The organism is Citrobacter sp. ANG330, assembly GCF_047467925.1.
In the GTDB taxonomy this organism is placed as follows: Bacteria; Pseudomonadota; Gammaproteobacteria; order Enterobacterales; family Enterobacteriaceae; genus Citrobacter_A; species Citrobacter_A amalonaticus_G.
Genome location: NZ_JASJUI010000009.1, coordinates 1 through 57,671 on the forward strand (window position 1 = coordinate 1; position 57,671 = coordinate 57,671).

49 protein-coding genes and 1 pseudogene (1 of these 50 running past the window's edge) are annotated in these 57,671 nt (G+C 54.1%); 25 read left to right on the top strand and 25 right to left on the bottom strand.

What is annotated here, in order from left to right; translation table 11 throughout:
* Positions 1-119: 119 nt before the first annotated feature.
* Positions 120-569 (bottom strand): acetyltransferase, encoded by a 450-nt coding sequence (locus QNN88_RS17800; RefSeq protein ID WP_414241385.1) that lies wholly within the window; start codon positions 567-569, stop codon positions 120-122.
* A gap of 156 nt (positions 570-725) precedes the next feature.
* Here QNN88_RS17800 and metA point away from each other — a divergent pair, with 156 nt between their 5' ends.
* From metA to aceK, 4 genes are all read left to right on the top strand, one after another.
* Positions 726-1,655 carry a homoserine O-succinyltransferase MetA gene (gene metA, locus QNN88_RS17805; protein WP_414241386.1) on the top strand — a complete coding sequence of 310 codons (930 nt, stop codon included), beginning with the start codon at positions 726-728 and terminating at the stop codon, positions 1,653-1,655.
* Positions 1,656-1,922: 267 nt separating this feature from the next.
* Positions 1,923-3,524, top strand: a complete 1,602-nt coding sequence (aceB, locus tag QNN88_RS17810; protein ID WP_414241387.1) for a malate synthase A — start codon at positions 1,923-1,925, stop codon at positions 3,522-3,524.
* A 157-nt stretch (positions 3,525-3,681) separates the two neighbouring features.
* On the top strand, positions 3,682-4,986 hold the full coding sequence (gene aceA / locus QNN88_RS17815; protein WP_043001801.1) for an isocitrate lyase: 1,305 nt from the start codon (positions 3,682-3,684) through the stop codon (positions 4,984-4,986).
* 100 nt (positions 4,987-5,086) lie between these two features.
* The gene (gene aceK / locus QNN88_RS17820; protein WP_414241388.1) at positions 5,087-6,859 is read left to right on the top strand and encodes a bifunctional isocitrate dehydrogenase kinase/phosphatase; all 1,773 of its coding nucleotides are present in this window, start codon (positions 5,087-5,089) and stop codon (positions 6,857-6,859) included.
* A gap of 20 nt (positions 6,860-6,879) precedes the next feature.
* Here aceK and iclR read toward each other — a convergent pair whose 3' ends face one another.
* A complete protein-coding gene (gene iclR, locus QNN88_RS17825; RefSeq protein ID WP_042320966.1) occupies positions 6,880-7,704 on the bottom strand; it encodes a glyoxylate bypass operon transcriptional repressor IclR in 825 nt (274 codons plus the stop codon).
* A gap of 193 nt (positions 7,705-7,897) precedes the next feature.
* Here iclR and metH point away from each other — a divergent pair, with 193 nt between their 5' ends.
* On the top strand, positions 7,898-11,581 hold the full coding sequence (gene metH / locus QNN88_RS17830) for a methionine synthase (RefSeq protein WP_414241389.1): 3,684 nt from the start codon (positions 7,898-7,900) through the stop codon (positions 11,579-11,581).
* 94 nt (positions 11,582-11,675) lie between these two features.
* On the opposite strand, the pseudogene QNN88_RS17835 reads toward metH, so the two are convergent.
* Positions 11,676-11,781 (bottom strand): annotated as a pseudogene (locus QNN88_RS17835) (hypothetical protein); the annotation flags it as partial.
* Positions 11,782-11,806: 25 nt separating this feature from the next.
* On the opposite strand from QNN88_RS17835, the gene QNN88_RS17840 reads away from it, so the two are divergent.
* Positions 11,807-13,438, top strand: coding sequence for a Na/Pi cotransporter family protein (locus tag QNN88_RS17840; RefSeq protein WP_414241390.1), 1,632 nt, complete (start codon positions 11,807-11,809; stop codon positions 13,436-13,438).
* An 84-nt stretch (positions 13,439-13,522) separates the two neighbouring features.
* On the opposite strand, the gene pepE is transcribed toward QNN88_RS17840, so the two are convergent.
* The gene (pepE, locus tag QNN88_RS17845; protein WP_414241391.1) at positions 13,523-14,212 is read right to left on the bottom strand and encodes a dipeptidase PepE; all 690 of its coding nucleotides are present in this window, start codon (positions 14,210-14,212) and stop codon (positions 13,523-13,525) included.
* An 820-nt stretch (positions 14,213-15,032) separates the two neighbouring features.
* Here pepE and QNN88_RS17850 point away from each other — a divergent pair.
* Both QNN88_RS17850 and QNN88_RS17855 read left to right on the top strand, forming a co-directional pair.
* On the top strand, positions 15,033-15,578 hold the full coding sequence (locus QNN88_RS17850) for a hypothetical protein (RefSeq protein WP_414241392.1): 546 nt from the start codon (positions 15,033-15,035) through the stop codon (positions 15,576-15,578).
* A 107-nt stretch (positions 15,579-15,685) separates the two neighbouring features.
* Entirely contained in the window at positions 15,686-18,526 is a 2,841-nt protein-coding gene (locus QNN88_RS17855) for an autotransporter outer membrane beta-barrel domain-containing protein (RefSeq protein ID WP_414241393.1), read from the top strand.
* A gap of 64 nt (positions 18,527-18,590) precedes the next feature.
* On the opposite strand, the gene QNN88_RS17860 is transcribed toward QNN88_RS17855, so the two are convergent.
* From QNN88_RS17860 to QNN88_RS17895, 8 genes are all read right to left on the bottom strand, one after another.
* A complete protein-coding gene (locus QNN88_RS17860; protein WP_414241394.1) occupies positions 18,591-19,403 on the bottom strand; it encodes a shikimate 5-dehydrogenase in 813 nt (270 codons plus the stop codon).
* Position 19,404: 1 nt separating this feature from the next.
* Positions 19,405-20,625: an L-sorbose 1-phosphate reductase gene (gene sorE / locus QNN88_RS17865; protein WP_414241395.1), complete on the bottom strand. Its 1,221-nt coding sequence runs from the start codon at positions 20,623-20,625 to the stop codon at positions 19,405-19,407.
* Positions 20,626-20,678: 53 nt separating this feature from the next.
* Positions 20,679-21,503, bottom strand: coding sequence for a PTS system mannose/fructose/sorbose family transporter subunit IID (locus tag QNN88_RS17870; RefSeq protein ID WP_046493831.1), 825 nt, complete (start codon positions 21,501-21,503; stop codon positions 20,679-20,681).
* 11 nt (positions 21,504-21,514) lie between these two features.
* The gene (locus QNN88_RS17875) at positions 21,515-22,312 is read right to left on the bottom strand and encodes a PTS mannose/fructose/sorbose transporter subunit IIC (RefSeq protein WP_414241396.1); all 798 of its coding nucleotides are present in this window, start codon (positions 22,310-22,312) and stop codon (positions 21,515-21,517) included.
* Positions 22,313-22,560: 248 nt separating this feature from the next.
* Positions 22,561-23,055: a mannose/fructose/sorbose PTS transporter subunit IIB gene (locus QNN88_RS17880; protein ID WP_414241397.1), complete on the bottom strand. Its 495-nt coding sequence runs from the start codon at positions 23,053-23,055 to the stop codon at positions 22,561-22,563.
* Complete coding sequence (locus tag QNN88_RS17885; RefSeq protein WP_414241398.1) at positions 23,055-23,462, bottom strand: mannose/fructose/sorbose PTS transporter subunit IIA; 408 nt, start codon at positions 23,460-23,462, stop codon at positions 23,055-23,057. Before QNN88_RS17885 ends, QNN88_RS17880 begins: the two co-directional genes overlap by 1 nt.
* 9 nt (positions 23,463-23,471) lie before the next feature.
* Positions 23,472-24,278 (bottom strand): SDR family oxidoreductase, encoded by an 807-nt coding sequence (locus tag QNN88_RS17890; protein WP_042999006.1) that lies wholly within the window; start codon positions 24,276-24,278, stop codon positions 23,472-23,474.
* Positions 24,279-24,348: 70 nt separating this feature from the next.
* On the bottom strand, positions 24,349-25,296 hold the full coding sequence (locus QNN88_RS17895; protein ID WP_414241517.1) for a sugar-binding transcriptional regulator: 948 nt from the start codon (positions 25,294-25,296) through the stop codon (positions 24,349-24,351).
* 349 nt (positions 25,297-25,645) lie between these two features.
* Here QNN88_RS17895 and rluF point away from each other — a divergent pair, with 349 nt between their 5' ends.
* Positions 25,646-26,524 (top strand): 23S rRNA pseudouridine(2604) synthase RluF, encoded by an 879-nt coding sequence (rluF, locus tag QNN88_RS17900; RefSeq protein WP_414241399.1) that lies wholly within the window; start codon positions 25,646-25,648, stop codon positions 26,522-26,524.
* On the opposite strand, the gene QNN88_RS17905 is transcribed toward rluF, so the two are convergent.
* From QNN88_RS17905 to QNN88_RS17925, 5 genes are all read right to left on the bottom strand, one after another.
* Positions 26,521-26,793, bottom strand: a complete 273-nt coding sequence (locus QNN88_RS17905) for a DUF3811 domain-containing protein (protein ID WP_414241400.1) — start codon at positions 26,791-26,793, stop codon at positions 26,521-26,523. The genes rluF and QNN88_RS17905 overlap by 4 nt on opposite strands.
* A 63-nt stretch (positions 26,794-26,856) precedes the next feature.
* Positions 26,857-27,615 carry a DeoR/GlpR family DNA-binding transcription regulator gene (locus QNN88_RS17910; RefSeq protein WP_414241401.1) on the bottom strand — a complete coding sequence of 253 codons (759 nt, stop codon included), beginning with the start codon at positions 27,613-27,615 and terminating at the stop codon, positions 26,857-26,859.
* Entirely contained in the window at positions 27,602-28,465 is an 864-nt protein-coding gene (locus tag QNN88_RS17915; protein ID WP_414241402.1) for a Cof-type HAD-IIB family hydrolase, read from the bottom strand. Before QNN88_RS17915 ends, QNN88_RS17910 begins: the two co-directional genes overlap by 14 nt.
* Before the next feature lie 15 nt (positions 28,466-28,480).
* On the bottom strand, positions 28,481-29,323 hold the full coding sequence (locus tag QNN88_RS17920) for a histidine biosynthesis protein (protein WP_102603271.1): 843 nt from the start codon (positions 29,321-29,323) through the stop codon (positions 28,481-28,483).
* 27 nt (positions 29,324-29,350) lie between these two features.
* On the bottom strand, positions 29,351-30,937 hold the full coding sequence (locus QNN88_RS17925; protein WP_414241403.1) for a PTS sugar transporter: 1,587 nt from the start codon (positions 30,935-30,937) through the stop codon (positions 29,351-29,353).
* A 376-nt stretch (positions 30,938-31,313) separates the two neighbouring features.
* On the opposite strand from QNN88_RS17925, the gene QNN88_RS17930 reads away from it, so the two are divergent.
* Positions 31,314-31,670: a type II toxin-antitoxin system RelE/ParE family toxin gene (locus QNN88_RS17930; protein WP_414241404.1), complete on the top strand. Its 357-nt coding sequence runs from the start codon at positions 31,314-31,316 to the stop codon at positions 31,668-31,670.
* The gene (locus tag QNN88_RS17935; RefSeq protein WP_414241405.1) at positions 31,667-32,005 is read left to right on the top strand and encodes a helix-turn-helix domain-containing protein; all 339 of its coding nucleotides are present in this window, start codon (positions 31,667-31,669) and stop codon (positions 32,003-32,005) included. The genes QNN88_RS17930 and QNN88_RS17935 overlap by 4 nt, the downstream gene beginning before the upstream one ends.
* A gap of 32 nt (positions 32,006-32,037) precedes the next feature.
* Here the strand turns inward: QNN88_RS17935 and panS are convergent, their stop codons facing one another.
* Positions 32,038-32,979, bottom strand: coding sequence for a ketopantoate/pantoate/pantothenate transporter PanS (gene panS / locus QNN88_RS17940; RefSeq protein WP_414241406.1), 942 nt, complete (start codon positions 32,977-32,979; stop codon positions 32,038-32,040).
* 105 nt (positions 32,980-33,084) lie between these two features.
* Positions 33,085-34,671, bottom strand: coding sequence for an RNA repair transcriptional activator RtcR (gene rtcR, locus QNN88_RS17945; protein ID WP_414241407.1), 1,587 nt, complete (start codon positions 34,669-34,671; stop codon positions 33,085-33,087).
* 451 nt (positions 34,672-35,122) lie between these two features.
* Between rtcR and QNN88_RS17950 the strand changes: the two genes are divergently transcribed.
* Genes QNN88_RS17950 through QNN88_RS17960 form a run of 3 tightly spaced genes read left to right on the top strand, consistent with a single transcriptional unit; the run spans position 35,123 to position 38,274 of the window.
* On the top strand, positions 35,123-36,250 hold the full coding sequence (locus QNN88_RS17950) for a slipin family protein (RefSeq protein WP_414241408.1): 1,128 nt from the start codon (positions 35,123-35,125) through the stop codon (positions 36,248-36,250).
* Between the two features lie 5 nt (positions 36,251-36,255).
* Positions 36,256-37,482, top strand: a complete 1,227-nt coding sequence (locus QNN88_RS17955) for an RtcB family protein (protein WP_414241409.1) — start codon at positions 36,256-36,258, stop codon at positions 37,480-37,482.
* Between the two features lie 6 nt (positions 37,483-37,488).
* Complete coding sequence (locus tag QNN88_RS17960; protein WP_414241410.1) at positions 37,489-38,274, top strand: DNA polymerase beta superfamily protein; 786 nt, start codon at positions 37,489-37,491, stop codon at positions 38,272-38,274.
* A gap of 61 nt (positions 38,275-38,335) precedes the next feature.
* Here QNN88_RS17960 and lysC read toward each other — a convergent pair whose 3' ends face one another.
* Positions 38,336-39,685, bottom strand: coding sequence for a lysine-sensitive aspartokinase 3 (gene lysC / locus QNN88_RS17965; protein ID WP_042999018.1), 1,350 nt, complete (start codon positions 39,683-39,685; stop codon positions 38,336-38,338).
* A gap of 293 nt (positions 39,686-39,978) precedes the next feature.
* On the opposite strand from lysC, the gene pgi reads away from it, so the two are divergent.
* The 5 genes from pgi (at position 39,979) to QNN88_RS17990 (ending at position 45,830) form a co-directional block, all read left to right on the top strand.
* Positions 39,979-41,625 (top strand): glucose-6-phosphate isomerase, encoded by a 1,647-nt coding sequence (gene pgi, locus QNN88_RS17970; protein WP_414241411.1) that lies wholly within the window; start codon positions 39,979-39,981, stop codon positions 41,623-41,625.
* A 430-nt stretch (positions 41,626-42,055) separates the two neighbouring features.
* On the top strand, positions 42,056-42,298 hold the full coding sequence (yjbE, locus tag QNN88_RS17975; protein WP_042321038.1) for an exopolysaccharide production protein YjbE: 243 nt from the start codon (positions 42,056-42,058) through the stop codon (positions 42,296-42,298).
* A 63-nt stretch (positions 42,299-42,361) separates the two neighbouring features.
* Positions 42,362-43,000 carry a YjbF family lipoprotein gene (locus QNN88_RS17980; protein WP_414241412.1) on the top strand — a complete coding sequence of 213 codons (639 nt, stop codon included), beginning with the start codon at positions 42,362-42,364 and terminating at the stop codon, positions 42,998-43,000.
* Entirely contained in the window at positions 42,997-43,734 is a 738-nt protein-coding gene (locus QNN88_RS17985) for a capsule biosynthesis GfcC D2 domain-containing protein (protein WP_414241413.1), read from the top strand. The genes QNN88_RS17980 and QNN88_RS17985 overlap by 4 nt, the downstream gene beginning before the upstream one ends.
* Positions 43,734-45,830 carry a YjbH domain-containing protein gene (locus QNN88_RS17990; protein ID WP_414241414.1) on the top strand — a complete coding sequence of 699 codons (2,097 nt, stop codon included), beginning with the start codon at positions 43,734-43,736 and terminating at the stop codon, positions 45,828-45,830. The genes QNN88_RS17985 and QNN88_RS17990 overlap by 1 nt, the downstream gene beginning before the upstream one ends.
* A gap of 78 nt (positions 45,831-45,908) precedes the next feature.
* Here QNN88_RS17990 and QNN88_RS17995 read toward each other — a convergent pair whose 3' ends face one another.
* Positions 45,909-46,418 carry an N-acetyltransferase family protein gene (locus QNN88_RS17995; protein WP_414241415.1) on the bottom strand — a complete coding sequence of 170 codons (510 nt, stop codon included), beginning with the start codon at positions 46,416-46,418 and terminating at the stop codon, positions 45,909-45,911.
* Between the two features lie 140 nt (positions 46,419-46,558).
* On the opposite strand from QNN88_RS17995, the gene psiE reads away from it, so the two are divergent.
* Positions 46,559-46,969, top strand: coding sequence for a phosphate-starvation-inducible protein PsiE (psiE, locus tag QNN88_RS18000; protein WP_042999025.1), 411 nt, complete (start codon positions 46,559-46,561; stop codon positions 46,967-46,969).
* 183 nt (positions 46,970-47,152) lie between these two features.
* On the opposite strand, the gene malG is transcribed toward psiE, so the two are convergent.
* The 3 genes from malG to malE all read right to left on the bottom strand — a co-directional run bounded on the left by malG (position 47,153) and on the right by malE (position 50,969).
* Positions 47,153-48,043, bottom strand: coding sequence for a maltose ABC transporter permease MalG (malG, locus tag QNN88_RS18005; RefSeq protein WP_414241416.1), 891 nt, complete (start codon positions 48,041-48,043; stop codon positions 47,153-47,155).
* A 64-nt stretch (positions 48,044-48,107) separates the two neighbouring features.
* Positions 48,108-49,652 (bottom strand): maltose ABC transporter permease MalF, encoded by a 1,545-nt coding sequence (gene malF / locus QNN88_RS18010; RefSeq protein ID WP_414241417.1) that lies wholly within the window; start codon positions 49,650-49,652, stop codon positions 48,108-48,110.
* Between the two features lie 126 nt (positions 49,653-49,778).
* Positions 49,779-50,969: a maltose/maltodextrin ABC transporter substrate-binding protein MalE gene (gene malE, locus QNN88_RS18015; RefSeq protein WP_414241418.1), complete on the bottom strand. Its 1,191-nt coding sequence runs from the start codon at positions 50,967-50,969 to the stop codon at positions 49,779-49,781.
* A 369-nt stretch (positions 50,970-51,338) separates the two neighbouring features.
* Between malE and malK the strand changes: the two genes are divergently transcribed.
* The 5 genes from malK (at position 51,339) to ubiA (ending at position 56,548) form a co-directional block, all read left to right on the top strand.
* Positions 51,339-52,448 carry a maltose/maltodextrin ABC transporter ATP-binding protein MalK gene (gene malK / locus QNN88_RS18020; RefSeq protein ID WP_414241419.1) on the top strand — a complete coding sequence of 370 codons (1,110 nt, stop codon included), beginning with the start codon at positions 51,339-51,341 and terminating at the stop codon, positions 52,446-52,448.
* Between the two features lie 74 nt (positions 52,449-52,522).
* Positions 52,523-53,848 (top strand): maltoporin, encoded by a 1,326-nt coding sequence (locus QNN88_RS18025; RefSeq protein ID WP_414241420.1) that lies wholly within the window; start codon positions 52,523-52,525, stop codon positions 53,846-53,848.
* Positions 53,849-54,040: 192 nt separating this feature from the next.
* Positions 54,041-54,985, top strand: a complete 945-nt coding sequence (gene malM, locus QNN88_RS18030; RefSeq protein ID WP_414241421.1) for a maltose operon protein MalM — start codon at positions 54,041-54,043, stop codon at positions 54,983-54,985.
* Positions 54,986-55,165: 180 nt separating this feature from the next.
* Complete coding sequence (gene ubiC / locus QNN88_RS18035; protein ID WP_414241422.1) at positions 55,166-55,663, top strand: chorismate lyase; 498 nt, start codon at positions 55,166-55,168, stop codon at positions 55,661-55,663.
* Between the two features lie 12 nt (positions 55,664-55,675).
* Positions 55,676-56,548, top strand: coding sequence for a 4-hydroxybenzoate octaprenyltransferase (gene ubiA / locus QNN88_RS18040; protein ID WP_414241423.1), 873 nt, complete (start codon positions 55,676-55,678; stop codon positions 56,546-56,548).
* Between the two features lie 115 nt (positions 56,549-56,663).
* On the opposite strand, the gene plsB is transcribed toward ubiA, so the two are convergent.
* Positions 56,664-57,671: the 3' end of a glycerol-3-phosphate 1-O-acyltransferase PlsB gene (gene plsB / locus QNN88_RS18045; RefSeq protein WP_414241424.1), read on the bottom strand. The gene runs 1,413 nt beyond the window's last position; only the last 1,008 of its 2,421 coding nucleotides appear in the window; its start codon lies beyond the right edge, outside the window; the stop codon is at positions 56,664-56,666.

Sequence of the window (57,671 nt, forward strand, 5' to 3'; positions counted from 1 at the left end):
GCTGCAGCTTTGCGGATGATGGTTTTTCCTTATCCGGCCTGTAGGCCTGACAAGCGCAGCGCCTCAGGCAGACTACCGCACCACTGTCGGATGGCGGCTTCGCCTTATCTGGCCTGTGATCAGGATGAGGCTCTGTGGTAACGCAAATGCAATAACGGATACGGCCGTCCAAGATCGTCCACCTCCGAACGCCCCTTCACGCAGAATCCCATCTTTTTATAGAATCCAACGGCTTGATCATTTTGTTCGTTCACGTTAGTTGTCAACGTGGGCGCTAATGAAAGCGCGTGCTCAATCAACAGTTTACCCACTCCACAGCCCCTGACATCGGGATCAACAAACAGCGCATCCATATGTTCTCCGCTAAGCAACATAAATGCGACGGGCTCATCCTGCTCATTAGCGGCAACCCATAAAGGGGCTTCGGGTAAAAAGGAGCGAACCAGTTCCTCCAGTTCGACGCGATACTCTCTGGACAGAAAATCATGCGTGGCGTCGACCGAACGACACCAGACAGCAATCAGTTGTTCCCCTTCATCATGCCGGGATCGGCGTATGTTAATAACCATATTCTCTCCTTATTGTTATGCTTATATTCTAACGCATATATCGTCGTGAAACTTTCTCACCTTTAACATGCAGGCTCGACATCGGCGTAATTTCTGGGTATCTTCAGCTATCTGGATGTCTAAACGTTTAAACGTATGTAGTGAGGTTATCAGGTTATGCCGATTCGCGTGCAGGACGAGCTACCCGCCGTCAATTTCTTGCGTGAGGAAAATGTCTTTGTCATGACGACTTCCCGCGCTTCAGGTCAGGAAATTCGTCCGCTAAAGGTGCTTATCCTTAATCTGATGCCGAAGAAAATCGAAACAGAAAATCAGTTTTTACGCCTGCTATCGAACTCTCCGTTGCAGGTGGATGTTCAGTTACTGCGCATTGATGCCCGCGAGTCGCGTAATACGCCAGCCGAGCACCTGAACAACTTCTATTGTAATTTTGAAGATATTTGCGATCAGAACTTTGATGGCCTGATCGTCACCGGTGCGCCGCTGGGCCTGGTGGAGTTTAATGACGTCGCTTACTGGCCACAGATCAAGCAGGTGCTGGAATGGGCGAAAGATCATGTTACCTCAACGCTGTTTGTCTGTTGGGCGGTACAGGCGGCACTCAATATTCTCTACGGTATTCCGAAGCAGACCCGCACCGATAAGCTCTCTGGCGTTTATGAACATCATATTCTTCAGCCTCATGCGCTGCTGACGCGGGGTTTTGATGATTCCTTCCTGGCCCCGCATTCGCGCTACGCTGACTTTCCTGCTGTGTTGATCCGCGACTACACCGATCTGGATATCCTCGCCGAGACTGAGAATGGGGATGCGTATCTGTTTGCCAGCAAAGATAAACGCATTGCGTTTGTCACGGGCCATCCGGAATACGATGCGCATACGTTAGCGAGTGAATATTTTCGCGATGTTGAGGCAGGGTTAAGTCCCGACGTTCCCTACAACTATTTCCCGAAAAACGATCCGCAAAACAAACCCCGCGCCACCTGGCGAAGCCACGGTAATCTGCTGTTCATCAACTGGCTCAATTATTACGTCTACCAGATCACGCCATATGATCTGCGTCACATGAATCCAACGCTGGATTAATCTCCTGTCGCTGACGATCCTAAAGCGTTTCAGCATAGTGAATCAGGCACCTTCGGGTGCCTTTTTTATTTCCGAAACCCACTTCATCTTGTGATTAAACTTTATCTTTATTGTTATCAATAGGTTAATTGATAATTAAATTAAAAATGGAAATTGTTTTTGATTTTGGATTTTAAATGAGTAGTCTTAGTTGTGCTGAACGAAAAGCGCACAACGATCCTTCGTTCGCATTGGAATGCTTTGTTATCAATGACGAGGAGTTAGAGAATGAATCAACAGGCAACGACGACGGATGAATTGATCTTTACCAGGCCGCAGGGTGAGCCGGAGAAGCAGATCCTGACCTCCGGGGCGATAGAATTTGTCACCGAACTGGTGGCGCGCTTTACGCCAAAACGTAACAAGTTACTCGCCGCGCGTATTCAGCAGCAGCAGGATATCGATAACGGTAAGTTGCCTGATTTTATTTCGGAAACAGCTTCCATTCGTAGCGGAGACTGGAAAATCCGCGGCATTCCGCAAGATTTACAGGATCGTCGGGTCGAAATCACCGGGCCGGTTGAGCGCAAGATGGTGATCAATGCGCTGAACGCCAATGTGAAAGTCTTTATGGCAGATTTCGAAGATTCGCTGGCACCGGAATGGGACAAGGTCATTGACGGGCACATCAACCTTCGCGATGCGGTAAACGGCACCATCAGCTATACCAATGAAGCCGGAAAAATTTACCAGTTGAAGCCCGATCCTGCATTGCTGATTTGCCGCGTACGCGGTCTGCATCTGCCGGAAAAACACGTCACGTGGCGTGGTGAAGCGATCCCTGGCAGTCTGTTCGACTTTGCCCTCTATTTCTTCCACAACTATAAAGCGTTGCTGGCTAAAGGCAGCGGACCTTACTTCTATCTGCCGAAAACCCAGTCCTGGCAGGAAGCGGCGTGGTGGAGCGAAGTCTTCAGCTATACCGAAGATCGTTTCAATCTGCCGCGCGGCACCATTAAAGCCACGCTGTTGATTGAAACCCTGCCGGCTGTCTTCCAGATGGACGAGATCCTGCACGCGTTGCGTGATCATATTGTTGGTCTCAACTGTGGTCGCTGGGATTACATTTTCAGCTATATCAAAACGTTGAAAAATCACCCTGATCGCGTCCTGCCGGATCGCCAGGTGGTAACGATGGATAAGCCTTTCCTCAGCGCCTATTCGCGTCTGCTGATTAAAACTTGCCACAAACGTGGTGCCTTCGCGATGGGCGGTATGGCGGCATTCATTCCAAGCAAAGACGCCGAGCGAAATAATCAGGTGCTCAGCAAGGTGAAAGCGGACAAAGCGCTGGAAGCCAGCAATGGCCACGACGGCACATGGATTGCGCATCCCGGGCTGGCGGACACCGCGATGGCGGTCTTTAACGAGGTGCTGGGTGAGAACAAAAATCAGCTGTTTGTCACGCGTGAGGACGATGCGCCTATTACCGCAGAACAACTGCTGGCGCCCTGTGAAGGCGAACGCACTGAAGAAGGCATGCGCGCCAACATTCGCGTTGCGGTGCAGTACATCGAAGCGTGGATTTCCGGCAACGGCTGCGTGCCGATTTATGGCCTGATGGAAGATGCGGCGACGGCGGAAATCTCCCGTACGTCAATCTGGCAGTGGATCCATCACGAGAAAACTCTCAGCAACGGCAAGCCGGTCACGAAGGCGCTGTTCCGCCAGATGTTGGCTGAAGAGATGCGGGTGATTCAGGAAGAACTGGGCGAACACCGCTTCAGCAGCGGGCGCTTTGACGACGCCGCGCGTCTGATGGAACAAATCACCACCTCTGATGAATTAATCGATTTCCTGACGTTGCCAGGCTACCGCCTGCTGGCGTAATTGCCCAGGCTATTTTGTTCGCCATTTTGGCCCCGGGTCGTGCTCAAAATCCTCACGTACTATCAGTACGCTCTGGTTTTTGCGCGGCTTCCCGTGACCAAACTGCTTTCACCAATAACGCCTGGGAAGCCAGGAGAATAATATGGAGCATCTGCACATGAAAACCCGTACCCAACAGATCGAAGCGTTACAGAAAGAATGGACACAACCGCGCTGGGAAGGCATTCGTCGCCCGTACAGCGCGGAAGAAGTGGTGAAATTACGCGGCTCGGTCAATCCCGAGTGCACGCTGGCGCAACTGGGCGCCGCCAAAATGTGGCGTTTGCTGCACGGCGAATCGAAAAAAGGTTACATCAACAGCCTTGGCGCGCTGACCGGCGGGCAGGCGTTACAGCAGGCGAAAGCGGGGATTGAAGCCGTCTATCTGTCGGGGTGGCAGGTGGCTGCGGACGCTAACCTGGCGTCCAGCATGTATCCGGATCAATCGCTTTATCCGGCGAATTCTGTCCCGGCCGTGGTAGATCGGATCAACAACACCTTCCGCCGCGCGGATCAGATCCAGTGGTCCAGCGGTATTGAACCCAACGATCCGCGCTATGTGGACTACTTCCTGCCGATCGTAGCCGATGCGGAAGCGGGTTTTGGCGGCGTACTGAATGCGTTTGAGCTGATGAAATCGATGATTGAAGCCGGTGCAGCGGCAGTTCACTTCGAAGATCAGCTGGCGTCGGTGAAGAAGTGTGGCCATATGGGCGGCAAAGTGCTGGTGCCAACGCAGGAAGCGATCCAGAAGCTGGTCGCTGCGCGTCTGGCGGCAGACGTCATGGGCGTACCGACGCTGGTGATCGCGCGTACCGATGCGGATGCGGCAGATCTAATCACCTCCGATTGCGACCCGTACGACAGCGAATTTATTACCGGCGAGCGGACCAGTGAAGGGTTCTTCCGTACGCATGCCGGCATAGAGCAGGCGATCAGCCGTGGTCTGGCTTACGCGCCGTATGCCGATCTGGTGTGGTGTGAGACCTCCACGCCGGATCTGGAGCTGGCGAAGCGCTTTGCCGATGCGATTCATGCGAAATTCCCAGGCAAACTGCTGGCCTACAACTGTTCGCCGTCGTTCAACTGGCAGAAGAATCTGGACGATAAGACCATCGCCAGCTTCCAGCAGCAGTTGTCAGATATGGGTTACAAATATCAATTCATTACCCTGGCGGGCATCCACAGCATGTGGTTCAACATGTTCGACCTCGCGCACTCCTACGCGCAGGGTGAAGGCATGCGCCACTATGTTGAGAAGGTTCAGCAGCCGGAATTTGCGGCGGCTAAAGACGGTTACACCTTCGTGTCCCATCAGCAGGAAGTAGGTACAGGCTACTTCGATAAAGTCACCACCATCATTCAGGGCGGCACTTCCTCGGTGACTGCGTTGACCGGCTCGACCGAAGAATCGCAGTTTTGATTAACGCCCGGTGGCGTGGTGCTTACCGGGCCTACGAAAGTGTAGGCCGGATAAGCGAACGCGCCATCCGGCAAAACGTGGTGCCGAATAAGGAGAGGCGATGTCGCGAGGTCTGGAGTTACTGATTGCTCAAACCATCCTGCAAGGCTTCGACGCCCAGTATGGTCGATTTCTGGAAGTGACTTCTGGCGCGCAACAGCGCTTTGAACAGGCCGACTGGCATGCCGTGCAGCAGGCGATGAAAAGCCGTATTCATCTCTACGATCATCATGTGGGTCTGGTGGTGGAGCAACTGCGCTGCATTACTGATGGCAAAAGTACCGACGCGGCGTTTTTGCTGCGTGTGAAGGAGCATTACACCCGGCTCTTGCCGGATTACCCGCGCTTCGAGATTGCGGAGAGTTTTTTTAACTCCGTGTACTGTCGGTTATTTGACCACCGCTCGCTCACTCCCGAGCGGCTTTTTATTTTTAGCTCCCAGCCGGAACGTCGTTTTCGGACGATCCCGCGCCCGCTGGCAAAAGATTTCTTCCCGGATGGCGGTTGGGAACCGCTGCTCATGCGTGTACTCAGCGATCTGCCGCTGCGTCTGCCGTGGCAGAACAAAGGGCGTGACATCCGCTATATCACCCTGCATTTGCGTGAAACCTTCGGTGAAGAGACCCTGCAGAAGTGCCATCTTCAGGTGGCTAACGAACTGTTTTATCGCAATAAAGCCGCATGGCTGGTCGGCAAACTCATCACGCCATCCGCCACATTGCCCTTTTTGCTGCCGATTCATCGCACCGATGAAGGTGAACTGTTTGTGGATACCTGCCTGACCACCACGGCAGAAGCCAGTATCGTTTTTGGCTTTGCCCGCTCCTATTTCATGGTGTACGCGCCGCTGCCTGCCGCACTGGTGGAGTGGTTGCGTGAGATCCTGCCAGGGAAAACCACGGCCGAGCTGTACATGGCGATCGGTTGTCAGAAGCATGCGAAGACCGAAAGCTATCGTGAATATCTGCTGTATCTGCGTAGCTGTGATGAACAGTTTATTGAAGCGCCGGGTATACGCGGTATGGTGATGCTGGTCTTTACGCTGCCGGGATTCGATCGGGTTTTCAAAATCATCAAAGATAAATTTGCGCCGCAGAAAGAAATGTCCGCCGCTCACGTCCGGGCCTGCTACCAGCTGGTTAAAGAGCACGATCGCGTGGGGCGCATGGCGGATACGCAGGAGTTCGAAAACTTTGTGCTGGAAAAACGGCAAATCGATCCGGCGCTGATGGCGCTGTTACTGCAGGAAGCGCCGGAAAAAATTACCGATCTGGGCGAGCAGATTGTCATTCGCCATCTCTATATTGAGCGGCGGATGGTGCCGCTCAATATCTGGCTTGAGCAGGTAGAAGGTCAGCAATTGAGGGATGCGATTGAGGAGTACGGCAATGCTATCCGCCAGCTTGCTGCTGCCAACATTTTTCCCGGTGACATGCTGTTCAAGAACTTCGGCGTTACCCGCCATGGTCGTGTGGTGTTCTACGATTACGATGAGATTTGCTACATGACGGAAGTAAATTTCCGGGACATCCCACCGCTGCGCTACCCGGAAGATGAGATGAGTGCCGAGCCCTGGTATAGCGTGTCTCCTGGCGATGTGTTTCCGGAAGAGTTTCGCCACTGGTTATGTGCCGATCCGCGCATCGGACCGCTGTTTGAAGAGATGCACGCCGACCTGTTCAGCGCCAACTATTGGCGCGGCCTGCAGACGCGAATTCGCGAAGGGCATGTTGAAGATGTTTACGCGTATCGCCGTCGCCAGCGATTCAGCGTACGTTATGAAACCGACCGGGCGCTTACGCCGCCATCCGGCAATGTGCGCCGATCTGCCTGATGGCGCGACGCTTATCAGGCCTACCGAATCCCGCCGTACGCCAGCGTCACCTCTTTCGCTGCCTTGATCACCATCGCGCCAAACTCGGTGACGCGGTCATCGGTGATGCGTGAAATCGGTCCAGAGATGGAGATCGCAGCAAACGGTTCGCGGTGCTCGTCATAAATACACGACGCCACGCAGCGCAGTCCGAGCGCATGCTCCTCATCATCAAACGAATAGCCGCGTTTACGCGTCTGCGCGAGATCATCCTTCAGATGGACAGGAGAGACCAGCGTCGCGTGGGTATACGCATGCAGCCCTTTGCGGTGCAGCAACTGGGTCACCTGTTCTTCACTCAGCTGTGCTAAAAACGCTTTGCCTGCGCCAGAGGCATGCATCGGCAGCTTACCGCCGATCGGCGCAGACATGCGCATCAGTTGAGTACACTGCACCTGGTCAATGATAATCGCCTGATGGTCGCTCTGATCCAGCACCGCCAGATTCACCGTTTCGCCGGAGTCTTCCATCAGTTTGCGCAGAATCGGGTGGACGATTGCCAGCAAATTGCGGCTCTGCAAAAAGCTGCTGCCAACGATAAAGGCATGCGCGCCGATTGCCCAGTGTCCAAGGTCACCCACCTGACGGACAAAACCCTGCTGCTGCATGGTGGTCAGTAAACGGTGAGTGGTCGAGTTCGGCAGGCCAGCCTGTTGAGCCAGTTCGGTCAACGCCACGCTGCCGTTGGATTCCGCGATCCATTCCAGCAGTTTCAGACCACGAGTCAGTGACTGAACCTGTCCGGCGGCGGGGGCTGTCGTCGCGGCGGGTTTTCTGCCGCGTTTGGCGGGAACGGGGGCGACCATAGCTGACTCCTTTTCTGTATCGTGGAAATCATTTTCGTTTTATTCGATTATAATGCAAGAAATCTTGTACTGATCGGAGGAGTGAAGCTGAACATGTCTCATGTTGCCCGTCGTTCGCTTTTCCGTCAGCCCTGTTTATGCCACTATGTTTTGTTGACTTTTTCGGTCTGGTTGAGCGTTGTCGGGAGCAAGTGTGAGCAGCAAAGTTGAACAACTGCGTGCGCAGTTAAATGAACGTATTCTGGTGCTGGACGGCGGCATGGGCACAATGATCCAGAGCTACCGTCTGAGTGAAGAGGATTTCCGTGGTGAGCGCTTTGCCGACTGGCCGTGCGACCTGAAAGGCAATAACGACCTGCTGGTGCTCAGTAAGCCGGAGGTGATTACCGCCATTCATAACGCCTATTTTGAAGCGGGCGCGGACATCATCGAAACCAACACCTTCAACTCCACGCCCATCGCGATGGCGGATTACCAGATGGAGTCTCTGTCAGCGGAGATCAACCTTGCCGCCGCGAAACTGGCGCGCGCCTGCGCCGATGAATGGACCGTACGTACCCCGGAGAAACCGCGTTATGTGGCGGGCGTTCTCGGCCCAACCAACCGGACCGCATCGATCTCGCCGGATGTAAACGACCCGGCATTTCGTAATATCACCTTTGATCAGTTGGTGTCCGCCTACCGTGAGTCCACCAAAGCGCTGGTGGAAGGGGGTAGTGACCTGATTTTAATCGAAACCGTCTTTGACACGCTGAACGCGAAAGCGGCGATTTTTGCGGTGAAAGAAGAGCTGGAAGCGCTGGGCGTCGACCTGCCCATCATGATTTCCGGCACCATCACCGATGCTTCCGGACGTACCCTTTCCGGCCAGACGACAGAGGCGTTTTATAACTCGCTGCGTCACGCTGAAGCGCTGACTTTTGGGCTTAACTGTGCGCTGGGGCCGGATGAACTGCGTCAGTATGTGCAGGAGTTGTCACGCATTGCGGAATGTTACGTGACCGCACACCCGAACGCCGGTCTGCCGAATGCGTTTGGTGAATACGATCTTGATGCCGACACGATGGCGACGCAGATCCGCGAATGGGCCGAAGCCGGTTTCCTGAATATCGTCGGTGGCTGCTGCGGCACCACGCCGGAACACATCGCGGCAATGAGCCGGGCGGTTGAAGGATTGCCGCCGCGCCCGTTGCCGGAAATCCCGGTGGCCTGCCGCTTATCCGGTCTTGAACCGCTGAACATTGGCGACGACAGCCTGTTTGTGAACGTCGGCGAGCGTACCAACGTTACCGGTTCCGCCAAATTTAAACGTCTGATCAAAGAAGAAAAATACAGCGAAGCGCTGGATGTTGCCCGTCAGCAGGTAGAAAGCGGTGCGCAAATTATCGATATCAACATGGATGAGGGGATGCTCGACGCCGAAGCGGCGATGGTGCGCTTCCTGAACCTGATTGCGGGCGAACCGGACATTGCCCGCGTGCCTATCATGATCGACTCTTCGAAATGGGAGGTCATCGAGAAAGGGCTGAAGTGCATTCAGGGCAAAGGTATCGTGAACTCGATCTCCATGAAAGAGGGGGTTGAAACCTTTATCCATCATGCGAAGCTGCTGCGTCGTTACGGCGCGGCGGTAGTGGTGATGGCCTTTGATGAACAGGGGCAGGCGGATACCCGCGCACGTAAAATTGAGATTTGCCGTCGGGCATACACCATCCTCACCCAAGAGGTGGGCTTCCCGCCGGAAGACATCATTTTCGATCCGAATATTTTCGCGGTGGCGACCGGTATTGATGAGCACAATAACTACGCGCAGGACTTTATCGGCGCCTGTGAAGACATCAAACGCGAGCTGCCGCACGCGTTGATCTCCGGCGGCGTCTCCAACGTGTCATTCTCGTTTCGTGGCAACGACCCGGTGCGTGAGGCTATTCATGCCGTGTTCCTCTATTACGCCATTCGCAACGGTATGGACATGGGGATTGTCAACGCCGGACAACTGGCGATCTATGACGATCTTCCCGCCGAACTGCGCGATGCGGTAGAGGATGTGATCCTCAACCGTCGTGATGACGGTACTGAACGCCTGCTAGAACTGGCGGAAAAATACCGGGGCAGCAAGGCCGATGAGACAGCTAACGCGCAGATGGCGGAGTGGCGCACCTGGGAAGTCAAAAAGCGCCTCGAATACTCGCTGGTCAAAGGCATCACGGAATTTATCGAACAGGATACCGAAGAAGCCCGTCAGCAGGCTGCTCGCCCGATCGAGGTGATTGAAGGGCCGCTGATGGACGGGATGAACGTCGTCGGCGACCTGTTCGGTGAGGGCAAAATGTTCCTGCCGCAGGTGGTGAAATCCGCCCGCGTGATGAAACAGGCGGTGGCGTACCTTGAGCCGTTTATCGAAGCCAGCAAAGAGAAAGGCTCCAGTAACGGTAAAATGGTGATCGCTACCGTGAAGGGTGATGTGCACGACATCGGCAAAAACATCGTTGGCGTAGTGTTGCAGTGTAATAACTACGAAATCGTCGATCTCGGCGTGATGGTGCCGGCGGAGAAGATCCTCAAAACCGCCAAAGAGGTGAATGCGGATTTGATTGGCCTTTCCGGGCTGATTACCCCGTCGCTGGACGAAATGGTCAACGTGGCGAAAGAGATGGAGCGTCAGGGCTTCACCATTCCGCTGCTGATTGGCGGCGCCACCACCTCGAAAGCGCACACTGCGGTGAAAATCGAGCAGAACTACAGCGGCCCAACGGTGTATGTGCAGAACGCTTCGCGCACCGTTGGCGTGGTTGCTGCGCTGCTTTCTGACACTCAGCGTGACGATTTTGTCGCCCGGACCCGCAAAGAGTATGAAACCGTACGTATTCAGCATGGCCGCAAGAAACCGCGCACCCCGCCGGTCACGCTGGCCGCTGCCCGGGATAACGATCTGGCGTTTGACTGGGCGAACTATACGCCGCCGGTGGCGCATCGTCTGGGGGTGCAGGTCGTCGAAGCCAGTATTGAAACGCTGCGTAATTACATCGACTGGACGCCGTTCTTTATGACCTGGTCGCTGGCCGGGAAATACCCGCGCATTCTGGAAGATGAGGTGGTAGGTGAAGAGGCGAAACGCCTGTTTAAAGATGCCAACGATATGCTGGATAAATTAAGCGCTGAGAAAACGCTGAACCCGCGCGGTGTGGTGGGGCTGTTCCCGGCAAACCGCGTAGGCGACGATATCGAAATTTATCGTGATGAAACGCGTACGCATGTGCTGACCGTCAGCCATCATCTGCGTCAGCAAACGGAAAAAGTCGGTTTCGCCAACTACTGCCTGGCCGACTTCGTGGCGCCGAAACTGTCCGGTAAAGCGGACTACATCGGCGCTTTTGCGGTGACCGGTGGTCTGGAGGAAGACGCACTGGCGGAGGCGTTTGAAGCGCAGCACGATGATTACAACAAGATCATGGTGAAAGCGCTTGCTGACCGCCTGGCGGAAGCCTTCGCGGAGTATCTGCATGAGCGCGTGCGTAAAGTTTACTGGGGCTATGCGCCGAACGAAAATCTCAGCAATGAAGAGCTGATCCGCGAAAACTATCAGGGGATTCGCCCGGCGCCGGGGTATCCGGCCTGTCCGGAACACACTGAAAAGGGCACCATCTGGCAACTGCTGGACGTGGAAACACACACCGGCATGAAGCTCACCGAGTCCTTCGCCATGTGGCCTGGCGCCTCGGTCTCCGGCTGGTACTTCAGCCACCCGGACAGCAAATATTACGCGGTTGCACAGATTCAGCGCGATCAGGTCGAGGACTACGCGTTCCGTAAAGGGATGAGTGTCTCTGACGTTGAGCGCTGGCTGGCGCCAAACCTGGGCTATGATGCTGACTGATTCATAAAACCGTCATCTTTCCTTACAACTCACAGGGCGCTCACTGAGCGCCCTGTCTCTTTCTTGCGTTTAAACCCTTATACTGAAAGAAGGCTCATGAACGTTGCTTGCCGGATGGCGGCGTAAACGCTTTATCCGGCCTACCGGTTGCTTGTAGGTCTGATAAGCGCAGCGTCATCAGGCATGAGCCCCGGGAACCTATAACAATAAGGAGTACCTGATTCCGTGCTAACTTTGCTCCACCTGCTTTCTGCTGTCGCCCTGCTGGTCTGGGGTACCCATATTGTGCGTACTGGTGTGATGCGTGTGTTCGGCGCTCGCCTGCGTACCGTGCTTAGCCGTAGCGTCGAAAAGAAACCGCTCGCTTTCTGCGCAGGGATTGGCGTCACTGCGCTGGTGCAGAGCAGTAATGCCACCACCATGCTGGTGACCTCGTTTGTCGCCCAGGATCTTGTCGCGCTGACGCCTGCGCTGGTGATTGTGCTCGGCGCAGATGTGGGGACCGCGCTGATGGCGCGTATCCTCACCTTCGATTTATCGTGGCTGTCGCCGCTGCTGATTTTCATCGGCGTGATCTTCTTTCTGGGGCGTAAACAGACACGTGCCGGACAACTGGGCCGTGTGGGGATTGGCCTTGGCTTGATCCTGCTGGCGCTGGAGCTGATCGTCCAGGCCGTGACCCCTATTACCCAGGCCAACGGTGTACAGGTCATTTTCGCCTCATTGACCGGCGATATTATGCTGGATGCGCTCATTGGCGCGATGTTTGCGATTATCAGTTATTCCAGCCTGGCGGCGGTACTGTTAACGGCTACCCTGACAGCGGCGGGGATTATCTCCTTCCCGGTGGCGCTCTGTCTGGTGATTGGTGCTAACCTCGGTTCCGGCCTGCTGGCGATGCTCAACAACAGCGCGGCCAACGCGGCAGCGCGACGCGTGGCGCTCGGCAGCCTGCTGTTCAAGCTGGTGGGTAGCCTGATTATTCTGCCGTTTGTCCATCCGCTGGCGAATCTGATGGATGAGCTGCCACTGCCCAAATCTGAGCTGGTTATCTATTTCCATGTCTTCTACAACCTGGTGCGCTGCCTGGCGATGATTCCGTTTGCCGAGCCGATGGCGCGCTTCTGTAAGCGCATTATTCGTGATGAGCCGGAGCTGGATGGGCATCTCAAGCCAAAGCATCTGGATGTCAGCGCGCTGGATACGCCGACCCTTGCACTGGCCAATGCCGCCCGTGAAGCGCTGCGCATCGGCGATGCGATGGAACAGATGATGGAAGGGCTGAAAAAGGTAATGCACGGCGAGCCGCGTGAAGAGAAAGAGCTGCGCAAAATCGCGGATGACATCAACGTGCTCTACACCGCCATCAAGCTCTATCTGGCGCGGATGCCGAAGGAGGAACTGGCGGAAGAGGAGTCGCGCCGCTGGGCGGAGATCATTGAAATGTCGCTCAACCTGGAACAGGCGTCGGATATTGTGGAGCGCATGGGCAGCGAGATTGCTGACAAGTCGCTGGCGGCGCGGCGGGCGTTTTCGATTGAGGGCTTAAAAGAGCTGGATGCGCTGTACGACCAGTTGCTCAGCAACCTGCAACTGGCGATGTCGGTATTCTTCTCCGGCGATGTGACCAGCGCCCGTCGTCTGCGCCGTAGCAAGCATCGCTTCCGCATACTGAATCGCCGTTATTCACACGCGCACGTTGATCGTCTGCATCAGCAGAACGTCCAGAGTATTGAAACCAGTTCTCTGCACCTGGGGTTACTGGGGGATATGCAGCGTCTGAACTCATTGTTCTGTTCCGTGGCTTACAGCGTACTGGAACAGCCGGACGAAGACGACGAGCGGGATGATTATTAACGTTGACGCAGCGCTTATCCGGCCTACAACGAGCATACTCTGTAGGCCGGATAAGGCGTTTACGCCGCCATCCGGCAACGTTGGTTAAAAGCAGTGACCTGCCTCAACGGCAGTTGCGTCTTTACCGGCTTCGAACACGTAGGTGGTGTTCGGACCGCCAAGCACCGCCTGACCCTTGCTCACTTTAATCCAGTTGCCTTCCGGCAGACCGATCACTGTCAGTTCTGGCGCGACAACCAGCAGCTCGCGAATACGCTGTTCACGCGTTTCGCCTTTATGGCCTTCCGGCAGCGCGTTAGTGAAATGCGGGTTAATCTGCAGTGGGAACAGGCCCAGCGCGTCAAAACCTTGCGGATCAACAATCGGCATGTCGTTGGTGGTGCGGATGGTCTGGCAGGCGAGGTTGGCACCCGCACTCCAGCCGATGTACAGCGCTCCGCGTTTGACCACATCAACGATCGGTGCCAGCAACCCGCGCTCGCGGCTCTCTTTCAGTAACTGGAAGGTATTGCCGCCGCCGACAATCACCACTTCGGCATTTTCAATGGCCGCACGAGGATCGGCGACGCTGTGAATACCCACCACCTTGACGCCCATGGGCGCGAAGATCGCCGCCGTTTTTTCCGTGTACTCATCCCAGGTCTGTGTCACGCCTGCAAAGGGAATAAACACTGCCGAACGGCGCCCCTCCAGTTGCTCCGCAATCAGCGGCAGCGCGTGTTCCATCCAGCCTTTACCCGGCAGCGTCGAGTTACTCAATAAAAGCAGTTCCATTCTTTCTCCCAATAATCAGTCAATGACAAAACGCGGTCATGCTACCACTGACAGCGTCGCGCCTTACTGACATGGCTCACGATGTAGGAGGGGAATGGGGGGAAGCCCCTTAATCTACGATGAAAAATGCACGATGTAAGCGTTAAACCGAGTGTAGGGATTTATCCATGTGTAAGTATGAAAATCATAACGCGCGGATAGCAAAATAAACAAAGTATAACGCTGATGTCAGGGGGATAGACTTCTTCAATATTTCTGAAAAGAGACCCGCGTTTTCATTTTAAAATTTAGAGCGTTCGCAATTTAAAAAGTAAAATTGCGACACTGTCCTATATTTAATTCAAACCAGGCTACGCTAGTTGTGACTAGCATGATAAAGCTGTCAGCCCGGTGCTGAAGCAGTGAGTGGCATCTGTCATGTGATCAATAACAGGCGCGTAATTTTTATTATTATGTAACTAAATATTTCAGTAAAATTAAATATATTTTCGTAACTTACTGAAATATAGGATTTTTACAAAAAATTAAGTTTTGTGTATCTTTTTGTTTTACTTACAAACAGTAAGGTAAATTCCTAAAAAAAGATCGATTACAACGATCGATATCTTAGTAGCAATAGCCTTTGGCTATTGGTTTTGTTTTATCGATCAGGTTTGACAATCAATATTGCTCATGTACTATTCTGTTTGAATCAATATTATACCAACAGCAACAGCGTGGGAGCGCAGGACACCGTCAGAATAAATAATCTCGCCGGATAATAAACTCCCTCCTGATAATAAATAAACAGGCTGTCCAGGATATAGGGAGCATCATCTGTATGACAAAGGAATATGTAAAGAAGTGCCATATTGCCAGTTGGCCTGAAAATGATGTTTATTTTTCCAGGGGGATCTCTGTTCTGGCCAGAAAAGTTATTAATTCTCATTCTGGCCTGAATTATATGTTTATTAATCTTAACAGCTACACGCTAAGACTTTTTTTTCGATCGTTTTCGCAATTGAGCAAGAGTGGTTATCAGTTGATCATTATTTCAACCCAACGACTCATGCCGCTGGCTTTTTTCTGGCACCTGAAATGCCACGCCGTCAGTGCAATCTTCGAATCGCGTTGCTCTGTTCATGATGTCATTCGTGGTCTTGATACTGTCGCAACCGGGCGGCAAATCGTCTGGTCGTTACCGGGAGCCGCCTGTTTACTCTCTTCAAGAGACGTTTTGCTTCTGAGACATTATCTTGAAGGGGGAAGTATGGGCTACTTACAAGAGAAACACTGCCGCGCGTATTCCACTCTGCAAGCCTGGAAGACGGCTGTCGCACGTAAATTTAAAGTACGAAAACTCGAACACCTCCTTATTCCGAATTAATTATCATTCGCCAGCAAATATCCTGAAGCCCGAACGCCTCAGGAGAAGATTATAAGCAAGACAGACCTGCCCGTTAAATATGGACTTTATTAACTATGGATTTAGATATGAAACGCGTTTTTTATCATGCTTTTTTCCCCGCGTTATGCTTAACAACGTACCCGCTGACCGCGGCGGAAATGCTTCCCAATCCTTATCCACCCGTGCAAACGACCACTATGCCGGACAATTTATTGTCGAATCCGGATTATACGAATCACTGGGATTGGGTGAAAGGAACCTGGGAGAAAGGCTATTCCACTTTTTCCATCAAAGATAAAAAATATATTGCGAACCAGGAAATTGTGCTGATCAATCCTGCTTATTCTAAACAGGTCGTGACGTTATTAAATGAGTCGTACAGTTATAACAATACGTTGAACTCTGTACAGCTTAACATCGGTGACGGTATATCTGATCCCGCCGGTTCCGAAGCCGTGAATACCACGGTGAAAGGGGAATACACCAACAGTAAAGGGAATATTGAAACGGGCGTGTTGCAACTCAATGGCGATGGGAAAGCTTTCCATACACTCGTTGAGAATAACGGCGCTCTGACGATGAATGGTGATTCGCAAGCGTATGACACCGTAGTGAAAGCTGGTGGCAGACAGACTGTTGGCGGTCGTGCTTATGCCCAGGCGAATCTCATCGATGGCGGTATTCAGGTGCTCTCAGTCACCAGCACGGCGTTGGCTGAAGATACGATTGTGCAAAACGGCGGCCAGCAAATCATTTATAACGGGACCGCGAAAAACTCGCACATCGGCGCCAACAGCTACCAGCTTGCCAGCGGTCTGGCTTTAGATACGTACCTGTATAACGGCGCCTTTCAGCAAGTGTATAGCGGTAAAGGCGAAGAATTCGTCGCGGACCGCAATACCACTGTTTATGCTGGTGCGCGACAGACGATTACCTCTGGCATCTCAGAAAATGCACAGGTCTATGGCACGCAGGTGATTACCGGCGTAGATGGCCAGTGGAGCGGCGGAGACTGGGTTTCCGACAGCAATTCCAAAGTTCGCGTCAACGGGCAGCAGGCGAAGGATGCCACAATCCATGCAGGTGGTTTGCAACGTATTCAAACCGGCAATGCAGACGGGACGCAGGTCTATGGAACTCAGCTTGTTAATGGTCAGAAAGGGGGCTGGGTTGGGGGAAGCTGGGTTGAGCAGGCAGGGTGGACGGGCGGTATTCGCGCTAACGCGACAAATACGACGGTTCATGCGGGCGGCCTCCAGCAACTTGCCTGGTACGGTGAAGCGAGTAATACGGTTATCGATGGCGGCCGTCAGGAAGTACTTGCGCTGGGGCATATCTCGAACACAACGCTTCGCAATGGCGGGAGCAGCCTGATTGCTTATGGAGGGTATTCAACGGGGGCGCTGACGGTAGAAAACGGTTCTCTGACCATGGAGGGGGGAAGCACACACGACTGGACGGGAGATCTGGGCAAGGGAGCCTGGGCCGCGTCGGTGGACTTACAAGGCCCTTCTTCTGTTCTGTACTTAAAACACAATGCTGATACTGCGGAATCCGTCACGACGATTAAAGCCTTAACGCACAATGGGGTGGTCAACTTTAGTGCGCCAGAAGGACACAACGCGGGGCAATTTAACCGTCTTGAACTCACCACACTGGAGGGGACAGGAACTTTCGTCATGAACACCAACCTGTCCGGCGGGACGGGAGATTTTCTGAACGTTTCCGATTCCGTGACGGGGCAATTTAAGGTCACCGTCCATGATTCCGGAAGTGAGTTACGCAGTCGTGCTGCTAATCCTTATCACTTGATTTATGCGAATGGGAGCGGGGCGGACACCTTTGCGATGACTAACGGCAGCGTCGATCTTGGTGCGTACAAATATTATCTGGTGCATGGCGTCGATAGCGATAAGGATAACTGGTATTTGTCGCCGCAGGCGAATACGCCAGAACCGGGTCCGGATCCTGAGCCGGATCCCTCGCCTGAACCGAACCCTGAACCGGGAGTGAAGCCGGATTTATCAGAAAGCGCGAAAGCGGTCATTGCCATGGCGAATGTGACACCAACGTTATGGGACGCTGAGCTGTCAACGCTGCGAACTCGTCTCGGCGAAATTCGTCAGATGCGTGACCATGAAGATGGCGCATGGGGAAAATACATCAGTAGCCGCTACCGTGTTTCCACAGAGCATGTGGCTTACCGTCAGGATGTGAACGGTGTGATGTTAGGTGGCGATAAGCGTTTTGATTTAGAAAATAGCGCATTGATTGTGGGGAGTATGGCTTCCTATACGCGTGCGGATCTGGACTCATCCAGTACCAATGGCAAAGCGGACAGCTATGGTCTCGGACTGTATACGACCTGGTTACATAACAGCGGTTATTACGTTGATGGAGTGGTGAAAGCCAACTATTTCCGTACGGAGAACAACCCCTACTTCAATGGCGGGCGCACCCATGCGAAAGATAATACCGTTGGCGGCGGGGCTTCAGTGGAGATCGGGAAGCATATTGCGCTGGAAACATGGTTTGTTGAGCCTTATCTCCAGGCATCATGGTTTATTGGCGACCAGACCCATTACAAACTCGACAGCGGTATGTCGGTTAAAGCAGATGCTGCGCGATCATTAAAAGGGGAAACCGGGTTAACCTTCGGTAAGAATGTGACGCTGGAGGATGGGACACTGTTACAGCCCTATGCGAGAGTGGCCGTTCGTCATGAGTTTATGAAGAATAACGACGTCGTCATTAACCACACCGAGAAGTTCAAAAATGACCTGTCGGGGACAAGCGGCAAATACGGCCTGGGGATGACCGCGAAGCTAAACGACCGGTGGTCCGCATGGGGTGAAGTCAGCTACGAAAAAGGCCAACATATCGAGACGCCTTATAGTGGCCAACTGGGTATTCGCTACAGTTTCTGATCGTTCTGATTAAGCGTTTTATAACCCTCCTCCGCTTCATCAGAGGAGGGTTATTTGCAAATGTTTACCCCGCCCGGGCAAATTCAGCGGCTTCACTCATCAGCGCGTCATCCGGACGTACGCCGGTGTACATTGCGAACTGCTCGACGGCCTGCAACGCAATCACTTCTGCGCCGCTGATGGTCTTTTTACCCAGCGTCTGCGCCAGTTTGATCACCGGGGTTTCCGGTGGCAGGGCAACGGCATCGAACACCACGCTGGCGCTGGAGACCATAGCTTCGCTGTACGCCAGTTCATCGCTCTCTTTACCTCCGGCCATGCCGACGGGCGTGACATTGACCAGAATATCGCAGGCAATGCCTTCCGGCAGCGGCTGCCACTGAAAGCCATACTGTTTCGCCAACGCCGGGCCGCTGTCCCGGTTACGAGCGGCGACGATCACATCGCGAAAACCGGCGTCACGAAAGGCGGCAATCACCGCTTTGCCCATCCCGCCGCTGCCGCGAATCATCACCCGCCCAGCGGTGTCGAGCTGGTGGCTGGCAATCAGGCTTTTTACCGCAATATAGTCGGTGTTGTAGCCCGTCAGCCTACCGCCGTCATTGACGATGGTATTGACGGAATCAATGACTTTCGCCGATGGATCGACCGCGTCGAGAAACGGCATACAACTCTCTTTAAACGGCATCGAGATCGCGCAGCCACGAATACCTAATGCGCGAACCCCTTTCACCGCCGCTTCGATATCCTGGGTGGTGAATGCCTTGTAGATGAAATTTAAACCCAACTTTTCATACAGATAGTTGTGAAAGCGGGTACCAAAGTTGCCGGGCCGACCGGCAAGCGACATGCACAACTGGGTGTCGCGGTTAATCATGTTAAATCTCCTCGGCGTGCGACAGTAAATACTGTTCGGCTTCCTTAGACCAAATCCCGTGATGACGTTCCAGAATAGCGCACAGCGCGGGATCGTCAATCTGGCTGAGAGCAGTGAGCGGTAACGCTTTCCCGGTATAGACCAGCTTTTTACCGCCGCCCACTTTCGGCAGCTCCAACGTGGTTTCTCCTGCGGCATTCAGCCCAAGAATGTGGGTGACCACTTTGGCCGCCTGCACTTTCTTCTCTTCGATCAGTTTGACCGCCGCGCGCATGTCGTCAGTGTTCCCGCCCGAGGTGCCCACGTAGTGAGTGAAGGCATAATGCACGTCGTAGAAGTTGATCGGGGCGCTGAACTGCTTGTCCTGCGGGCCGGCAAAGAAGTTCATGCAGCCGTCAGGGGCGAGCAGGGAAGAGGCCAGGGTGACCAGTTGTTCATTCGGCACGAAGACAAAAATATCATCAAAACCGTGGCCGCCGGTCAGCGCCATCAGCGTGTCGTAAGCGGCATCCTGTGCGTGCAGATAGTGGATCAACGTTTGCGGTTCAGAAGGATAGTGTTTACGGGCATAGCTCAGCTTGTCGTGGTTGGTATCGGTCACCACCAGTAACGCCGGGTTGATCGGGCCATGCAGCGCGTAGTCGATCGCCAGCAGCCCCATTGGCCCTGTCCCGCCGAGGATCAGCGTGCGACCCTGCGGGCGAATACCCATAGTATGGTTATAGGAGCCCTCTTGCAGGTGGTAGTTGGCGTTGAACGCGCCGATCACGCAGGAGAGCGGCTCGACCAGCGATCCTTCAAAGTAGGTTTCGCCTTCGTAAGCCAGCAGGCAATCCTGTTCCATCACCACGTTGGGGATCACGACGTGCGTGGCTTCGCCGCCTACCCACGGGAAGGAGTAGCCGGGGCAATCCGGGCGATCCGCCAGTTGCAGATTCGCCTGAATCACATAGCGCTGGCCGGGCTGGAACTTGTGCTGCCACTTTTTCCCCACGGCGATAATATCACCGCAGAACTCGTGGCCGATGATGATCGGGTGGGTCGCTACATCGTCTGGCACCTTTTTATGATCTTCACCCTGATTAGCCTCTTTCCAGGAGGAGAGGCACAGGCTGTCGGTGACCACTGTCGCCAGAATTTCATCGTCCTGCATTTCTGGAAGTTCGAACGTTTCCAGGCGCAGATCGCGTTTGCCATAAAGGCGCAGAGCTGTTGTTAACATATATTCCACCTCATGTTGAGCGATAGCCCCGGCTTACCACCGGGGCGAAAAAATCAGGACAGGAAGCCCAGTGCGTTACCAATAATCCCCAGACCAAACAGGGCGAAGATCAGCCATACCGGGTTAATTTTCTTGTTGAGCAGACGTACCATCAGCATCGTCAGGCCCAGCGCCAGCAGGCCGGGGCAGAGTTGGTCAAGGATGTTCTGCACGGTCATCGTGACGGTGCCGCCGTCCGCGCCGGGGGTTTGCGATACCACCAGTGGCACATTGATGCTGGTCCACTTGGTGACCAGCACCCCCATCACAAACAGGCCGAGAATCGATGCGCCTTCGGTCAGTTTTTGCAGCAGATTGCCGCCCATGTCACTGACGATGTTGACCCCTTTGTTGAAGCCAATTTGCAGGCCATACCATTTCATCGCCAGACGGACTGCGTTGAAAATAAAGAAGAACAGCAGCGGGCCGAGCACGTTGCCGGACAACGCCAGCGACGCGCCGAGCGCGGCGGTGATCGGTCGTAGCGTGCCCCAGACCAGCGGGTCGCCAACGCCCGCCAGCGGCCCCATCAGACCGACTTTGATGCCGTTAATCGCGCCATCATCGATTTCCGCCCCGTTCGCTCGCGCCTCTTCCATCGCGGCGGTCACGCCAATCACCGGGCCGCACACCGCGGGCGTGGTGTTGAAGAACACCAGATGACGCTTCAGTGCCGCCACCTGATCTTCTTTTAGCGGGTACAGGCGCTTGATGGCGGGGATCATGTCGTAGCAAAAACCCAGCCCATGAATACGTTCAAAGTTGAAAGACGCCTGTTGCAGGTTGGAGCGAACAAACATGCTAAACAGGTCAGATTTGGTCAGTTTTTTCTGTTCCATGATGGGCTCCGTTAGTCATCAAGCTGGTCAAGGGCGGTGGAGGAGGCGGCCTGCGTCTGCGGTTCGGCTTTACGCCATTGCGGGTTCAACTGGATGTAGACCAGCGCAATAATCGCGCCGACGCCGCCAAAGGCCAGTAAACTCAGGTCGAGGTAACCCCCGGCGATAAAACCGAGGAAGAAGAAGGGCATCAGGTACTTCACGCCCATCATGCGCAGCACCATGGCGTAACCGACCACCACGATAAATCCACCGGCAATCTGCAGGCCGCGAGTGACGAATTCCGGGATGGCGTTGAGCATATTGCTGACCATATCGGCACTGACAAACAGCGAGACAATTAACGCCGGGATGGCGACGCGGAGTGCCTGTACGCCCAGCGCAGAGACATGAAGGATGTCGATGGTGCGAAAACGTGCGTCTTCTGCGGCCTTATCCGCCGCATGCTGGAACACCACGGTGATAGTTCGGGCAAAGACGGTCAGGACCTGACCTGCCGCCGCCACCGGCAGTGCGATAGCGATACCGGTCGCGATGCTCTGTTGGCCGACAATCACCAGAATGGCGGAGATAATGCTGGCGAGCGCGGAGTCCGGAGATTGCGCGGCACCCACGTTCATCCAGCCAAGCGCGATCAGCTCCAGCGTTCCGCCGAGCATCACCCCGGTTTTTAAATCACCGAGGATCAGGCCGATCACCGTACAGGCAATAAGTGGGCGGTGGGTCTGAAATTCATCCAGCACGCTGCCCATTCCGGCAATACAGGAAAATATAAATATGGCGATAATTTGTAGGGTACTGATTTCCATAATAGGTCACCTTAAAATGTGAACATCCCTGCCTGTTAAAGCATTTACACGTCGTTTTCAGTGGCTAAATTACTCGTCTCATCCATGAGACTCGCCCTGACGGACCGTCGCTTCGCAACGTTCAAATCTGTTCCTGACAGATTTGTGACTCATCCCCAGTTACATCGTTATCCATGTTCCAGTGGATTCACTCATTTGCCGCTGCGATGCATCCAGAACGACGGTGTAATAAATACAGGCGCTTTTATTTATTCCGCGAACGACAGTTCTTTTATTTTTTCGAGAATATTAATGGAGGGATCGGAGGCGACCACACGTAAATCCAGGGTGACGCCAAATTTATCCAGTTCGCGAAACGCATTAATATCATCGTCATCTAAGGATACGGCTTTGGTTAATTGTTTTTTACCTGGTCGCCAGGCCATGCCGCCAATATTTAAGGTGGAAATTTTTACGCCCTGTTTGACCATCGCCAGCGCATCCTGGGGGCGGGTAAATAAATAAAATACAGTCTCGTCCTGATATTGTGGGTTATGATAAACCGCGACGGCTTTTTCGATATTCACCACGTTGACCTTCATTCCCGGTGGGGCGGCCTGGCGTAATAATGTCCGGCGCACTTCATCGTTATAAACGTCGTCATTACAGATAATAATCCGCTGGGCATTCGCCACCTTCGACCAGACGGTGGTGACCTGACCGTGGATCAAGCGGTCATCAATACGGGCAAGGGTAATATTCATCAGAAATCCTCTTCGGTCGTTTCCAGATGCTGCCAGACCACGCAGGTTTGTTGTGCAATGGTCGTCAGGTGTTCGCACAGTTCATCCACATTCATACTGCTCTGGTTATCCACCAGTTCCAGCGCCAGCGGCAGGGAAAGTCCGCTGATCACCCGGAGGTTCGGGTTGCGCATCGCCAGCGTTGCCGCGGCGTTCCACGGACTGCCGCACTGTAAATCGACGGCAATCAGCCATTCACTGTCAGTGTGAGCACTTACCAACTTTTCCAGCTTTGTGACGATGTCGCTGGCGTTCTCGCCGGGGACAAAAGCGACCGCCTCAACGTTGGCGTCACCGTAGACCATTTGCACCGATTCCAGCATGGCGCAGGCCAGTTTTCCGTGAGCACAGAAGATTGCATTGACCATAACGTCTCCTTAGCCGCGCGTTTTTCCGCCCGCAATGTTAGTGGTTACTCCGGTAATATAGCTGGCACGTTCTGACAAAAGATAACAAACGAAATCAGCAACTTCGCTCAGGCGTCCCGAACGGCCAATCGGAATCGCGTTCTTGCTATAGCCTTCACGCAGCTGATCAACGGTGATATTGCGGGTCCAGGCCAGCGCCTCTTCATATTCCGGCGTGCGCAGTCCCGTTTTTTCCAGAATCCCGGGAGCAATGCCGACCACGCGAATGCCGTGTTTGCCCAGTTCTTTTGACCAGGAGCGGGTGAAGCTATTCAGCGCCGCCTTCGTTGCGGCATAGCAGCTTTGACCTTCTGACCCTTCCAGCCCGCTTTCCGAAGAGACGTTGACGATAACGCCGTTACGCTGTTTCACCATCTGGCGCGCCACTGCCTGTGACATTAAAAACACGCCTTTCTGGTTGATATTGACCATTTTTTCAAACGCGGCTTCGTTTAATTCATACTTTCCAGCCGGCGCTTTTTCATCAACCAACAGACGGGGAAAGTTAACGCCAGCGTTATTGACCAGACCGTCAATACGACCAAAGCGCTGGATGATTTCATCCACGGTGTGATTAACTTCTTTGGCGCTGGAAATATCTGTCGGCCAGAAGTGGTAGTCGTTATTACCTTCATGTTTTGCTTCGCCGCCATGAATATCCGCCATCTGGACATTCGCGCCTTGTGCTAATAATTCTTCGACAATGGCTAAGCCAATTCCGGATGCGCCGCCGGTTACAATAATGACTTTATCCTGTAGATTTAACCACGTTTGCATAATTAACTCCCAAATTCAGAGAAGGGGATCCTGCATAAAATAAATTACGTCAGGATCAAGATGAATATATTTACTTCAACAATAATTCAGCGGTATGGCTATTTGTGACCAGAGCATTAATATATTTTCCACGTAATGCGCCGAGAATGCCGCTAAGCTTTTCTTCACCCATCGCGATACCGATGGAATAACGTGCTTGCTTTAATTTGTTGGTTTCGATGGAGAGCGTTTTTTCGCTCATCGTGGTCTCCACCGTCACGCCGTTACTGTCGTAAAAGCGCGAACAAATGTCTCCCGCAACCTGCCGGGCATGCAGGTCGTCACTCTCTTCGCTGCCGTAAAAGGCGTGCCAGTTTGCACCGTCGCGAATGGCCGGAGAACCGATCCCTACCAGCGCAACATCCAGATTGTCCCAGTAGGCAGAAATCGACTTAAAGTGCTGGGACTGCATGATACCGTTGCGAATCAATGGGTTTTCCAGCAGAGCCGGAAAATCAGCCAGGTGTGATTCGCCTTTCAGCTTTGCCGCTGCGCCGTAGGTCAGCGTATTGACGTGATAGCGGCTCTCTAGCTTCCCGGATGGCCCGCCGATGATCGGCACGCAGATCAGCTGGCGTGACTGGCTGGCAGGCGACAACCCTTCGACCAGTGCGCGTACTGCACGTCCCCAGGAAAAACCAATGATGTCGCCGGGTTCCAGTAAACGTTCCAGCAGTTGCGCGCCGTGCACGCCCATCATGGCGAGTTGTTCCTCTTCCTGCTCGTTGTCGCAGGTAATTACCACCGCTTCTTTGAGGCCGAATCGTTGTTTAAGCTGCTGTTCCAGCCACAGGTTTTCGTTGTAATCGTAGTTGATGGCGATAGTAACGATGCCCTGTTCACGGCCGCGTTTCAGCAGGCGGCTGATGGTGGTGCGATAAATCCCCAGTTCACGGGCGATCTGCGCTTGTGTCATATCCTGTTCGTAGTAGAGCTGCGCTATTTTTACGATCAGGCGGATATCATCACTGTTTTCCATCGCCATTTGTAGACTCCTGCACATTTGTGCAAATCACCAATCTGCCCTCTTGATCTGATATAACCTCATAAAAGCGGGAGTTCAAAGCGATTTTCTCTTCTTTGCGCGTCCTGAACTGGCGATTAATGTTGCACATATGATGTGCGGAGCGATCGTTGTTGGCACAGATGTGCACATAATCCTAATGTATTGATTCTGCTAGTGTTCATTCAACAAAATTGCACGAAAAGATCGGGGACACTTTTGTGTCGAAAGGTGTGGCGGATCACAAATAGCGCTGAGGCCATTTTGCACGATTATTTTTTATCGCCAGCAAGGTAGGGTATATTCCGCATTCAAAGGAGAAATTATGCTGCCCGACTCATCAACAACACGACTCAACAAATACATCAGTGAAAGCGGAATCTGCTCGCGTCGCGAAGCGGATCGCTTCATCGAGCAGGGGAACGTCTTCATTAATGGCAAACGCGCCACCATTGGCGACCAGGTGATGCCTGGCGACGTCGTGAAGGTGAATGGTCGGTTGATTGAGCCGCGTGAAGCGGAAGATCTGGTTTTTATCGCGCTGAACAAGCCGGTGGGGATCGTGAGCACCACCGAAGACAGCGAACGCGACAATATTGTTGATTTTGTTAACCACAGTAAGCGCGTGTTCCCGATTGGCCGTCTGGATAAAGATTCCCAGGGACTGATCTTCCTGACCAACCACGGCGATCTGGTGAATAAAATCCTGCGTGCCGGTAACGATCACGAAAAAGAGTATCTGGTCACGGTCGACAAACCGGTTACGGATGAGTTTATTCGTGGGATGAGTGCCGGCGTGCCGATTCTGGGGACTGTCACCAGGAAATGTAAGGTGAAGAAAGAGGCGCCGTTTGTATTCCGCATTACCCTGATCCAGGGGCTGAACCGTCAGATCCGCCGCATGTGCGAACATTTTGGTTATGAAGTGGTGAAACTTGAGCGTACGCGCATCATGAACGTTGGCCTGTCCGGTCTGCCGCTGGGGGAATGGCGCGACCTGACGGATGATGAGCTGATCACGCTGTTTAAGCTTATTGAAAACTCTTCTTCAGAGGCGAAACCAAAGGCGAAAGCGAAGCCGAAAACGGCGGGAATCAAGCGTCCGGTGGTGAAAATCGAAAAGACGGCGGAAAAAGAGAAATCACGCCCGGCGGCAAACGGTAAACGCTTTACCTCGCCAGGGCGTAAGAAGAAAGGACGTTAACGTCGACCGCGCGTTGGCGTATTCGCAGACCAGGAAAATGACGCTTCAGTATCCGGTTTATAAGCCTGCTTTTTCTTCAACTGGCGGGCTTTTTTTGCCTCGGCTTCGCGCAAGACCATCAGCTTATCAATGTACTCTTTCTTCACGCTGTTGGTCTCTGCGTTAGTCAACTGACGACCGTGCGCGATACGAGCGCGGTCCAGCAGCGTTTTCAGTTCGCGCTGTTCGCGCTCGGTCATCTCTTTTTGGGTAATACGGGGGAGTGCCATACGGTTGCCCTCTGTCTGCCTGGTGATTTCAGTGTACGGCAATACGCCACGGGCGGATAGCGCTCAGTCAGCAATACGCAGTTTTCCGGCAAAATCCTGCTGTGTATAACCCGTTGTTTTAAATCCCTTATCCGTAATGACGTGATCGATCTCTTTGAGGGTGGCGATACACATCACGCCGTCCTGGCCAAATTTAGTATGGTCAGCGAGAATCACGGATTTTTTACTCATCGCAATCATCGCTTTGGCAACGTACGCCTCGTCAAAGCTCTTCACGAGTATGCCATGCTGCGGCGAAATGCCGCCCGCACCGATAAAGCAAATGTCAGCGTGAATCGCATTGATCTGCTGGCACACTGAGACGCCCAGGTTGGCGCGAAAATGGTAATCGTATTCACCACCCAGGACATAAACCCGGGCCTGGAGATTATGCTCTTTTATTTTATCGGCAATTAAGGCGGAATTGGTAATAACAGAAAAGGCGAGCGGCGGTAAGAGTTCGGCAAGGATAAGGTTGGTAGTACAGGAATCAATAAAAAGCGTATCGCGTTCGCTGACCATTGCGGCAGCGAGTTTACCTATCGCTATTTTTTCTTCGCGATGCGCATCAATTCTCGCGCCAAACGCATCTTCCTGAACCACCTGTTTTTTGACCGCGCCACCGTGAATTTTGGTGATTTGACCTTCAGACTCCAGCAATGAGAGATCGCGGCGAATGGTTTCTGAGGTCACGTTCAGCGTTTCTGATAATTTAATAACGGTCACTTCACCGAATTTGTTTAATTCATCAAGAATATGTTTTCTTCTTTTAATCGGGTTCATTATTTTCCGCCAGGGTCGAACTTTGCCGCATGGTAACTGGATGCGCAGAGCAACGCAACCACTCCAGCGCGCAGACGATACCCTCATCATCATTGGTGGTGGTCACATACCGGGCCTGACGTTTCACGCTAGCTGGCGCGTTGCCCATTGCGATGCCGAATCCGGCAATGGCAAACATGCTGATGTCGTTTTGCTGATCGCCAATGGCGGCAATCTCAGTGGTTGGCTGATTTAATTGGCGGGCGATTTCATTTAGCGCATAGCCTTTATTTATTTCGCTACGTTGAATATCAATATAATTCCCACCAGTGATTGTCGCCTTATAGTCATTGGGTAACTGACGATTAATTTCCTGACATAAATCTTCGAGCCTGGCGTGTTCTGCCACCAGCGTAATTTTAAATATATCTCGACGATTAAAGATATTCCCTGGTGCGGCGCTAATAAGCGGTAACTCAAATAAACTGGCCTCATAGGATGTCCACGGGGCGATAAGGCGATCGTAGCGATGATAAATCGCTTGTGCAGTAAAAAAATGGTGAGGATAACGAGACAGCGAAATATGGCGGTCAATATCTCTGAGATCCATCCGGGTGAGGGGCGCAGAATGCAGAATCCGTTGCGACGCCAGATCAAGGATCTGTCCGCCGTTGAAGCCGGCGCACCAGTCAAACAGCATTGCCACTTGCTGCTGTTGTAACAGGCGCGCCATTGAAGAGACCGGTCTGGCGGAACAGGCAGCCAGCAGACCGCCGCGTTGGCGAAAGTCAACCAGCGCCTGACGTGTGCGTGACGTGATAGTCTTCTGCGACGTCAGCAGTGTTCCATCCAGATCGGTGACCAGTAGCATTATTATTCTCTGTCGTTATGCATGTGCGATAAACGGAGTCACAGCCTCTTTGGCTGCATTGCAGACCATATTGTCGATTGCCGTGCCGACGACCAGGATATTAACGCCGGTGTCCTTAAACGCTTTGGCATTGGCGAGGTTAATGCCTCCTTCTGCCAGCGTCGGGACATCCACCGCGCCAACCAGCGCCCGAAGACGGTCTTTAATCATCTGCGGGATGTCGCCTGCCGCCACGCCTTCATAGCTCATGCCGGTCATCAGGCCTATCATATCGACGCCAATTTCCTGCATGCGCTTCGCCACGCTGGCGACTTCTTCCGGCGTACGTGCCGGAATACCGAAGGTATGCAAATCATCCGGGTGACCAATGTAGGCATCCACGGTCAGGCCATACTGATGGGCAAGGTTGACGATGTCCTGCAGGTCGTCCCAGTCTGATTTATGGGTATGTAAACCGTCGGCCCCGGCGCGGGCAATCTCCAGAATCTCCGTTTCAGTGAGGGGGACGGGCAGCGTTTCGGTAAACCCGCCCGCAATGCCCACGGTGATGAAGATGTCGTCCGGGACCACATTACGCACGCCATGCACCGCTTCTGCCATCTGACCGTTGGTGATTTCGTGGCGGATTTGCTCCGCCGCGTGCATGTTACTCACCCCTTTGTGTCCGCGCGCCAGCGCCAGCGCAGGATGGTTCGGCTCGAGCAGTTTCACGCCTGCCTCACAGACCGCTTTTGCCAGGCGCGCATCGTCGCCGGTGATCCCCGTGCTGAGGATGGTTTGCCCGCCGTGCAGCGCAATGGCATCTTTCACTTTTTGTAACGCTTTGGCGCGTTTTTTATTCATATCGCCTTTAAACATGGTGTACCTCTGGTGTTGGTGCATTTATTAACGGGCAGACGCCACAGATTCACTCTGTACGACAGCCTTAAAACGGTTCGCAATGAGGGTGGTGATACAGGTCATTGCCATGACAGTGACCATCACAATCGCCATCTGCAGCGCATTACTGGATAAGAACGGTGAGGCGAACGCCGGGACGTAGGCCACCCCTTTAACATTAAAGAAGCCGAGCATCATGCCGCCCATTCCGGCCCAGAAGATGGCGGAACCAAAGACGATTTTGTTGGCGAACATAAAGGGGTAGGCGGATTCCACAAACGTTCCGAAGCCCAGGTTGATAAGCAGGCCCGGTGTGGCGACGGCCGCTTCGCTTTTTTCGCGTGGCGCGATGACGTTAGCCAGGTTGATGCCGGCCGCAACCATCACCAGACCCACCATATCTACGGCACCGAGGAAGCTGACGCCGGATTTCTCCATCTCCAGCAGCACCAGTGGAAGAATGACCGCGTGATAGACACCGCCCAGAATGGCTGGCCAGATCACCAGACCGGCCAGCAGCCCGGCAAGAATCGGACTGAATGCCAGCGTGCTTTCGATAGCCAGCTTGATGTAGTTACCGGCGGAGAGCGCCAGGGGGCTCAGCAGATAGTGCATGATCAGGCCTGCAGCCAGACCCGAAATCCCGCCGGCGACGATGTTGACGGTGGTCATCGGGAAGCGCCAGTTCAGGCACAGCTCAAACAACCAGCGCACAAAAATCCCGGCCATCAGACCGCCGATAATGCCCCCGATCAGGCCGCCTTCCACGGAAAGCACCCCGGCGACGACCCCAGCCACAATGGAGACTTCATCGAGTTCGGAAATCTGTTTTGCCGCCAGCACGGCAACCAGCACCGGCAGTCCTTTCAGCAGGATTTCAAAGATATCGTTGAGTTTTTCCAGCCCGGGAATATGGCTCAGGGCGAGTACGATCGCCATCGCGATAAAGCCCGGCAGCGCCGGGATCATGATGCTGCGGATGTTAAAGCGTTTAAGCAGACTCTTTCCGGAACCGCCTTGTGCAGGCGAGGCGCTACCCAACTGAGGTTTGTATTTAATACCCCAGTATTTACACAGCGAGGCGACGAAAGAGACCGCGCGAGTGCGGCTGGTGGTGCCGGTTGTGCCTGAGGTGGCGACCACATTGGCGCCCTTGGCGGCGACCAGTGCCATCGAGGTGCCGCCGGTGCCGACAATAGGCGTTTTCATCTCTACGGCGGCATCAAAAACGGCCTGGTTTGCTTTTACCGGATCGGCGCTCATCACCACGATCCCGTCGATCTCACCGCTGCGGATCATCCCGGCTATCTGGCGATCGCTCTCGACGACGGAAGCATTCACCTCGGAGAGTTTGCCCTGAAAGATGCGCTGTGGTTTTGTGTTGTTTTCTGTGGTTAAGGCATAGACGGCTGCCGGAGTGTCAGGTTTGGCGACATCCATCGACGCTTCTGCCGCTATGAACTGTACGGCAGCGACAGTGACACCCGCGGCTTCACACTGCTGATAAATCTCCTGGAGCAACTTCTCTGGCTCAGCGCCACCCAGGTTGTAGAGGTTGCCTCCACTGCTTCCAATAATCGCAATTTTTTTCATAGCGGCCTCAAAGAAAGATAGGGTAAGGGGGTTATCTGTGTTGTAGTGGAATCATATTCCCAATCAAAACAAAATAAAGCAACATGAAAAGATCGAGGGTAATGACATGCAAAGTGAGGTTTTTTTTATAATGATTTGAAAATAAAATGATTTTATTGTTTTTTGTTTTGTGTTGTTATTTGTTGTTTTGTGATGAGGTTCAAATACTGCCCCAGGAGTTGAAGCACAAGAAGAAGGAATAACCCGGAAAGCGCCTCGCAGCTTATGCCTTCCTGGAGTGACGACACGTCTTATCTGAATTAGTTTACCTGCGCAGAGATGATGCGCTTATGTTTTACTCATCAGGCGCGTATAAAATTTTATACATGGATGTGGTATGCTACTCAATACGCGGGTACGTAAATCTGTCGCCTGGATCGGGAATTCTTTCGAAGACTTGCGCGATTTCCCGCCTGAGGTACGTAAAGATGCAGGTTATCAACTACATCGCATCCAGGTGGGATTAGAGGCTGCTGACTGGAAACCGATGCCGCAGATTGGGCGTGGCGTTGAAGAGATCCGCTTGCGAAATGAATCTGGAGCGTATCGGATTATCTATCTTGCCCGCTTTGAGGATGTCGTCTATGTGCTGCACTGTTTTAGTAAGAAAACACAGCGGACTTCCCGGCAGGATAAACACATCGCGCAGGTTCGCTTTCAGGCGGTCTGTCAGCAACACAGGAGTCGTCAATGAGCCACGTAGTGGATACTAAAATTCGTCATGTCACTTCTGCACAAACCAATATTTTCTCTGAGTTAGGTTTTGATGACACTGAAGCAAAACAACTTCAGCAAGATGCAGAACGTGAAGTGGAGCAACTCATCCGTCTCAAACAACAGCTCATGCAGGAGATCGCGGTCTGGATTGACGAAAATCACATGAAACAGTCAGAGGCGGCGGTGAGGTTAAATATCTCGCGGCCCCGGGTTTCTGATGTCGTTAACCAGAAAACGAATAAATTTACCCTGGATGCCCTGGTCATGATGCTGGCGAAGTTAGGGAAACCGGTGACTGTGCTGGTAGGTTAGGCCCGGTTTGTCGCTATGCCGGGCCTGTGCTTTTAACTTTCTTTCACTGTATTCCGTTGCTGTTCATCAATCGGTTTACCGGACCAGTACCCCGCCAGCAGGGAGCCGGAAAGGTTGTGCCAGACGGAGAACAGCGCGCCAGGCAGGGCCGCGAGAGGGCCGAAGTAGATTTTACCCAGCGCAGCGGCGAGACCGGAGTTTTGCATGCCGACCTCGATCGCCAGCGTGCGGCAGGTTGACTCGTCAAAGCCAAACAAGCGCCCGCCCCAGTAGCCGCCGAGCAGGCCGATGGTGTTGTGCAGGATCACCGCGATAATCACCACGAAGCCGACGGACGCGATATGTGCGGCGGAACCCGCAACCACTGCGCTGATGATCGCCAGAATGCAGACCATCGAAAATGCGGGCAGGTAAAGTTCAACGGCCTTCACGACACGCGGGAACAGGTGGTGGATCACCAGGCCCAGCGCAATTGGAATCACCACAATCTGCAAAATACTGAGCAGCATCCCCATCACATCCACCTGAATATGCGCATCGACATACAGACGCGTCAGTAGCGGTGTGGCGACCACGCCCACCAGGGTGGAGACGGAAGAGATCGTTACCGAGAGGGCTACATCGCCTTTCGCCAGATAGATCATGACGTTAGATGCCGTGCCGCTGGCGACGCTACCGACCAGCACCATCCCGGCGGAGAGTTCCGGCGGCATGTTAAATGCCATCGCCAGTATCCAGGCCGCCAGCGGCATCACCAGATAGTGCAGAAAAATTCCCGCCGCAACTGGCGCCGGGCGTGAGAGCACACGTTTGAAATCATCCACTTTCAGATGGACGCCCATGCCGAACATAATCAGCATCAACAATGTGGTCACCCACGGACCGACAGGCGTAAAAGTGGATGGCGTGTAATACGCAATAACCGAGAGCAGCAGCGCCCATAACGGGAACAGCCGGGTGAGTGTGGCGAGCATGTTGTTTTCCTTGCACGTATGTTGTGTTTGCTTGTTATTCACGGGTTGGGATCGAGCCCAACCATCGTTATTGTGTATCGTGTGAAGGAGTATTATTCAACCAAATTATGTTGATGCTCTGACTTTGAGATTTTCCCAGCTCAGGCCAAACCGTGCCAGGTACTTACGCAGACGGTCGGCGTCGTTGGGATTCGCTTTCTTTTGTCGCGAGACGGCGAAGAGTTCACGTCCGGCTTCGGACAACGATGCGCTGCGACGACAAACCTCAAGCACGGTTTCCAGTTGGCGGCGATCAAAGAGGTCGAGTTCCATCTCCAGTTCCGGTTGCGACGTTGCCTCTCCCCAACTCTCCTGCAAAAGCGCAATCTCTTCGTCGACGAGGGCCAGCGTGATACGCCCTTGCTCAGCCAGCGTCGCCATTCGCGCGACAGAGGCGCTCAGTTCGCGGAAATTGCCGCGCCACTGCGCCTGCGGCGAACAGGAAAACGCCAGATAGCGTTCTCGCGCCTCTTTATCAAAACGAATCTGATTCTGTCGGCTGCGGGAGAAGCGTTGCAGCTCATACTCCACGTTAGGGGCGATGTCTTCACGTCGCTGCGCAAGGCCGGGCAGGGCAAAGCGCCACATGTTTATCCGTGCGTAGAGATCTTCGCGAAAACGCCCTTCGGCGACCCACTGCGGCATATCGCGATGGGTGCCGGCAATCAACTGGAAGTCGCTGTGCACCTCTTTATCTGAGCCAAACGGGAAGAAGGTTTTTTCCTCGATCGCTTTCAGCAGCATGGCCTGTTCATCCAGCCCCAGTTCAGCAATCTCATCCAGAAACAACACTCCGCCGTCGGCTTCGCGTAACAGTCCGGTTCGCGACGACAGTGCGCCCGTAAACGCGCCTTTCACATGACCGAACAGTGTTGACATGGCGTTATCGCCGCGCAGAGTGGCACAGTTAACCGCCACCAGTTTTCCGCCCACCAGATGCCGCGACTGGCGAAGTTGAAAAATCCGTTTTGCGAGGAAGGATTTCCCCGCGCCCGTGGGCCCGGTGAGCAGGATAGGATCGCCAGAGCGCAAAGCAACGCGTTCAATACGGTCAATCAGTTTATTGAACGTGGCATTGCGCGTCTCGATACCGGCTTTGAGGAAGGCGACCGATTGCTGCTGCTCACGCTGAAAACGACTGGTGAGCGTGGCATAGCGGCTTAAATCAAGGTCGATCACCGAACAGGTGCCCGCAGCAACGTCCTCTGGTAGCGCGCCCTTCGGCGCGGGGCCGGTTTGTAGCAGACTCGCAGGCAAATAGCGGGCTTCCGTCAGCAGAAACCAGCAAATTTGTGCCACGTGGGTGCCGGTAGTGATGTGCACCAGATACTCTTCATTCTCGGTATCGAAGGTGTAGTGGGTGGCAAAGTCGAGGAACGCGGCGTAGACCTCTTCGAAATCCCACGGATCAGCAATGGGGATGGCATGTGGACGAACCTCAGTATGTGGAGAGAGCAGGCTAATATCTTCCGCTAATTGCTGACACATCCCGGCATCGCGTGGCTGGTGGATAAGCTCCAGCCGATCGACCGGGAAATCCGGCTGTTGGCACAGTCCGACCGTGGGCCGCCATTTCTTTAACCGGTTTGCCCGTTTGCCGCGCTTATCCAGCACTGTGCCCAGTACGCCAATCACCACCCGCCGCTTTTTCATGCTTATCCTAAAAGATAAAGTTCGATATTTAAGGATAAAAAATAGGGGCGGTATCTGCAATCATCATTATTAGCGATAAAAATTAATTCATTATTAATCAATAGACTAAAAAATAACTTCGTCTTTTTCTCGTTCTGGCACGCTTCTGGCAGTAACTCTCTCGTCAACACGTTGAAAGCGCAGGGGGTTAAACCCCGCCGGCACGTCAGGAACGGATGAGGCTGTATTCCGGAGGTGTTCCGTCAACCGATGACACCTGAACAATGGGTTCGATTCCCGATTCATTCTCCCAATGAAACTGGTTGTTAATCATAGAAATAAAAACGGGCGCTGCGCAGTTAACAGGCCCCAAAACAGGTCGCCGGTCACGATGCCGCGCCGCAGGCAAAAGGGAATTCCCCTGTGGCCTCGCCTCCGCACCCGCACCTGACTTGATAAGGAAAAAAGAAAAATGACGAAGAAAATCACGATCCGTAAAGGGCAATTAGGTCTGTTAGCCAAAAACGGCGACTACTATCAGGTTCTGGAGGCGGGTGAACACCGCCTGCCGTGGTTCAATACGCCAGAGGTGCTGGTGGTTAACCTGGACGGCAGCGAAGTACCGGAAGCGCTGGCGAATTATTTACGCCGCTTTCAGCCGGACTGGGTAACGCGTTACGGTCTGGCTGTTGATCTGAACGATAACGAAGCGGGCGCGCTGTACATGAATGAGGTGTTGCAGGAGATTCTGCCGCCGTCGACGCGCCGTATGTACTGGCGAGCCGACGAGGCGTTGAAACTGGTACGTATGGATACGCGTCAGGTTCAGGTGCCTGCTGAGGTCATGAATGCGGTCCTGCAACCGCGACGTAACGGCGCGGTAAAAGGTCGTGAAGCGATACTCACCGTGCAGGTTCCGGCCTGGCATGCGGGGGTATTGAAAATTGACGGCGAGACGCAGGCACTGCTGCCGCCGGGTCTGACGGCATACTGGAAGGTGAATCATCTGGTTGACGCCGAAGTGGTGGATACCCGTTTGCAGGTACTGGAAGTGGGCGGTCAGGAAATTTTGACTAAAGATAAGGTCAACCTGCGCCTGAACCTGGCGGCGAACTGGCGTTACCGCGATGTGTTGCAGGCGTTTGCGCAGCTCACTAAACCGCTCGATCATCTGTACCGCGAACTGCAGTTTGCGCTGCGTGAGGCCGTCGGGACGCGCACGCTTGATGAGTTGCTGGAAGATAAACAGGTAATTGATGACGTGGTCAGCGCGCAGGTGAAAGACCGCATGGCGCCATATGGTATCGACGTGGCGTCGTTGGGCGTGAAGGACATCGTATTGCCGGGGGATATGAAAACGATTCTGTCCCGTCTGGTTGAAGCGGAAAAATCGGCCCAGGCCAATGTGATCCGCCGTCGTGAAGAAACGGCGGCGACGCGCTCGCTATTGAATACGGCGAAAGTGATGGAAAACAACCCGGTAGCACTGCGCTTAAAAGAGCTGGAAACCCTCGAAAGAGTAGCCGAGCGTATCGATAAAATTTCGGTATTCGGTGGCCTGGACCAGGTTCTGCACGGCTTAGTGAACATTAAAGGATAAGAAACATGGCACATAACGACTATGCGCTGTTGACGTCGCAGAACGCGGCGCCGGTGAAAATGTGGACGCACGGCGTCCCAGTGGAACCCGAGGCGCGCCAGCAACTACTCAACACGGCGAATATGCCGTTTATTTTTAAACATCTGGCGGTCATGCCGGATGTGCATCTGGGGAAAGGGTCAACGATTGGCAGCGTCATCCCGACCAAAGGGGCGATTATTCCGGCGGCAGTGGGGGTGGACATCGGCTGTGGGATGATTGCGGTACGAACCTCGCTGCTGGCTGGCGATCTACCGGATAACCTCAGCGGGTTGCGGAGCGCGATTGAACAGGCCGTTCCTCACGGGCGAACCAATACGCGTTCCCGTCGTGATAAAGGAGCGTGGGACACGCCGCCAGAGGAGGTGAGTACTCACTGGGGGACACTGGCACCGCGTTTTAAACGCCTGACGGATAAATATCCCTCGCTGCTGAAAACCAATCACTATAAGCATCTCGGAACGTTGGGAACCGGTAATCACTTCATTGAGGTGTGTCTGGATGAGCAGCAGCGGGTCTGGGTGATGTTGCACAGTGGTTCGCGTGGCGTGGGGAATGCCATCGGTAACGTTTTTATCACGCTGGCGCAGCAGGATATGCAACAACATATCGCGAATTTGCCTGACCGAAACCTGGCGTATTTCCAGGAAGGGAGTCGGCACTACAACGACTACATCGAAGCCGTGGAATGGGCGCAGGATTTTGCCCGACAAAACCGGGAAGTCATGATGTCCCGCGTGCTGGCCGCGCTGTCACGTAGCGTGAGTAAACCGTTTATCACGCAACAAGAAGCCGTGAATTGCCACCATAACTACGTGCAAAAAGAACGTCATTTTGGTGAAGAGGTGCTGGTCACGCGTAAAGGCGCCGTTTCCGCGCAAAAAGGCCAGATGGGGATCATCCCCGGGTCGATGGGGGCGAAAAGCTTCATTGTGCGTGGGCTGGGAAATGAAGAAAGCTTCTGCTCCTGCAGTCATGGAGCGGGAAGAACCATGAGCCGAACGGCGGCTAAAAAACGCTTTACTGTGGCGGATCAGATCCGTGCGACGGCCCACGTTGAATGCCGTAAAGACAGCGAGGTGATCGACGAAATTCCGATGGCCTACAAAGACATTGATGCCGTAATGGCGGCGCAGTCTTCGCTGGTAGAAATTGTGCATACGCTGCGACAGGTGGTGTGTGTAAAAGGATAAAAGAAGATGACGAAAAATGCAGTGAGTGCCGCGATGCGCGAACGGGTCACGCGGCAGCTCAAAGAGATAGAAACCCGCTACGGCGTCAGGGTACTGTATGCCTGCGAGTCGGGGAGTCGCGGCTGGGGATTTGCCTCGCCGGATAGCGATTACGATGTGCGGTTTTTGTATGTTCATCCGCCGGAGTGGTATCTGCGGGTTGATGCGCCGCGTGACGTGATCGAGCTGCCCATCGACGATGAGCTGGATGTGTGCGGCTGGGAGTGGCGTAAAGCGCTGGGTCTGCTCAAGGGTGCTAACCCAACGCTAATCGAGTGGCTGGATTCCCCGGTGGTTTATCAGCAGGATGATGCTACGGTCAGGGCGCTTAAGGCGATGATACCGCAGTGGTTTTCTCCGCTTCGTGCGCGCTGGCACTACTACTCAATGGCGCGAAAAAACTTTCGCGGTTATTTGCAGGGAGAAGCGGTGCGTCTGAAAAAGTACTTCTACGTCCTGCGTCCGCTGTTGGCGGTGCGTTGGGTTGAAGCAGGAAAAGGCGTTCCGCCCATGCGTTTTGCCGAACTGCTGGCGGGAAGCGATCTGGATGCGCCGTTACGTCAGGAAATAGATGAACTGCTGGCGCGCAAACAGCGGGCGGGAGAGGCGGAGTATGGTCCGCGTCGTCCGCTGCTGCATGCGTTTATCCACGCCGAACTGGCGCGAGGCGAAATCCCGCAAACGTTGCCGGATAGCCGCGAAGGCGATGTGAAGGCACTGGATCGACTGCTTTACGAGACGGTGATGTCATGACCGTGTTGCCCGATGACGCTTGCGCTTATCGGGCCTACAACGGCTGGCATTCAGGCCTGTGTCACTCAAACAAGTTATGGTGCAGCTTCTGTACCACCTGTTCTGCCTCGGTGCCAGGCACCAGGAAACAGAGGTTATGGCTGGAGGCGCCATAACAAATCATGCGAATATTGAACGGTTCCAGCACGCCGAAGACCTCTTTACCAACGCCGCAGGCTTTCGACAGATCGTTACCAATCAGCGCGACCAGCGCGAGACCCTCTTCTACTTCCACCCGACACAAGGCCGACAGTTCCATCAATAGCGACTGCGTCAGCAGCGTATCGCCGGTGGAGGTGGAACCGGTGGTGTCCAGCGTCAGCGCCACGCTCACTTCAGAGGTGGTGATCAAATCCACGGAGATATTATGGCGCGCCAGAATGCCGAACACTTCGGCCAGGAAACCGCGCGAGTGCAGCATATTCAGGCTATGCAGGGTCAGCAGCGTCTGCTTACGACGCAGCGCCAGCGCACGGAACAGCGGTGGATTCTGCGTTTTGTTACAAACCAGCGTGCCGCCCGCTTTCGGATCTTTACTGGAGCCAACGAAGACCGGGATATCGCTGCGCACCGCAGGCAGCAGGGTGGCCGGATGCAGCACTTTTGCGCCGAAGGTGGCCATTTCCGCCGCCTCTTCAAAGGCGATTTCATCAATGCGTTGCGCCGCAGGCACCACGCGAGGATCGGTGGTGTAGATACCCGGCACGTCCGTCCAGATATCGACACGTGCGGCATGCAGCGCTTCGGCCAACAGGGCGGCCGTGTAGTCGCTGCCGCCGCGTCCGAGTGTGGTGGTGCGCCCTTTGCCTTCGCTGCCGATGAACCCTTGCGTGATCACCAGCCCTTCGCTCAGACGCGGGGTCAGTTGCAATGTTGCCAGCTCCGCCAGCGCTGCCACGTCAGGTTCGGCACGACCAAAGCGATCGTTGGTTCGCATCACTTTACGCACATCGAACCACTGCGCCTGAACGTTACGCTCACGCAGGATCTCAACAAACAGCAGGGTGGACATCAGTTCGCCGTGGCTGACCAGTTCATCCGTCAGCGCCGGGGAGGTGGCTAATGAGGCCGCTTCCGCCAGCGTGGTGATATTTTCCAGCAGGCGTTCAATCTCTTCACGAATAACGTTGGGATAACGCAGACGCTCCAGGATATCGAACTGAATTTTGCGGATGGCGTCGAGTTTCTCAAAGCGGGCCTGTGGTTCCAGTCCTTCTGCCAGTGCAACCAGCAGATTGGTGATGCCAGCGGAAGCGGAGAGCACCACTACGCGCACGTTTGCATCGGAAAGCACCACGTCGGCGCTGCGGTTCATGGCATCAAAATCAGCGACGCTGGTACCGCCAAATTTGGAAACAACGATTTCTGTCATAACAACCTCGTGTCAGGGAGTGAGAAAGCGACCTGGGCACAAAGGCAGAACAGAAACCGGTGCAGGCGCAAATACCGTATTTATAAATAAAATGTGCAGAGGACACTGTCAACGCCGGGATTATGCGGATTTTTCATGCTGGCAAGTGGCTGAGTAACCGTACTTATAACAACGCTGTTTTTTCACTGTATTTGACCGAAGCCAGGGCAACGGCACTAAAACAATCACACTTTTCTGTGACTGGCGTTACAATCGATCTCAGTCACAATTCTCAAATCAGAAGAGTATTGCTAATGAAAAACATCAATCCAACGCAGACTTCTGCCTGGCAGGCACTACAAAAACACTTTGACGACATGAAAGACGTTACCATCGCGGATCTGTTCGCGAAGGATAACGATCGTTTCAGCAAGTTCTCTGCAACGTTTGACGATCTGATGCTGGTGGATTACTCCAAAAACCGCATCACCGAAGAGACGCTGGCGAAACTGCAGGATCTGGCGAAAGAGACCGATCTGGCGGGTGCCATCAAATCCATGTTCTCCGGCGAGAAAATCAACCGTACGGAAGACCGTGCAGTGCTGCATGTGGCGCTGCGTAACCGTAGCAATACCCCGATTATGGTTGACGGCAAAGATGTGATGCCGGAAGTCAACGCGGTGCTGGAGAAGATGAAATCGTTCTCTGAAGCGATCATCTCCGGTAACTGGAAAGGTTATACCGGTAAAGCGATCACTGACGTAGTCAACATCGGTATCGGCGGCTCCGACCTCGGCCCGTTCATGGTGACCGAAGCGCTGCGTCCGTACAAAAATCACCTGAATATGCACTTTGTGTCTAACGTCGACGGTACCCATATCGCCGAAGTGCTGAAGAAAGTGAATCCGGAAACCACTCTATTCCTGGTCGCATCCAAGACCTTCACCACGCAGGAAACCATGACCAACGCCCACAGCGCGCGTGACTGGTTCCTGAAATCCGCCGGTGATGAAAAACACGTTGCCAAACACTTCGCTGCACTGTCGACCAATGCGAAAGCGGTTGGTGAATTCGGCATTGATACCGCCAACATGTTCGAGTTCTGGGACTGGGTGGGCGGACGTTATTCACTGTGGTCTGCGATTGGCCTGTCGATCATCCTGTCTGTCGGTTATGACAACTTTGTGCAACTGCTGTCCGGCGCGCACGCGATGGATAAGCACTTCTCGACCACGCCTCTGGAAAGCAACCTGCCGGTGCTGCTCGCGCTGATCGGTATCTGGTACAACAATTTCTTCGGTGCCGAAACCGAAGCCATCCTGCCGTACGACCAGTATATGCACCGCTTCGCGGCCTACTTCCAGCAGGGCAACATGGAATCCAACGGGAAATACGTTGACCGTAACGGCAACCCGGTGGATTACCAGACGGGCCCGATCATCTGGGGGGAACCGGGAACCAACGGTCAGCACGCGTTCTACCAGTTGATCCATCAGGGAACCAAAATGGTGCCTTGTGACTTCATCGCCCCGGCGATTACCCATAACCCGCTGTCCGATCACCATCCGAAGCTGCTGTCTAACTTCTTCGCCCAGACCGAAGCGCTGGCGTTCGGGAAATCCCGCGAAGTGGTGGAACAGGAATATCGTGACCAGGGTAAAGATCCGGCGACGCTGGAACACGTGGTGCCGTTCAAAGTGTTTGAGGGCAACCGCCCGACTAACTCCATCCTGCTGCGTGAAATCACCCCGTTCAGCCTGGGTGCGCTGATCGCGCTGTATGAGCACAAAATCTTTACGCAGGGCATCATCCTGAACATCTTTACCTTCGACCAGTGGGGCGTTGAGCTGGGTAAACAGCTGGCAAACCGTATTCTGCCGGAGTTGAAAGATGATAACGCGATCGAAAGCCACGACAGCTCGACTAACGGGTTGATTAACCGTTATAAAGCCTGGCGTTAATCTGCCGCTATCCGGTCTACCTCGTCTGTAGGCCGGATAAGCGCAGCGCCATCCGGCAGCCATCCGGCAAATTAATAATAAAATCAGCCGATATTATTATCGGCTTTTTTATAAGATAATTCCGGTTGTTCGTGTTGTTCTCTACAGTTCTATATTGAGCATAATCCTAAAATAATAAATAACCGGAAAATAACTCCGTGTTATTTTAGGATAATACGGATCGTTCAGATAACATATTTTAATGATAACTTGTTGTTTTTAAGGTTTATTGTTATTTTCATTAAAATGAATAATTCAACAAAAGTCCAATTATCCTAAAACCATTCCGCTATTTCCCCCTGCCGTAATTCGCATGCTTTAGTTGTGTATACTCGATCTCGCCCGAAATGCTTTGGGTAAATCTCCATTCATTCAATGAAGGGAAATTGTTATGAAAAAAGTTCTGTATGGCATTTTTGCCATATCTGCGCTTGCGGCGAGTTCTGTCTATGCAGCCCCCGTTCAGGTGGGTGAAGCAGCAGGATCGGCGGCAACGTCGGTGTCGGCGGGTAGCTCCTCCGCCTCCAGCGTGAGCACCGTAAGCTCGGCGGTGGGTGTCGCTCTGGCGGCAACCGGCGGCGGTGACGGTTCCAATACCGGGACCACTACCACCACGACCACCAGTACCCAGTAACACCGGTACGTTTAACTCTAACCACACTTCGGTGTGGTTATTTTGCCCCTCTGGAGAAGAGTCGTGAAGCGACCTGCACTCATACTACTTTGCCTGCTGTTACAGGCCTGCTCAGCCACTACAAAACAGCTGGGCAACACATTGTGGGACAGTCTGTTTGGCACGCCAGGCGTACAGCTGACGGACGATGACATTCAAAACATGCCCTACGCCAGCCAGTACATGCAGCTCAACGGCGGGCCACAGCTGTTTGTGGTGCTTGCCTTCGCAGAGAACGGACAGCAGAAATGGGTGACGCAGGATCAGGCCACCCTTGTCACTCAGCATGGTCGACTGGTGAAAACGCTGCTGGGTGGGGACAATCTGATCGATGTGAATAACCTCGCAGAAGATCCGCTCAACAAACCGAATCAGATCGTCGACGGGGCCACCTGGACCCGCACGATGGGCTGGACGGAATACAAGCAGGTGCGCTATGCCACCGCGCGCTCCGTCTTTACCTGGGTGGGCAATGATACGGTAACCGTCGGCAGCGAAGAGACGCCGGTGCGCGTGCTGGACGAAACCGTCACCACCGCTCAAACCCGCTGGCATAACCGTTACTGGATCGATAACGAAGGGCAGATTCGCCAGTCAGAACAATATCTGGGGGCGAACTTCTTCCCGGTGAAAACCACGCTGATTAAGGCGGCAAAATCATGATGAAACAGACTATTGCAGCGCTGATTTTCAGCCTGAGCGCGTCATCTGTTTTTGCTGCGGGGACCGTTAAGGTCATTAGTGCCGGTAGCACAGAGCCGAAAACGCTTACCGGCGCTGAGCATCTTATCGATCTGGTGGGGCAGCCCAGACTGGCGAACAGCTGGTGGCCCGGTGCGGTGATCAGCGAGGAGAAGGCGACAGCAGAGGCACTGGCGCAGAAACAGGCACTCACCGGACGTCTGGCGGCATTGAGCGCCGATGCCAGTAGTGATAACGCCGCTGCACTTAACGCGCTACGTCAGCAAATACAGGCGCTTAAAGTGACCGGCAGGCAGCTGGTGAATCTCGATCCGGACATCGTGCGGGTCAGCGAGCGCGGCAATCCGCCTCTTCAGGGCAACTACACGCTATGGGTCGGCGGGCAGCCGACAGAGGTGATGCTGTTCGGCCTGATTAGCCGCCCCGGTAAGCAGCCATTTATGCCAGGGCGTGACGTGGCGAGCTATCTCGAAGGGCAAAACCGGCTCAGCGGTGCGGATCGCAGCTATGCGTGGGTGGTTTATCCCGATGGACGAACGCAAAAAGTGCCGGTCGCTTACTGGAATCAGCGACACGTTGAACCCATGCCTGGCAGCCTCATTTTTGTCGGACTGGATGAGTCCTTCTGGAGCAGCGAGCCGGAGGCGCTGAATGCCGATATTCTTCACACCCTGATGCAGCGGATACCCGAATAATGAAAAAAACACATCTGCTCAGCTTGCTGGCGCTGGGCATCAGCGCAGCCTGCTACGGCGAAACGTATCCGGCGCCGATTGGCCCCTCTCAGTCGGATTTTGGCGGCGTGGGATTATTACAGACCCCAACCGCGCGCATGGCGCGTGAAGGGGAGTTGAGCCTCAACTATCGTGATAACGATCAGTACCGTTATTACTCCGCGTCCGTGCAGCTTTTCCCCTGGCTGGAAACCACGCTGCGCTACACCGATGTACGAACCAAACCCTACAGCAGCGTCGAGTCGTTTTCCGGCGATCAAACCTACAAAGATAAGGCGTTCGATCTGAAGCTGCGGCTATGGGAAGAGAGCTATTGGATGCCGCAGGTGTCGGTTGGCGCACGAGATATCGGCGGGACCGGCCTGTTCGATGCGGAATACCTCGTGGCAAACAAAGCCTGGGGACCGTTTGATTTCTCGCTCGGCCTCGGCTGGGGCTATCTGGGCACCAGCGGCAACGTCAGCAATCCGCTTTGTTCTTATAGCGATAAATATTGCTATCGCGATAACAGCTATAAACAGGCCGGTTCTATTGATGGCAGCCAGATGTTCCATGGTCCGGCGTCGCTGTTTGGCGGTGTTGAGTACCAGACGCCCTGGCAACCTCTGCGGCTGAAGCTGGAATATGAAGGCAACAATTATCAGCAGGATTTTGCGGGCAAGCTGGAACAAAAAAGCAAGTTTAACGTCGGCGCCATTTACCGCGTCACCGATTGGGCCGACGTTAACCTCAGCTACGAACGCGGCAATACTTTTATGTTTGGGGTGACGTTACGGACCAATTTCAACGACTTGCGACCATCGTATAACGATAACGCGCGACCAAAATATCAGCCGCAACCACAGGACGCGATCCTGCAACACTCGGTGGTGGCGAACCAGTTGACGCTGCTGAAATACAACGCCGGGCTGGCAGATCCGCAGATTCAGGTGAAAGGCGACACGCTGTACGTGACCGGTGAGCAAGTGAAATACCGCGACTCGCGCGAAGGGATCGAACGGGCGAATCGGATCGTGATGAACGATCTGCCAGAGGGGATCCGTACGATCCGCGTGACGGAAAATCGTCTTAACCTGCCACAGGTCACCACCGAAACGGACGTCAGCAGCCTGAAACGCCATCTGGAAGGCGAACCTCTGGGACATGAAACGCCGCTGGCGCAACAACGCCTTGAACCGATTGTGCCGGAAAGCACCGAGCAGGGCTGGTATATCGACAAGTCGCGCTTCGATTTCCACCTCGATCCGGTGCTGAACCAGTCCGTGGGTGGGCCTGAAAACTTCTATATGTACCAGTTGGGCGTTATGGCGACGGCGGATCTGTGGGTGACCGATCACCTGCTGACCACCGGAAGCCTGTTTGGCAATCTCGCCAATAACTACGATAAATTCAACTACACCAATCCGCCGAACGATTCGAAACTGCCGCGTGTGCGTACCCGCGTGCGTGAATATGTGCAGAACGACGTTTATGTGAACAATCTGCAGGCTAACTACTTCCAGTACTTTGGTAACGGTTTCTATGGTCAGGCCTACGGTGGTTATCTTGAAACCATGTATGGCGGGGCGGGGGCAGAAGTGTTGTACCGTCCGGTCGACAGTAACTGGGCGTTTGGTTTAGATGCCAACTACGTGAAGCAGCGTGACTGGCGCAGCGCGCAGGACATGATGAAATTCACCGATTACAGCGTCAAGACCGGCCATCTGACGGCCTACTGGACGCCGTCATTTGCCCAGGACGTGCTGGTGAAAGCAAGCGTCGGGCAGTATCTGGCGGGCGATAAGGGCGGCACGCTGGATATCTCTAAACGCTTTGACAGCGGCGTGGTGGTGGGTGGTTACGCCACGCTTACCAACGTCTCGCCGGATGAGTATGGCGAAGGGGATTTCACCAAAGGCGTCTACGTGTCGATTCCGCTGGATCTCTTCTCGTCCGGCCCGACCCGCAGTCGTGCGGCCATTGGCTGGACGCCGTTGACGCGTGATGGCGGTCAGCAGCTCGGACGTAAATTCCAGCTCTATGATATGACCAGCGATAAAAGTGTGAATTTCCGCTGAGGTCACAGGGCTTTATCCAGCCGGGAGACTGGCTGGGTTACCTGCATAGATGCCAGTATCGTTGCCATCCGGGGGCTATTAGAGCCGTTTTTCCATGACGTGAAGCGTAGCGGTCTGCGACGTGGTAGTAAAAAAAGTGTCTTTCACAAAGGTCATTCCCTGCTGTTCATAGAACTGACGTGCCCGGGGGTTATCCGCCAGTACCTCCAGCCAGATCCGCGTTTCCCCTTGCGCTTTGGCCTGGCGGACCACTTCGGCAAAAAGCTGTTCACCGTACTGTTTGCCGGTTGCGCCCGGCATAAGGTAGATCTTATGCAGCAATGTCCCCGGCGGGCCTTGCGGCTCAATGGCCTGATGTAACGAATACTTCGCAAAACCAATCGGGACGTCAGTAAATGCGATCAACCAGAAGGTCCCCGCTTCTGCGAGACTTCTGGCGATGGCGGGCAGCGAATATTCCTGCTCAAGATACGCTGCCAGTTCGTCATCATTTTTCCACAGATGGGCAAAATGATGACGATAGCTGGTATATCCCATTGTGCTCAACAGGCTGGCATCGTCGCGTACTGCCATTTGAAACCGAAGCATTTCGCCTTCCTTTCAGAATGTTAGGGTTGAAAGGATTGTCACACCCTTTTCTGGTTGCACAAAACATAAACAAAAAATATAGATCTCCGTCACATTTTTGCGTTATACAGGAACCTCACCACTGAGAAAGAGGTGCTGTTATGACGTCACTCTCTCGTCCGCGCGTGGAGTTTATCTCTACGATCCTACAGACCGTGTTGAACCTCGGGCTGTTGAGTCTGGGCCTGATCCTGGTCGTATTCCTCGGCAAAGAGACGCTGCATCTGGCAGATGTCCTCTTCGCGCCTGAGCAAGCCAGCAAGTATGAGCTGGTGGAAGGGCTGGTTGTCTACTTTCTTTATTTCGAATTTATCGCGCTGATTGTGAAGTACTTTCAGTCGGGTTTTCACTTTCCGCTGCGCTATTTCATCTATATCGGGATCACCGCGATTGTCCGGCTGATCATTGTCGATCACAAGTCGCCAATGGACGTGTTGATCTACTCGGCAGCGATCCTGCTGCTGGTGATCACCCTCTGGATGTGTAATTCGAAACGCCTGAAGCGCGAGTAGGCCGTGTGTCCAGGTTGCCTGATGGCGCTGCGCTTATCAGGCCTACGATGGACGGTAGAGCGAATAAAAAGCGAGTTGCCGCCATCCGGCAGACAAAAAAAAGGGCGCTCCGTGGAGCGCCGAATTACAGTCACAAGTTGGATAAAACAAGTTGAGGGTGCAGTGGCATTACTACGATGAAACTTAACCTTTGACGCCGCCCGCCGTCAGGCCGTTGACCAGCCAGCGCTGCGCCAGCAGGAAGACCAGAGTGATTGGAATCGCAGACAGCACCGCCGCAGCGGCAAAATCGCCCCACAGATAGTTTTGCGGGTTGAGGTACTGCTGCATCCCGACCGCCAGGGTGTAGCTGTTCACATCACGCAGCAACAGTGAGGCAACCGGTACTTCGGTGATGGCGGCAATGAACGACAGAATAAAGACCACCGCCAGAATCGGCACCGACAGCGGCAGCAGCACCAGGCGGAACGCCTGCCACGGGGTTGCGCCATCCAGTGCGGCCGCTTCTTCCAGCGAGCCGTCGATGGTTTCGAAATAGCCTTTGATGGTCCACACATGCAGTGCGATACCGCCAAGATAGGCGAAGATCACCCCGCCGTGGGTGTTCAGACCGATAAACGGAATATACTGACCGAGGCGATCAAACAAGGCATATAACGCCACCAGCGACAGCACTGCCGGGAACATCTGGAAAATCAGCATACCTTTGAGCAGCGTGGCTTTACCGGGGAAACGCATACGGGCAAAGGCGTAGGCACAGGTCGTTGACAGCGCCACGATGCCGATTGCGGTGATCCCGGCGATTTTCACCGAGTTCCACAGCCATAACAGCACCGGGAAGGGGGGCGGCGTGACGCGGCCATCAGCGTGTTCAACGCTAAAGCCCAGCGCCAGCCGCCAGTGCTCCCAGGAGATTTTTTCCGGGATCAGGCTCCCGGTGGCAAAGTTACCTTCACGCAACGAGATGGCGATAACCATCAGCAGCGGGAACATGATCGCCGCGATGAAAATCAGCAGCCCGAGATGCGTGATGAAGAGACGCAACTTTTGAGATTTGGGTTGGACCATAGCCATAATATTTCTTTACTCCTTAATACCGCTCCAGACTGGCTGCGCCAATGACGCCTGGTGATTCTGATTAATCAAACTTCATGCGTGTGGCTTTCAGATTCACAATCGCCAGGGCGCCGACCAGCAGGAAGATCAGCGTGGCGATAGCTGCCGCCAGGCCAAAGTCCTGACCGCCGCCGCCTTCAAAGGCGATGCGATAGGTGTAGCTCACCAGCAGGTCGGTATACCCGGCTGGCGTGGTCGTTCCGAGACGATCCGGGCCTCCGTTGGTCAACAGTTGAATCAGCACGAAGTTGTTAAAGTTAAAGGCGAAGCTGGCGATCATCAGCGGCGTCAGCGGCTTGATCAGCAGCGGGAGCGTAATCTTAAAGAAATTCTGGAATGGGCCAGCGCCATCCATTGCTGAGGCTTCGTACAGATCGTCCGGAATCGCTTTCAATAGGCCCATGCACAGGATCATCATGTACGGATAACCCAGCCAGGTATTGACGATAATGATCATCGAACGGGCGGTGGTCGGGTCGCTGAACCACGCCGGTTTAATGCCAAACAGTGCGCTCAGCATCATGTTGATTTCACCAAAGCTCTGGTTGAACAGACCTTTGAAGATCAGAATCGAGATAAACGACGGCACGGCGTAGGGCAGAATCAGCAGGACGCGGTAAATCGCTTTCCCTTTCAGCGACTCCCACTGCACGAGACACGCCAGCACCATACCCACGGCGACGGTCAGAATGACGGTCAGCACTGAGAAAACCACCGTCCACACGAAGATGGCGAAGAACGGCTTCTGGATCCCTTCGTCCGTAAAGACGCGGGTAAAGTTATCCCAGCCGATGGTCACGGTATAGCCCGGACTCAGCTTCTCATCACCCCAGTTGCCGTCCGCATTGATGGACTGGTAGTAACCAATGTCGTTATTGGCGCGATACTTCATACCGCTCTGATTGTTGGTCAACGTGCCGTCATCGGCAAGGGTGTACAGCGGCTGCGTACCGGAGAACTGGCGCAGCGAGCTCATGATCACTTTGCTGTCATCGGGCATCACGGCGGTAATCTGATTCAGTGCCTGACGATTCTGGGTGATGATGCGCAGCGTTGCGCGTTCAGCGGTCGGCAGGGCGTCCGTCTCTTTCAGCGCCAGCTTTTGCTCACCGCCAAATTTAAAGGCGTCGGAGAGGTAATTCTTTCCGGTTTCACCGTCGGTGAGGGCCAGTTGCCACTCTTCGCCGGCCGGATACAGGCCGAAGTTAAAGGTCTTACCCGCCTGGTAAGAACGGTCCATCAGCACCTGTTGCGCGCGCTCAAAGGTGAGCTGGTTGGTGCTGCTGTAGTTGGTAAAGGCGATGGCGATGGTACAAATCAGCGGAAACAGGACGAACAGCCCCATACCGGCCATGCCAGGGTAAACGTAGCGCCAGGCGTAGGTCTTACGGTTGGCAAAAATGTACAGGCCAGCAGAGCTTAAAATCAGCGTCATGATGGCGAACAGATATTCCCCTTGTGCGTACATTAAAACTACAAGGTAACCCACCAGCAGGCCCAGCAGACCCATCGCTGACCACTTCAGCGTGTCGCTTTGCCACCAATGTTTCTTTTTAATGACATCCATGGGGATCTTCCTCTACAACGATGAAATCTTGTCGTAAATGTGCCTGATGGCGCTGTGCTTATCAGGCCTACAAACGTCTGTAGGCCGGATAAGGCATTTATGCCGCCATCCGGCACATCGACAGCGTTACTTGGTGATACGGCCCTGCGCATCTTTCAGAGCCGCGTCAACGGTCTGACGACCACTGGCGGCGTTGATGACAGCCGTACGAACCGCGTACCAGAACGCAGACATCTGCGGGATGTTCGGCATGATTTCGCCTTTCTGGGCGTTATCCATAGTGGCGGCGATGCGCGGGTCTTTCGCTAACTGATCCTGGTAGGATTTCAGCGCTACGGCGCCCAGCGGTTTGTCCTTGTTCACTTCTTCCAGACCCTGATCGGTCAGCAGGTAGTTTTCCAGGAACTCTTTCGCCAGTTCTTTGTTCGGGCTGGCGGCGTTAATACCGGCACTCAGCACGCCGACGAACGGCTTGGACGGTTTGCCTTTGAAGGTCGGCAGCAGCGTCACACCGTAATTCACTTTGCTCTTATCGATGTTCGACCATGCCCACGGACCGTTGATGGTCATTGCGGTGTCGCCTTTGTTAAAGGCCGCTTCGGCGATGGAGTAATCGGTGTCGGCATTCATGTGTTTGTTCTTGATGAGGTCAACCAGGAAACCCAGACCCGCTTTCGCGCCTGCGCTGTCGACGCCCACATCTTTCACATCGTATTTGCCGTTTTCAAACTTGAACGCGTAACCGCCGTCGGCAGCAATCAGCGGCCAGGTGAAGTACGGTTCTTGCAGGTTGAACATCAGCGCGCTCTTACCTTTCGCCTTCAGCTCTTTATCCAGCGCCGGAATTTCTTCCCAGGTCTTCGGTGGGTTTGCCACCAGGTCTTTGTTGTAAATCAGCGACAGCGCTTCAACCGCGATCGGATAGGCGATCAGCTTGCCGTTGTAACGCACGGCATCCCAGGTGAACGGATAGAGTTTGTCCTGGAACGCTTTATCCGGCGTGATTTCAGCCAACAGACCAGACTGTGCGTAACCGCCAAAACGATCGTGCGCCCAGAAGATGATGTCCGGACCGTCACCGGTTGCCGCGACCTGCGGGAATTTTTCTTCCAACTTGTCCGGGTGCTCGATGGTCACTTTAATCCCGGTGTCTTTCTCGAATTTTTTACCCACTTCGGCCAGGCCGTTATAGCCTTTATCGCCGTTAATCCAGATAACCAGTTTACCTTCTTCAATTTTGGCCAGAGCCGGTGCGGAAATCATCATTGCTGCGAGGGCGGACAATGCGAAAACGCGTGCGCCAGTCTTGATCTTCATATCTGCCATCCTTTTGGTGATGTGCTCGTGGTAAGACTTCAGTGGTTCAACGTGACTCAGTCTCCTTATTTGACATCCTCTTTCCATCCTCCTTAACCCTACGCCCCACCCGCTCTTTATGTGATCTGTGTTGCAGAAATGTGAGTAATGCGTACTGGCGCACATAAAAACAGACTCATTTTTGCGGGGAATATCACGAAATTACGCGATGTCCCCCGGCCAGGGTCTCAGTCTTCCTTCCCTCATCCTCCCGACTCCTCCCCCATAAAAAAGCCGGGGGGTGGAGGATTTACGCACGCAGTGAATCCCGCATAGTCGGGCCATCATGAATGTTGCTGTCAATGACAGGTTGTAACGAAGGGAGAAGGCATGGCGAGCGTACAGCTGCGAAATGTAACGAAAGCCTGGGGTGATGTGGTGGTATCGAAGGATATCAATCTCGACATTCACGAAGGGGAGTTCGTGGTGTTTGTTGGACCGTCAGGCTGCGGCAAATCGACCCTGCTCCGTATGATTGCCGGACTTGAAACGATTACCAGCGGAGACCTCTATATTGGGGAAACCCGTATGAACGATGTCCCGCCTGCCGAACGTGGCGTCGGGATGGTCTTCCAGTCCTACGCGCTCTATCCCCATTTGTCCGTTGCCGAAAATATGTCGTTTGGCCTGAAACTGGCGGGCGCGAAAAAAGAGGTAATGAATCAGCGTGTTAACCAGGTTGCAGAAGTGCTGCAACTGGCGCATCTGCTGGAGCGTAAACCGAAAGCCCTTTCAGGGGGGCAGCGTCAGCGCGTGGCGATTGGCCGAACGCTGGTGGCGGAACCGCGTGTGTTCCTGCTCGATGAACCCCTCTCCAACCTTGACGCCGCGCTGCGCGTGCAGATGCGTATCGAAATCTCCCGTCTGCATAAACGCCTGGGTCGCACGATGATCTATGTCACTCACGATCAGGTCGAAGCGATGACGCTGGCTGACAAAATCGTGGTGCTTGACGCCGGTCGCGTCGCCCAGATTGGCAAGCCGCTGGAGCTGTATCACTACCCGGCAGATCGCTTCGTCGCGGGCTTTATCGGTTCGCCGAAGATGAACTTCCTGCCGGTGAAAGTCACCGCGACGGCCATTGACCAGGTACAGGTTGAACTGCCGAACCGTCAGCACGTCTGGTTGCCGGTCGACAGCCGCGATGTGCAGGTGGGCGTAAACATGTCGCTGGGTATCCGTCCGGAACACCTGCTGCCCAGCGATATCGCCGATGTCACGCTGGAAGGCGAGGTTCAGGTCGTCGAACAGCTTGGTCACGAAACACAGATTCATATCCAGATCCCCGCCCTGCGTCAAAACCTGGTGTACCGCCAGAACGACGTGGTGTTGGTAGAAGAGGGCGCCACATTCGCTATTGGCCTGCCGCCAGAACGTTGTCATCTGTTTCGTGAGGATGGCACTGCATGTCGTCGGTTGCATAAAGAGCCAGGCGTTTAAGGTGTTCCATTAAAAAAAAGCGCAAAGCCCTACGGTGAAGCGTTCAAAGAAAAGCAATGATCTCAGGAGATAGAATGATGATTACTCTGCGCAAACTCCCTCTGGCGGTTGCCGTCGCAGCAGGCATTATGTCTGTTCAGGCAATGGCCGTAGATTTCCATGGTTATGCTCGTTCCGGTATCGGCTGGACGGGTAGTGGCGGCGAACAACAATGTTTCCAGGCGACCGGTGCTCAAAGTAAGTACCGTCTGGGTAACGAATGTGAAACTTACGCAGAAATTAAACTGGGCCAGGAAGTCTGGAAAGAGGGCGATAAGAGCTTCTATTTTGACACTAACGTTGCCTACTCTGTTGCCCAGCAGAATGACTGGGAAGCCACCGACCCGGCATTCCGTGAAGCGAACGTCCAGGGTAAAAACCTGATCGACTGGCTGCCGGGCTCCACCATCTGGGCAGGTAAGCGCTTCTATCAGCGTCATGACGTCCATATGATCGACTTCTACTACTGGGATATTTCAGGTCCTGGTGCCGGTATCGAAAACATCGACCTGGGATTCGGCAAGCTGTCTCTGGCTGCCACCCGTTCTCAGGAAGCGGGCGGCTCGTACATCTTTAGCAGCAATGATATCTATAGCCGTTACAAAGACACGGCGAACGACGTTTTCGACGTGCGTTTAGCCGGTCTGGAAACCAACCCGGACGGCGTGCTGGAGCTGGGTGTTGACTATGGTCGTGCGAACAAAACTGACGGTTACAGCTATGCCGACGGCGCCACTAAAGACGGCTGGATGTTCACCGCTGAACACACGCAGAGCATGCTGAAAGGCTACAACAAGTTTGTGGTTCAGTACGCCACTGACGCGATGACCACTCAGGGTAAAGGGATCCCACAAGGCTCCTTCACGGGCAACAGCTACAACCCTGATACGGAAATTGGCGTCGTTAACAACGAAATCAACAACAACGGTAGTCTGGTGCGTATCCTCGACCACGGTGCTATCTCTCTGGGCGACCGTTGGGACCTGATGTACGTCGGTATGTATCAGGATATCGACCGTGACGATAACAACGGTTCAACCTGGTACACCGTCGGTGTGCGTCCGATGTTCAAATGGACACCGATCATGAGCACCCTGATGGAAATCGGCTACGACAACGTGAAGTCTCAGCGTACTGACGACACCAACAACCAGTACAAAATCACTCTGGCACAACAGTGGCAGGCTGGCGACAGCATCTGGTCCCGCCCGGCTATTCGTGTTTTCGCCACCTACGCGAAGTGGGATGAGAAATGGGGTTACGACAACGGCATCGCCTATAGCGATACCAGCGCGCGCACCTACAGCCGTGGCGACAACGATGAGTGGTCCTTCGGTGCTCAGATGGAAATCTGGTGGTAATCCGGCACTAACCTGACGTTGCGAGGGGCGTAAGCCCCTCCCAAACTGCTGCAATGTCCGATGGCGCAAGCTTATCGGGCCTACTGCACCCGTTTGTAGGCCGGATAAGGTGTCCGCCGCCATCCGGCATCATCTGGTTTAGCGCGCTATTGCCTGGCCACCGCTGAACCCATGCTTTCTGAGGTGATAACAATGAAAATGAAGAAAAGTCTCGTCGCCCTTTGTTTATCCGCAGGGTTATTTGCCAGTGCGCCGGGCATCAGCCTGGCTGACGTGAATTACGTTCCACAGAATACCAGCGCCGCACCGACGATTCCGACGGCGGCCCTCCAGCAGTTAACCTGGACGCCGGTTGACCAGTCCAACACGCAAACTACACAGCTTTCTACCGGCGGTCAGCGTCTTGACGTGGCTGGCATTTCCGGGCCTGTCGCCGCGTACAGCGTACCGGCGAATATCGGCGAATTGAACATTACGCTTTCCAGTGAAGTGAACAAACAAACCAGTGTGTTTGCGCCCAACGTCCTGATTCTCGATCAGAACATGACGCCTTCTGCCTTCTTCCCCAGCAGCTATTTCACCTACCAGGAGCCGGGCGTAATGAGCGCGGATCGTCTGGAAGGGGTGATGCGCCTGACGCCAGCGCTGGGGCAGCAGAAGCTCTATGTTCTGGTCTTTACGACCGAGAAAGATCTCCAGCAGACCACCAAACTGCTCGATCCGGCGAAAGCCTATGCCAAAGGCGTGGGTAACTCCGTGCCGGATATCCCGGACCCGATCGCCCGCCATACCACCGACGGCCTGCTGAAGCTGAAAGTGAAAACCAACAGCAGTTCCAGCGTGCTGGTAGGGCCACTGTTTGGTTCTTCCGGCCCGGGTCCGGTGACGGTGGGTAACACTGCCGCACCTGCACCGACCTACGCGGCACCGGTTGCTGCGCCGGTGGCGGCACCTGCGCCCGCGAAGAAAAGCGAGCCGATGTTGAACGACACCGAAAGCTACTTTAACAAAGCGATTAAAGACGCCGTCGCCAAAGGCGACGTTGATAAAGCGCTGAAACTGCTTGATGAAGCTGAACGTCTGGGATCGACATCTGCCCGTTCCACCTTTATCAGCAGTGTAAAAGGCAAGGGGTAATCTTCTCCCCACATTGCTGATTTGCAACAACTGGTGCGTCTTCTGGCGCACCTTTTTTTTAGCATTTCCTGCGATTTGTTACGTTTCTGTTGCGCAACAGATCACTTAATTATGTTTCCATCTCCCGTAAGCACTTTTCTGCGATACAATGCCTTTCAGTTATGAAACGGAGAGTCAGGCATGTCACACCCCGCGTTAACGCAACTGCGTGCGCTGCGCTATTTTGAAGAGATCCCCGCTCTGGACCCAGAACAGCTCGACTGGCTGCTACTGGAAGATTCCATGACAAAACGTTTTGAGCAGCAGGGAAAACGGGTCACTGTGACACTGATCAGGGAAGGTTTTGTCGGTCAAAACGACGTGGTGGAAGAGCTAACGCGACTGCCAAAAGAATCCCGCTACTGGCTGCGCGAAATCTTGCTCTGTGCCGATAGTGAACCCTGGTTAGCCGGACGAACCGTGGTGCCTGAATCCACGCTGTCTGGCCCCGAACTTGCCTTACAAAATTTGGGCAAGACCCCGCTGGGGCGTTATCTGTTTACATCATCGACGTTGACCCGAGATTTTATTGAGATTGGTTGTGATGCGGGACTGTGGGGACGCCGTTCCCGACTACGTTTGAGCGGTAAGCCGCTGATGCTGACCGAACTGTTTTTACCTGCATCGCCGTTGTACTAAGAGGAAAATAAAATGGAGTGGAGTCTGACGCAGAATAAGCTACTGGCGTTTCACCGCTTGATGCGTACGGATAAGCCCATCGGCGCCTTGTTGTTGCTCTGGCCAACGCTGTGGGCGTTATGGGTGGCAACCCCTGGCGTCCCCCAACTGTGGATTCTGGCGGTGTTTGTCGCTGGAGTCTGGCTGATGCGTGCCGCTGGGTGCGTGGTCAATGACTATGCCGATCGCAAATTCGACGGGCATGTTAAACGCACGGCGAACCGCCCGTTGCCCAGCGGCGCGGTGACGGAAAAAGAGGCCCGGACACTGTTTGTGGTGCTGGTACTGCTCGCTTTTCTGCTGGTATTAACGCTCAACACCATGACCATATTGCTGTCGGTTGCAGCACTGGCTCTGGCGTGGGTCTATCCGTTTATGAAGCGTTACACCCACCTGCCGCAGGTGGTGCTGGGGGCGGCGTTTGGCTGGTCAATCCCGATGGCCTTTGCGGCGGTGAGTGAGTCGGTGCCGTTGAGCTGCTGGCTGATGTTCCTGGCAAACATTCTGTGGGCGGTGGCCTACGATACCCAATACGCGATGGTTGACCGCGATGACGATCTGAAAATCGGCATTAAATCGACCGCCATTCTGTTTGGCGAACATGACAAGCTGATCATCGGTATTTTACAGGTGGGCGTGATGGCGCTGATGGCGCTGATCGGCTGGCTGAATGGTCTGGGGCTGGGTTATTACTGGTCTGTGCTGGTCGCTGGCGCGCTGTTTGTTTATCAACAGAAACTGATTGCCAACCGCGAGCGCGAAGCCTGCTTTAAAGCGTTTATGAATAATAACTACGTCGGGCTGGTGTTGTTTATCGGTCTGGCGATGAGTTACTGGCATTTATAAAGCATCTTGCCCGATGGCGCTGCGCTTACCAAACTGTAGGCCGGATCAGGCGGAACGCCGCCATCCGGCAATCTGACATAAAAAAGCCGGTCATCTTGACCGGCTTTTCTCTGCATTACTCGCTCTGCGTTGCGCTCTCGATGGTGAGGCGTACATCCGACGTGATCAGTTCCGCCAGCATCTGATACACCTTCATCGTTTCGCCCGGCTCCGCATTGCCGGTATCGCTGATGTAACCCTCGTCACGCAGGGTCAGCACCAGTGAGCTGAACACCGCCTTGTCGAAGAATTCCGGTGCGTTAATGCCGTGCAACACGGACAGACGCTGCGCCACGGTGCGGCTCTCTTTCTCCAGCGTCCCGCGGTTAATCGACGGGTTGGCGCTCAGCAGCCAGAAGGTGATGGCATAACGCTGCAGTGTTTCGCGCGCCCCTGCGGCCAGCAGTTGCAGCGTACGGGAATGAGCCGGGTTGATATGCAGTTCTGCATCCTGAACCGTTATCAGCCCCTGACGCTGCATCTCTGCTGCCAGGGCATCAATCACGCCAGCCAGTTCATCGCGCTCCCAGCGCAGGAATAGCTCGGCTTTCAGCATCGGATACAGCACGTCAACGTGTTCCAGTAACGCTTCGCGGGAAATATGACGATGCTGGGTGACGATCGCCGCCATCAGTGACGGCAGCACCAGCATATGCGCGATGTTATTGCGATAGTAGGTCATCAGAACCGCCTGCTCGCGCGGCAGAATGATGATATCGCCAATGGTATCCTTCTCGACTTCAAACTTGTTCATTTGTAGCGCATGATCGATAAGATCGCTGGCGCTGACAGATGGGACCGTGGAGTCGGTGGAATACGGCACATTGCGCATCAGATCCAAATAGCAGTTGAGTTGTTCCGTCAACTGCTCGCGGGTCAGCGAACGCTGGCGAGAGGCTAACAGCGCGGTGCAACACAGGTTCATGGCGTTCGCCGCACCCGCGTTGTTAATACGCACCATCAGCTCTGCTGCAATCCCGTTTACCGTTGGCGTCAGCCAGGCCGGACGTATTGCTTCGATAGGATCGATTGACTCGCGCCACTCCGGCACGTGGTGATTCAGGTACGTCATCAGCGGCATCGG

Bases quoted from the DNA above. Each gene is read 5' to 3' on its own strand.
- QNN88_RS17800 (WP_414241385.1), bottom strand. From the start codon at position 569: ATGGTTATTAACATACGCCGATCCCGGCATGATGAAGGGGAACAACTG.
- metA (WP_414241386.1), top strand. From the start codon at position 726: ATGCCGATTCGCGTGCAGGACGAGCTACCCGCCGTCAATTTCTTGCGT.
- aceB (WP_414241387.1), top strand. From the start codon at position 1,923: ATGAATCAACAGGCAACGACGACGGATGAATTGATCTTTACCAGGCCG.
- aceA (WP_043001801.1), top strand. From the start codon at position 3,682: ATGAAAACCCGTACCCAACAGATCGAAGCGTTACAGAAAGAATGGACA.
- aceK (WP_414241388.1), top strand. From the start codon at position 5,087: ATGTCGCGAGGTCTGGAGTTACTGATTGCTCAAACCATCCTGCAAGGC.
- iclR (WP_042320966.1), bottom strand. From the start codon at position 7,704: ATGGTCGCCCCCGTTCCCGCCAAACGCGGCAGAAAACCCGCCGCGACG.
- pepE (WP_414241391.1), bottom strand. From the start codon at position 14,212: ATGGAACTGCTTTTATTGAGTAACTCGACGCTGCCGGGTAAAGGCTGG.
- QNN88_RS17850 (WP_414241392.1), top strand. From the start codon at position 15,033: ATGACAAAGGAATATGTAAAGAAGTGCCATATTGCCAGTTGGCCTGAA.
- QNN88_RS17855 (WP_414241393.1), top strand. From the start codon at position 15,686: ATGAAACGCGTTTTTTATCATGCTTTTTTCCCCGCGTTATGCTTAACA.
- QNN88_RS17860 (WP_414241394.1), bottom strand. From the start codon at position 19,403: ATGATTAACCGCGACACCCAGTTGTGCATGTCGCTTGCCGGTCGGCCC.
- sorE (WP_414241395.1), bottom strand. From the start codon at position 20,625: ATGTTAACAACAGCTCTGCGCCTTTATGGCAAACGCGATCTGCGCCTG.
- QNN88_RS17870 (WP_046493831.1), bottom strand. From the start codon at position 21,503: ATGGAACAGAAAAAACTGACCAAATCTGACCTGTTTAGCATGTTTGTT.
- QNN88_RS17875 (WP_414241396.1), bottom strand. From the start codon at position 22,312: ATGGAAATCAGTACCCTACAAATTATCGCCATATTTATATTTTCCTGT.
- QNN88_RS17880 (WP_414241397.1), bottom strand. From the start codon at position 23,055: ATGAATATTACCCTTGCCCGTATTGATGACCGCTTGATCCACGGTCAG.
- QNN88_RS17885 (WP_414241398.1), bottom strand. From the start codon at position 23,462: ATGGTCAATGCAATCTTCTGTGCTCACGGAAAACTGGCCTGCGCCATG.
- QNN88_RS17890 (WP_042999006.1), bottom strand. From the start codon at position 24,278: ATGCAAACGTGGTTAAATCTACAGGATAAAGTCATTATTGTAACCGGC.
- QNN88_RS17895 (WP_414241517.1), bottom strand. From the start codon at position 25,296: ATGGAAAACAGTGATGATATCCGCCTGATCGTAAAAATAGCGCAGCTC.
- rluF (WP_414241399.1), top strand. From the start codon at position 25,646: ATGCTGCCCGACTCATCAACAACACGACTCAACAAATACATCAGTGAA.
- QNN88_RS17905 (WP_414241400.1), bottom strand. From the start codon at position 26,793: ATGGCACTCCCCCGTATTACCCAAAAAGAGATGACCGAGCGCGAACAG.
- QNN88_RS17910 (WP_414241401.1), bottom strand. From the start codon at position 27,615: ATGAACCCGATTAAAAGAAGAAAACATATTCTTGATGAATTAAACAAA.
- QNN88_RS17915 (WP_414241402.1), bottom strand. From the start codon at position 28,465: ATGCTACTGGTCACCGATCTGGATGGAACACTGCTGACGTCGCAGAAG.
- QNN88_RS17920 (WP_102603271.1), bottom strand. From the start codon at position 29,323: ATGTTTAAAGGCGATATGAATAAAAAACGCGCCAAAGCGTTACAAAAA.
- QNN88_RS17925 (WP_414241403.1), bottom strand. From the start codon at position 30,937: ATGAAAAAAATTGCGATTATTGGAAGCAGTGGAGGCAACCTCTACAAC.
- QNN88_RS17930 (WP_414241404.1), top strand. From the start codon at position 31,314: ATGCTACTCAATACGCGGGTACGTAAATCTGTCGCCTGGATCGGGAAT.
- QNN88_RS17935 (WP_414241405.1), top strand. From the start codon at position 31,667: ATGAGCCACGTAGTGGATACTAAAATTCGTCATGTCACTTCTGCACAA.
- panS (WP_414241406.1), bottom strand. From the start codon at position 32,979: ATGCTCGCCACACTCACCCGGCTGTTCCCGTTATGGGCGCTGCTGCTC.
- rtcR (WP_414241407.1), bottom strand. From the start codon at position 34,671: ATGAAAAAGCGGCGGGTGGTGATTGGCGTACTGGGCACAGTGCTGGAT.
- QNN88_RS17950 (WP_414241408.1), top strand. From the start codon at position 35,123: ATGACGAAGAAAATCACGATCCGTAAAGGGCAATTAGGTCTGTTAGCC.
- QNN88_RS17955 (WP_414241409.1), top strand. From the start codon at position 36,256: ATGGCACATAACGACTATGCGCTGTTGACGTCGCAGAACGCGGCGCCG.
- QNN88_RS17960 (WP_414241410.1), top strand. From the start codon at position 37,489: ATGACGAAAAATGCAGTGAGTGCCGCGATGCGCGAACGGGTCACGCGG.
- lysC (WP_042999018.1), bottom strand. From the start codon at position 39,685: ATGACAGAAATCGTTGTTTCCAAATTTGGCGGTACCAGCGTCGCTGAT.
- pgi (WP_414241411.1), top strand. From the start codon at position 39,979: ATGAAAAACATCAATCCAACGCAGACTTCTGCCTGGCAGGCACTACAA.
- yjbE (WP_042321038.1), top strand. From the start codon at position 42,056: ATGAAAAAAGTTCTGTATGGCATTTTTGCCATATCTGCGCTTGCGGCG.
- QNN88_RS17985 (WP_414241413.1), top strand. From the start codon at position 42,997: ATGATGAAACAGACTATTGCAGCGCTGATTTTCAGCCTGAGCGCGTCA.
- QNN88_RS17990 (WP_414241414.1), top strand. From the start codon at position 43,734: ATGAAAAAAACACATCTGCTCAGCTTGCTGGCGCTGGGCATCAGCGCA.
- QNN88_RS17995 (WP_414241415.1), bottom strand. From the start codon at position 46,418: ATGCTTCGGTTTCAAATGGCAGTACGCGACGATGCCAGCCTGTTGAGC.
- psiE (WP_042999025.1), top strand. From the start codon at position 46,559: ATGACGTCACTCTCTCGTCCGCGCGTGGAGTTTATCTCTACGATCCTA.
- malG (WP_414241416.1), bottom strand. From the start codon at position 48,043: ATGGCTATGGTCCAACCCAAATCTCAAAAGTTGCGTCTCTTCATCACG.
- malF (WP_414241417.1), bottom strand. From the start codon at position 49,652: ATGGATGTCATTAAAAAGAAACATTGGTGGCAAAGCGACACGCTGAAG.
- malE (WP_414241418.1), bottom strand. From the start codon at position 50,969: ATGAAGATCAAGACTGGCGCACGCGTTTTCGCATTGTCCGCCCTCGCA.
- malK (WP_414241419.1), top strand. From the start codon at position 51,339: ATGGCGAGCGTACAGCTGCGAAATGTAACGAAAGCCTGGGGTGATGTG.
- QNN88_RS18025 (WP_414241420.1), top strand. From the start codon at position 52,523: ATGATGATTACTCTGCGCAAACTCCCTCTGGCGGTTGCCGTCGCAGCA.
- malM (WP_414241421.1), top strand. From the start codon at position 54,041: ATGAAAATGAAGAAAAGTCTCGTCGCCCTTTGTTTATCCGCAGGGTTA.
- ubiC (WP_414241422.1), top strand. From the start codon at position 55,166: ATGTCACACCCCGCGTTAACGCAACTGCGTGCGCTGCGCTATTTTGAA.
- ubiA (WP_414241423.1), top strand. From the start codon at position 55,676: ATGGAGTGGAGTCTGACGCAGAATAAGCTACTGGCGTTTCACCGCTTG.